The organism is Desulfobotulus pelophilus (assembly GCF_026155325.1).
Lineage (GTDB): Bacteria > Desulfobacterota > Desulfobacteria > Desulfobacterales > ASO4-4 > Desulfobotulus > Desulfobotulus pelophilus.
In genome coordinates this window covers 1-41,975 of sequence record NZ_JAPFPW010000023.1, presented here as the reverse complement: position 1 = coordinate 41,975, position 41,975 = coordinate 1, and the positions used below count along the sequence as shown (strand labels likewise).

The window sequence follows — 41,975 nt, the reverse complement described above, 5'->3', positions numbered from 1 at the left end:
TTCATGCGCGCTTCTTCTTCGGCTTTCTTTTTTGCTTCTTCTCCGCCTTTATGCGCGCTTCTTCTTCGGCTTTCTTTTTTGCTTCTTCTTCCGCCTTCATGCGTGCTTCTTCATGCGCTGTAAACCTGGCTTCCTGTGCGGCCTTTTTTTCAGGAGAGAGAATGAAGTCGTCTGGAGAGTGCGTTTGCAGAAGGAGTGTTTTGATCCGTTTTATTTCTTTATCATCGGATGCATTCGTAAATGGAGGCGCGGAAGGAATTGTGACCATGCTTGGGGGGACCTGAAAAAGAGACGCAGGCCTCCAGTCATCAAATTTCCGTAAAAGAATACTCTGTGTCTCTTTTTTAGGGGAAGTTTTGGTGGCACTGGTTTTTTTAGTGCTGGTACTTTTTTTTGCAGCACTGGTTTTGCTGGTCGTGCGGGTTGCTTTTGTGGTGGAGGTAGTTTCTGATGTGGTGCTCTTCGGGTTTGTCGTGGTTTTTTTCTTAATCGGTTTTTTTGCCATGATAACCCCTCTTGGTTCATCGATCCTTTTAACGAAGGATCGTTATCGTTTTTCAGTTATGAACATCGCAGTTTAAGTTGGTTCCATATAGGATTGCAGCCTTTTTGTAAACAGGATAGATGCCATGAGGATAAAAAAGGGGTGCTGAGTTACCATTCCAGTACCTTGATCCGGTTGTTTCGATCTTTGCGGGCCCGGAGATAGGGTGTTTCTAAAAAAAGACTTGACGTGTGGGGATAAATGATAGATTTTAGTACTTGTTGTGCCCCCTCCCTCTTTTGTCCGGTATCCTATGCACCGGACTGTAAGGCCGCCGGTTATTATTTTAGGATTTATTTGGCTAGCCACAAAGAAGCCTGCGGCCTTAGTCCACGAATGAAATGGTTCAGAACACCTTAGGTGCAGATCTTGTCAAAGAGATACTGCATGGTCGGGTCCGATTTTGTGAAGATGATGGACCTGCAACGCTTTCTGACTTTGGAGGTGTGTTATGCTTAATGTAAATGTTGAATATAAAAAAGTATTGATGGATGGCCTCAATGCCATGCGTCATACGGAGTCTCTGCGTCACTATCAGGAACGGGGATGGACACTTTTTGGTGTAACGCCAAATACGAAAGAAATGAAAATGGAATATCGTTTTAAGAGGCCCAAATGAATAATAATCCCGGGGGGGCACACCTTATTGGGCTGTAGAAAAAAACCGGCATAGGCCGGTTTTTTTATGTCTGCTTTTTTCAGGGCCAGTTTGAAACTATGCAAACAGCCATGCTAGGCCCCCCACTCGTCAGAATTAAAAGCCATCACTGTTTTGACTCGCCCGGCAAAATCAATGGTTTTATCCACGGCGTTTTACGCTTATTCGTATCAGGCGCAGAGAGGTCTGGCAGCGGGCATCGTCAGTCGGATCGGGGCTAACGGAGCAGGCTGACAGGCAGTAAAAAGCTTGGTAGTGGTCTGGTCCAGCGCCTCCCCAACAATACGGTTCGCTTTTTCAGGGAGATTATTTTTTTCACTCAGATGGGCAAGAATAACATGAGACAGGCTGGGATTGGCCAGCTCCCCCAGAAGGTCCCGTGCGGCTGTGTTGGAGAGATGGCCTGCCCGACTTTTTACCCGTTGCTTAAGAGCCCATGGGTAAGGTCCCCTGTCCAGCATATCCGGGCAGTGATTGGCTTCCAGAACCAGAGCATGACACCCCATGAGATGCGCCTTAACCAGAGTTGTGGCAATGCCAAGATCGGTCGCGATACCGATCTTGGCACAGGCAGAGCTGATGGTGAACCCTGTTGGATCTGCCGCATCATGGGAAATGGAAAAGGGGTGGATAAGGAATCGGTCCACCGCAAAGGGTACTCCGGAGGTAATGTCCTTGCGCTGAAAAAGAGTCCCCGTTTTATTTCCTGCAGCGTTTAAGGTACCCGTTGTTCCGTATACGGGAATATTGAATTTCCGTGAAAGGACTCCGGCGGCTGTGACATGATCGCCGTGCTCGTGGGAGAGGATTATGGCAGACAGCTTTTTCGGTGAAATATTGTAAAGTTCCATGCGGCGTGTGATTTCTTTGCATGAAAACCCTGCATCTATAAGAATGGCTGTCTCCCCGTCATCAATATGAATGCAGTTGCCCTTGCTGCCACTGGCCAGCACCGTGAGGGAAAGGGACCGGCGAGGGGGCATGCAGCCATCTTTCATGCAGAACCTCCCATTCCTGTATGCCCGAATCCTCCGTCTCCTCTATCCGTATCTTCAAGACAGTCCGTTTCCTCCCATATGATGCGGCATACGGGTGCTATAATCATCTGGGCTATGCGTTCCCCCCGACGTATTTGCCATGGTTTTTTCCCGAGATTGATGAGTCCAATCTTGATTTCTCCCCTGTAATCAGCATCGATTGTGCCAGGAGCATTGACAACTGTAATGCCATGACGGATTGCCAGTCCACTCCGGGGCCGTATCTGGGCTTCCAGTTCCGGAGGCAGCGCCATGGCAAAGCCGGTTGAGATCACTTGTATATCGCCAGGTTCAAGAAGGCAGTCTTCGGCCGCCGGAATATCCATGCCGGCGGCATGCTCTGTCATGTAGGAGGGCAGATCCATGTCCCCGGCATTTTGTAAGCGGAGAATGGGAACTTTCATGCTTTTTTTTCCCCAGAGAGTTCTTTTGCTTCTCGAATTCCGAATTTATCCCCCAGAGATGCGGCACTGTCTGAAGGACCAAGAATGGAAACCAGAAAGTGATTTTCTGAAAAGGCTGTACAGGCCAGACGGATAATACTCTCCTGTGTAACCTCATCGACTTTGGTAAGGGTTTCTTCCACGGGAATATAGCGGCCGAAATGGATTTCATTCTGGGCCAGTTTTACCATAAGATTCTCTGTGTTTTCCATGGAAAGGAGAATGTTACCCTTTGTATAGGCTCTGGCTCCTTCCAGTTCCTCCGTGCTTACCGGATCCGTGCAGAGACGTTGCAGTTCTTTGTGTATGAGTTCGGCAGACGTTTCCACGGTGCTGGGGGCTACCCCTGCATAGATACCCATCATCCCCGTGTCCATGTGTCCGGCAGAAAAAGCATAAACCGAATAAGCCAGTCCTCTTTTTTCCCGTATTTCCTGAAAAAGGCGTGAGCTCATGTTGCCGCCCAGAATGGTGGTGAGCAGAGAAGCGGAGAAACGGTTTTCGTGGGTGATGGCCAGTCCGGGCGCACCAAGACAGAGATGCACCTGCTCAATGGGTCGGGCGGTAACACGAACACCTTTTTGGAGCAGGGGAGTGTACCGATCGGAACGACCCTGACCCGGCTGAAGAATTTCAAATGCCGGAGCCAGCAGATCAAGTACGTGACCGTGCTCCAGATTTCCGGCAAGGGATATAATAACACGGGAAGGACAGTAGTATTTTCGGAAAAATTGAGTCAGATCTTTGGATGTAAGGTTGAGAATATTTTTGGGGGTGCCAAGGATAGACCGCCCAAGTGGATGTTCTCCCCATGCATATTTTTCCAGAAGATGGTGAGCGAATTCTTCCGGGCAATCTTCCAGCATGCCGATTTCCTGAAGAATGACAGGTCGTTCATTTTCTATTTCTTCCGGATCTATACAGGAGTTCAGAAACATATCCGCGAGAATGTCCACCATGACGGGAAGGTGGGTATCCATCACGCGTGCATGGTAGCAGGTTGTTTCCATTGTGGTAAAGGCATTGGACTGTCCGCCTATGGCATCGAAGGCCTTGGCCAGTTCATAAGCGGAGCGTCTCTGTGTGCCTTTAAACATCATGTGTTCCAGAAAGTGGGAGTATCCCGCTTCCTCTTCGGATTCATCCCTTGCTCCAACATCAACCCAGATACCCATGGCGACGGATCGCACATGGGGTACCTGGTGGGTAAGAATCCGGACACCGTTGGCCAGTGTAGTTTTTCGGGTCATCGGGTCCATATGAAATTCTTGTTATCTCCGACGGGGTCTGCTGCTGTTAGAATCATCCCGGCGTGGACGGTCGCTGTCTCCGTTTTCAGGAGCATCCGGAGTTCCTGCGGGTGGTTCCAGAAGAATCTTATGGCTGAGACGAATTTTGCCGTCTCTTGAAATTTCAAGGACTTTTACCTGAAGTTCGTCTCCTTCATTGACCACATCCGTGACTTTTTTGACACGATGGTGGGCAAGTTCGGAAATATGAACAAGGCCGTCGGTTCCGGGTTTGAGCTGAACAAAGGCCCCGAAATCAGTTGTACGTACGACTTTTCCAGTATAGATTTCGCCTACTTCCGGCTCCATGCAGATTTCAAGAACCCGTTGTTTGGCTGCTTCGGCATCGTCAAGGTTAGCTGCTGAAATTTTCACCGTTCCGGAATCATCCACATTGAGATCACAGTTGGTTTCCGCCTGTATGGCACGGATCATTTTGCCGCCAGGCCCAATGAGATCCCGGATCTTATCAGGGTTGATTTTGATGGTAAAGACCTTGGGGGCATAGGGAGAAAGATCATCCCGGGTATGGGGAATGGCAGCCAGCATGGTCTGCAGAATGTGAAGGCGGCCTTTTTTGGCCTGATCCAGAGCCTTTTCCATAATATCTCTGGAGAGCTCTGTGATTTTGATATCCATCTGAATGGAAGTGATGCCCGCTTCGCCACCGGCCACCTTGAAGTCCATATCTCCAGTGTGATCTTCGTCTCCGAGTATATCAGATAGGACTACCACCTGGTCTCCTTCTTTTACAAGGCCCATGGCTATGCCGGATACGGGAGCCTTGATGGGTACCCCTCCGTCCATGAGGGCCAGGGTACCGGCGCAGACAGTACCCATTGAGGACGATCCGTTGGATTCGGTCACCTCAGAGACCAGTCGTATGGTGTACTCAAAGTTTTCAGCCACGGGGAGAGCGGGTTCAATGGCACGGGTGGCAAGGGCTCCATGGCCAAATTCCCTCCGGCTGGGCGCACCAAATCTTTTTACTTCGCCCACGCAATAGGGGGGGAAATTATAGTGCAGCATGAAGGGTTTTGTCTCGTCACCGGAAAGGGTTTCGATGCGTTGCTCATCCCGGCCGGATCCCAGTGTCAGAACTCCCAGAACCTGAGTCTCTCCGCGGGTGAAAAGGGCAGAACCGTGGGGGCGGGGCAATATACCAACCTCACAGCTGATGGGGCGGACTTCATCAAAAGCCCGTCCATCTACACGAGTTCCTTCTTCCAGCACAATTTTTCTGCTGACCTTTTTCATGAGGCTTTCGAAAAGGCCCATAACTTCGCCTTTGCGCTCAGCCCCTTCCTCTCCAAGATCTTCCAGCAACTGTTTCTTGACGGCACTGACATTGGCTTTACGAACCATTTTATCATTGGCTTTTAATGCCTGTGTAAGGTGGGTTGCTGCCAGTTCGGTTACTTTTGCGGCCAGACTTGCATCGACTGCCGGAGGAGTGAAGCTCCGTTTGGACTTGCCGGCACTCTCCTGGAGCTGCTCCTGAATGCGGATGAGAGGCTGTATGGCATCATGGCCGGAAAAGATGGCATCCAGTACATCGGCTTCACTGACAAAGTTCGTGCCGCCTTCTACCATGACAATACCGGTTTTAGATCCGGCCAGCACGATATTCATGTCGCATTCCGGATGTTTGAGATCCGATAACGTGGGGTTGAAAACAAATTTGTTCTGGATTCTGGCCACCCGTATCCCAGCAATGGGCCCTTCAAAGGGGATGTCTGATATGGTGAGGGCGGCTGAGGTACCAATAATGGCAAGCACATCCGGATCATTTTCCTTATCCATGGAAAGCACGGTGGCAATAATCTGGATTTCACTGCGGTAGCCTTTAGGGAAAAGGGGGCGTATGGGGCGGTCGATAAGACGGCAGGTGAGAATTTCTTTCTCACTGGGCCTTCCCATTTCCCTGCGGAAGTAGTTGCCGGGGATCCGTCCCGCTGCATAGATTTTTTCCTGATACTCAACGGTTAAGGGAAGAAAATCAATGTCCCTTTCATCGTTGGAAGATACGGCCGTTACCATGACAATGGTTTCACCGCACTGAACAATAGCCGTGCCGGAGGCCTGCTTGGCAATTTTTCCGGTGCTGATGGAAATGCTTTTGCCGTCGATTTCTGTGGAATAGGTATATTGCATATGAAAACTCCTTGCGCTTATGGCCGTATGCAGGACAAGCGTGGAAACGGACTTACGCAGAAACATCTAGACGTCTCCGGATATGGAGACAGGCTGGAGGATGGAGGCGTAAAGATGTTTATGCGGAAGTCCCTCTTTGTCCGCATCAGGCGCGGGGCTAATATGGGGGGCTCAGGCAGTACCTGAACCCCTGTGGTGAAGGGCTCGGGAAAAAAATCCCGGGAAAGATCAGCGGCGCAGTCCGAGGGCTGCGATGATGTCTCTGTAACGCTGTGCTTCTTTTTTCTTGAGGTAGTTCAGCAGACGCCTGCGCTGTCCAACCAGAATCAGCAGTCCTCTGCGGGAAGCATGATCTTTTTTATGGATCTTGAGATGCTCCGTAAGATAGCTGATTCTGTGGGTCAAAAGAGCAATCTGCACTTCCGGGGAACCGGTGTCGGATTCATGGGTCTTGAATTTTTCAATGATTTCTTTTTTTTGTTCATTTGTGAATACCACAGTACGTCTCCTCGTTTGGAATAATAATGGCTGAAACCTTCTGCGTTTTCGATCCGATATTCCATTCAGACCGTAAGCCTTTAGGCTTAAACGATATGCAAAAGGGCATGGTGATAAGAGGGGGCAGGCCTGTCTTGCAATGTTTGGGTTTGCCCCTTGTCTCTGATTGTTATGCTGTCCCGTCGGCCAGCACTGCATCGTAACAGAAAAAATCCGGGTCGTCCTCATTTCGTCGGATTACAGCCACAAGCCTGCTCTCTGCGTTCAGTACGCGCACAGGGCCGAAGTGAGGAACGGAAGGCAAGATTTCCGCTGTGCTGAGCACTTTGCCATGAAAGATCTTTTCCGTCAAAGCATTATTTACCCTGACTCCGGGCAGAAAGTGTAGGGCTTCTGTCATTGGGATCAAGTCGGGGAGCATGGCGGGAGTCTGCCGGGCTTTTTCCAGGCACTCTTCCAGGTTCAACGCCTTATGGATGCTGAATCCACAGCACTCGGTCCTTCTCAGTTCCACGAGGTGCCCCACGGTGCCCATGGAGCGGGCAAAGTCTGCTGCCAGTGTGCGGATATAGGTTCCAGAGGAGCAGTGAACGGAAAAGCGGATGTCCGGTAGTGCGATGTCTTGTAATGCAAGGGTGTGAACTACTACGGAGCGAGCAGGTTTCTGCACGGGATTTCCCTGCCTTGCAAGACGGTAAAGTGGAACACCATTATGTTTCAAGGCGGAATAGGCTGGGGGAATCTGCCGTATGGGCCCTGAGAATTGTTTAAAAATATCACGGATTGCTTTGGGGGTTACCTGCGGTATGGGTGCCTGCTCTGTAATGGCCCCTTCCGGATCCAGAGTATCCGTTGCAAACCCTAGCCTCAGAGTGGCTTCATAGGCTTTATCTCCGCCCAGAAAATATCTGGAAATGCGTGTGGCTCTTCCCAGACAGAGAACAAGAAGGCCCGTTGCAAAAGGGTCCAGTGTTCCTGCATGCCCGATTTTTTTAAGGCCAAAAGTTCTTTTGATGCATCCCACAACCGCCGCAGAGCTGAGGCCGCGGGGTTTGTCGATGAGAAGTATTCCGTCCATTGTCATAGGCGCTGGCTGTCGTTTTTCGTGGTTTGGATGCAGGTTTCCAGCATTTTGAGAATGCTTTCCGGAGGCAGGGATGTGGAAAAACCGGCAGCAGCTCTGTGACCACCACCGCCATGGGCCACTGCAATGGCAGCTGCATCCATATCTCCGTCCGCCCTGAGACTGATTTTGTAGGAAGGTTCCGTTTCTGTGTGGGTATCTTTTTCCCGGATCAATGCAGCCATTTTTACGCCATCAATATAGCGTGCATAGTTGACAAGGCCACTGGCCTCTCCTTCTGTAGCTCCCGTTTTTTCAAGCATGTGCCTGGTAAGGGTCATGGAAGCCAGCTTCCCGTCTGCAGCCAGGCGGATGGAGCTGAGGGCTTCCTGAAGCAGTCGGATATAGGCAAAGGAATAGCTGCCCATGATATGTCTGGATACGGTTTCCGGGTCTGCTCCCAGAGATGTCATGGCGGCGGCTATGGAAAGGGCCTCCGTATTGGTGTTGCCAAATCGGAAACCACCGGTATCCGTGAAAATACCTGTGTATATGGCCCATGCAGCTTCTGTCGGTATATGCCATTCCATCTGTTGCAGCAGTCTCCACACCATGACTGTGGTGGAGGCAGCTTCTGGATCCACCATATTCAGGGATCCGAAGAGAGTATTGCTGGGGTGATGGTCGATATTGATAATGCAGGGGATGCTCATCAGTTCCTGGGCCCGGCTGCCCATACGATCGGTGTCTCCGGAGTCCAGCACGATAAGGGTGTCGTATTGGGCCAGCTCTCCGGGATGTTCCGTGACTCTTTCTGTGCCAGGTAAAAAAGCAAAGGAAGGAGGAGTGCCATCCTCATTGTACATGGTGACATGCTTCCCTTGGGCCTGGAGACTCAACCCAAGGGCCAGAAGGGAACCTATGGCATCGCCATCAGGCTGCACATGGGAGACCAGCAGGAGATGGGACGATTCGTTAAGAAGATTCCTGATCATGATTGTCATCTTTCCTGTCTTCTGCCATCACCTCGCGGAGCTTTTTCTCCATGCGGGCTCCGTAGTCAAAAGAGTCATCATGGCGAAAACGAAGGTCGGGCATATATTGTAAGCCGAGTTCTTTGGCTGCATGACGCTTGATAAATCCCTTGGCACTTTCAAAACCTTTCAGTGCATCGGCCTGTGCCTGAGGTCCGCTGACAGTGGTAAAAAAAATTGTGGCTATGCGCAGATCCCTGCTGATATCAACACCGGTGATGGTCACAAGGTGCAGGCGGGGATCCTGGATGTCGCGGCTGAGAAGGCCTGCAACAACCTCAAGGATGCGGCCTCGGATCCTGTCAGCTCTGGGGGAGGCTTTCATGATGACTCCTTTAACGAACCTGAATTTATGATCAGGCAGTTTTGTAGCAAATAAAGCCGCCCGGGGGAAGCATCGCTCTCCGGGCGGTTTCTGATTGTGTGAGGAGATGCTGTACGGAGCGGCGTTTACTCCTTCAGGGTGGGCTTGATCTCAATGATTTCATAAGATTCAATAATATCACCCACTTTTATATCGTTGTAATTTTCAATGCCAATTCCGCATTCATATCCTTTGGCCACTTCCCTTGCGTCTTCTTTGAAACGTTTGAGGGAGGACATGCGGCCATCGTACATAATGACGCCGTCTCTCAGCAGGCGCACCTTCTGATTTCTGTATACGTTACCATCCGTGATAAAGGAGCCGGCAATGGTTCCTGTTTTCGGAATGAAGAAGGTCTGGCGGACTTCGGCTCTGCCAAGAACCTTTTCTTCGAAGGTGGATGCCATCATGCCCACCATGGCATCCTGGATGTCTTTCAGGGCATTGTAGATGATATCATAGAAGCGCATATCCACATTCTCTTCCTTGGCCATTTCATGCACTTTGGCTCCGGGACGGACATTAAAGCCGAGAATGATGGCGTTGGATACGGCAGCCAGAGATATGTCGGATTCTGTAACCGTGCCTGTGGCTGCATGAATGATGTGGATTTTAACTTCCTGAGTGGACATTTTTTCCAGAGAATCCCGTATGGCTTCTATGGAACCCTGAACGTCAGCCTTCAGAATGAGGTTCAGCTCTTTGACTTCTCCTTCTTCCATCTGTTCAAAGAGTTTTTCAAGGCTCATGCGGCTGGTACGTGCCAGTTCCTTTGCTCTCTGCTTCTGAGACCTATGCTGGGAAACCTGTTTGGCGTCTTTTTCATCTTTAAGGGCAAAAAGCTCATCACCCGCAGCCGGAACACCGGAAAGGCCCAGAATTTCAACGGGAATGGAAGGGCCGGCCTCAGCGTTATGGTCGCCTTTGTCATTGATCATAGCACGAATCTTGCCATGATGGATACCGCAGACAACGGCATCTCCGGTCCGGAGGGTGCCTTCCTGAATAAGTACGGTAGCCACCGGGCCTCTGCCCGTGTCCAGCTTGGCTTCCACAACATGGCCCAGGGCTTTTTTATCCGGGTTGGCTTTCAGATCAAGGACTTCCGCCTGGAGGAGTACCATTTCCAGCAGATTGTCTATGCCCGTGTCCTCTTTGGCTGATACATAGGTGAAAATGGTGTCTCCGCCCCAGTCTTCTGCGAGAACACCTTTTTCAGACAGCTCGCGTTTTACCCGGTCGGGTTCAGCCCCGGGCTTGTCCATCTTATTGACAGCCACTATAATGGGGACTTCCGCTGCCTTGGCATGGTTGATGGCTTCGACGGTCTGGGGCATGACACCGTCATCGGCAGCAACGACCAGAATAACAATATCCGTAACTTTCGCACCTCGGGACCGCATAGCGGTGAAGGCTTCGTGGCCGGGAGTATCCAGGAATGTGATGCGTCCTCTGTCCGTTTCCACGGAGTAGGCACCAATATGCTGAGTAATCCCACCGGCTTCTCCGGTCACAACACGGGTTTTACGGATGGTATCCAGCAGGGATGTTTTTCCATGGTCTACATGACCCATAACCGTTACTACAGGTGCCCTTGTAATGAGTTCTTCAGGCCGGTCTTCGTGGCCCTGAAGGATGTTCTCTTCTTCAAAGGCGGCCTTTTCCACCTCGAATCCGAACTCACCGGCAACGACGGTAGCGGTATCATAGTCAATGGTCTGATTTACCGTTGCCATGACATCCATCATCATGAGTTTCTGGATCATGAGGCTGGCTTTAATCCCCATGCGCTTGGCAAGTTCGGAGAGTACAATGGTATCATCCACTTTGATACGGCGCTTGATAGCTTTGGGTACCGTGATCTGAGTCTTCTGGTGCTGTTCCTGTTTTTTGCCCTTTTTCCCTTTTTTACCACGATTGTAGAGGGCATCTCCTTCCACAACCGATTTCTTACGACCTTTTTTCTTGCCCCTGCGCTCGTTTTCGTCGTTGCGGGTTTCGGCCAGATCTTTGGAAAGACTGTCTTTCCCCTTTTTTTTGCGGCTTCCGCTGGAGGGAGCCGCTTCCTGTGATGGCGTTTCAGAAGTAAGGAGTATTTCCAGAGGGTCCGGCTCGGGAACAGGAATGACAGCTGGAGCGGCGACAGGTTTGGCCGCTTGTTTGGCAGAAGGGCTGCGATCGGATTTCATCTGTTGAAGAACAGCCGGATCAATCCTTTTGATGATTTTTGCCGCAGTGCTTTTTTTCTTTTTCCGGTCATTGCGGGTAGCATCATCCGCTTCAGGGGAGCTTTCCGTACTTTTTTTGATTTCCGCAGCCGGTTTGTCATCGGAGGTTTTGTTCAGAGTGTCTTCCGTTGTGGTTTCTTCTGCTGACAAATTATCTGCGTCTTTCATGACTGCGGAGGTTCTTTCCTCTGAAACGGGAGCAGGGGTGATTTCTTCAACGGGAGCCTCTGCAGGGGGGGTATCTTCCGGAGACTGCTGCGTCTCGACAGGGGCAGGCACTGCTGCCTCCGTTTTCGATTCCGGGGGGCGGAAAATAATTTTGGCTCCACTCGCGGGTTTTGCGGGTTTCTGCACAGGATGTTCCTGTTCTGCAGACGCAGAATCTTTGGTTGCAGGTCTTTGGGGAAGGGAAGTTTCCTCAGGGTCCAAGGCCGCATATTCCGCTGCCTTTTCTTCGGAAACGGATGTGTCATCCGAAGGCATGGGCTCCGTGGTTTCCGAAGAAGAGGGTGGCTGCTGTTGAGATGTTTCCGTACCGGAAGAACGTCCCGGCCGACGCTTGCGGCGCCGTACCACCGCTGGCTGTACCCTGCGGCTTTCCTCTTCACTGTCTTTTCCCATGACAAAGCGCCGGATAGTTTCTATTTCACCATCCTCCAAGGCACTCATGTGGCTGCGCACCTCAACCCCGTCCATTTTATAAATTTTGTCGAGGAGCGCCTTGTTGGTCATATTCAGCTCCTTGGCCAGTTCATAGACTCGCATACGTCCCATCCATATCCCCCTTCTCACCGGTAGCAGAGGTCAGCCCTCTGAAGCTTCCGAATCACCGCGGTTTTCCCGGTCCGGAATTACTCGTTTTCCGATTCCGGTGTCGCCGCTTCATCTGCGGGGACCTGCCGGTTCTCTTCTATAGTGGTTGTGTCCGGTGCGGTTTCTGCGGATGCGGTGTCTGTTGACTCCCTATCTGCGAAGATCCCGGGACCGGGTCTGTTTGTATTATTGGCTGGGGTGTTCTCTTGCTGGGCTGCCTCAATGATGGCTTCAGCCGTCTCAGCATCCATACCCTCCACCTGCAGCAGATCTTCAATCGTTGCGTCAGCCACGTCCTGAGGACTAGTGAAGCCTTCGGAATAAAGGGCTTCGGCAAGTGTCATGCCTACACCCGGGATTTTCATCAGGGTGGCATAGCCTTCTTTCATGGCAAGGCTGTAGGATGCCTCACTTTTGACATCAAGGTGCCATCCGGTCAGTCTGGATGCAAGGCGGACGTTCTGACCTTTTTTACCAATGGCAATGGAAAGAAATTCGTCGGGAACGATCACTTCCATGGCCCGGTTGTCCTCATCGATAACTACCCTGAGAATTTCGGCCGGAGCGAGGGCGTTGCAGACAAAGCGGGCCGCATCCGGGCTCCATGAAATAATGTCGATTTTTTCTCCCCGAAGTTCCTGTACCACCGCCTGAACTCTGGATCCTTTCATGCCGACGCAGGCACCTACGGGGTCAACCCCGGAATCCTGAGATGAGACAGCAATTTTGGCCCTTACTCCGGGCTCTCGGGAGGCCGTTTCTATGGTTACGACACCCTCGGCAACCTCCGGTACTTCACTGCGGAAAAGGGCAATGAGAAACTGAGGGTGGGTGCGGGAAAGAACAATCTGTGGCCCACGGCTGTCCTGAAGAACCTTCATGATGCTGGCCCGGATGCGGTCGCCTCTTCGGTATGTTTCTCTGGGGATCTGTTCTCTGGCGGGAAGCAAGGCTTCGGTCTGGCCGAGATTGACAATGATGTCTCCCCGGTCTACCCGTTGCACAATGCCATTGATGATTTCTCCCTTACGGTCAATAAAGCCTTCATAGACCGCATTGCGCTCCGCATCCTTGACCTTCTGGATGATAACCTGCTTGGCAGACTGCGCGGCTATGCGCCCAAAGCTTGTGGTGTCCAGCTTGGTTCCGAGGGAATCACCGATTTCACAGTCCGGGTCCAGTTTTCGGCCGTTTTCGAGGCTGAGCTGAAAATCCGGGTTGGTGATGTCCTCCACCACTTCCCGGAACTGAAAAACCTCTATTTCACCCGAATCCGGATTGTACTGAGCCTCCACGTCGATGTGGGACCCCAATTTTTTCTTGGCAGCAGATTCCAGGGCTTCTTCCAGAGTATGGATAAGGGTTTCCATGGGAATACCCTTGTCCCGACTGACCTGTTCTATTACCCTTTTTATATCGCTGAAGAGCATGATGTGGTCTCCGTTAATCCCGGCAGAGCCGTGCTGAATGAATTTCCCCGAAGGAAATGGCAGCGGTCTTTTCCTCGAGCTTGATGTGCACCATGCCTTCGGTGATGCCCAGAAGTTCACCTCTGAAATTGCGCTGGCCGTCTATGGGAATCCGGGTGCGAACCCGTACTGTTTCCCCGGCAAAACGTTCAAAATCCCAGGGCTTGACAAGGGGCCGGTTGATGCCAGGAGAAGATACCTCAAGACTGTACTGGCCGGGAATGTTGATGTGAATGTCCAGCAGGTAACCGAACTCCTTTGCAAAACGGACGCAGTCGTCCAGAGTTATCCCGCCCGGTTTGTCCAGAAAGATACGGAGAATTCGTCGACCGTCTTCCAAAACCAGATCTGCCAGAACAAGCTCCAGTCCCTGAGATTCCAGAAGGGGCTGGGCAAGATCATGAACGCGTTGAATCAAAGTTTGATGTTCCGTATGCAACCGGGGTCCTCCAAAGCAAAAGGAAGACCGGAATTCCATAAAGAAAAAACGGGCAGTGGCCCGTTTTCCGTGGCGATTCCGGTACTGTTGGTTAATGTACAACCGCTTTTTTATTCACTATTATACGTAAAATTCAAAGCGAAATACATACCAGTTGCATTTAATAGGTTATCCGGACAGATTTGTCAAGCTTGGTTTTTTGAGAAAATCTCCCCGCCGTTTTCGGCAGGGAGATTCTGGGTCAGGACGGGAGGGAGGCCTGGAATGAATCCTGAAGAGACTGGCTGATTTTTTCCTGGACTTTGTTTACTTTTTTGTCTGCAAGGGTTTCTGTCTGGGAGCGGTAGACCATGCGCAGGGTAAGACTTTTTTTTGTTTCGGGAGCCTTGTCTCCCTGATACAGGTCGTGGATGGAAACGGACTCCAGTATGGCGGGCTGGTTTTCTCTGGCCCGGGCCAGTACCTGTCCGGCTGGAATGGATTTATCAAGAATAAGGGTGATGTCACGGGTTGTGGCCGGGTATCGTGGTATTTCCTTTGTGTGCTGCAGGGTTTTCCTTTGTTTCATGAGGGTGTTGAGAGAAAGCTCTGCTATAAAAACGGGTTGTCTGACATCATGGAGCCGGGCCGTTTCAGGGTGTACCTCATATATATGGCCGAGAAGTGTGCTGTCGGAATGGATGCAGGCACAGGATCCTCTGCGAGTCCATGGAAGATCTGCTTGATTTTCGGGGGCAGTGAAGTCTGCAGCAGGCACGTGGATCAATCGGAGAAGCGCTTCCACTGCACCTTTCATATCAAAGAAATCGCAGTCTGCCGGTCGGGTGTGCCATCCGGCGGGGTTGCGTTTCCCTGTCCATGCAAGGATCAGAATTTCTTTTTCCTGGGGAAGATCCTTTCCGGCGACGGGGGTAAAGGTTGTACCGATTTCAAAAAATTTCAGGTTTTTTTCCTGCTGGGCAAGGTTGCGCGCCAGTACACCCAACAGCCCGGGAACCAGGCTTGTGCGCATTACGGCCAGTTCTTCGGAAATGGGGTTCTGTAGGGACACGGAAGCCCGGATTCCGTGGTTTTCAGGCAGGCGCAGTTTGTCCGCACTGTCTTTTGCGACAAAACTGTAAGTGATGATTTCCTGAAAACCAAGTCCGGTCATATGGTCCTGCAGTTTGTGGCGGAAGCCCACGGACGGAGGGTCCAGCCGGGTTTCTGCGGGCATTTCCGGAAACGTGACGGGAATGTTGTCATATCCGTAAAGCCTTGCCACTTCTTCCGAGATGTCTTCTTTTCGGGATATATCCACTCGGAAGGAGGGTATTTCCACTTGAAGGCTTTCCTCCCTGACAACTGCGGTAAAGCCGACTTTGCTGAGAAGTGCTGCCATGCTTGCTGCGGAAAGGTTCAATCCAATCCGCTCGTTGATGAACCGGCTGGTGACCGGAATGGGCTTTTTCGGCGGAGAGAGGGTGTGAATGTCAATGCTGCCGTCCGCAAGCTTTCCCTTTCCGAGTTCTGCCATCAGCGCTGCTGCCCGGTCAAGGGCGTAAAGGGTTCCGAGGGGATCGACACCACGCTCAAAACGATAGGATGAGTCGGTGGAAATGCCGAGAGTTTTTGAGGTTCTGCGTATGGATGGAGCATCAAAGCAGGCGCTTTCAATGAGTACCCGCTGCGTTTTTTCCGTTACTCCGGAGTGGAGGCCGCCCATCACGCCGCCAATGGCTACAGGCTTTTTCCCGTCGCAGATCATGACCATATCCGTATTTAATTTGTGTTCCTTTTCATCCAGGGTGATGAAGGTTTCTCCCTGTTTTGCCCGGCGGACCACAATACGGTTTTCTTCGAGGGTGTCAAAATCGAAGGCATGCAGGGGCTGCCCCGTTTCCAGCATCACGAAGTTGGTGATGTCCACAATATTGTTAATGGGGCGAAGTCCTGCTGCAATCAGCCGGTTTTTTAACCAGGCCGGTGAGGGGGCAACCCTGATGTCTGATAGTAATCTGGCTGCATACCTGGGGCAGCCTTCCGGATCTTCCACCGTGACGCTGGTGTGTCTGCTGATGGGGCCAAGTGAAGGGTCAGAACCGGGGACATTTATGGCAGGGGGAGAGAAGGGCTGATCTCCGAAGGCGGCTATTTCCCGGGCAAGGCCCATGACGCTGGCGCAGTCAACCCTGTTGGGGGTAAGGCCGATGGTCAGAACCGTATCTGCCATGTCCAGCACTGCAGATAGCGGTGTTCCCGGAGAGGTTCCCGGAGGGAGGGGCAGTATGCCAGGGTGGTCATTGTCCAGTTCCAGTTCCTTTGCGCTGCAGAGCATACCTTCGGAGATTTCCCCCCGGATTTTTCCTTTTTTGAGAATGGTCCCGTCGGGCATGCCGGTGCCTGCCGGTGCCAGTGGGGCCATCATGCCTTCTTGGATATTGGGAGCTCCGCAGACCACGTGAAAAATTTGTTTTCCCGTATCCACTTTGCATGTCTGCAGTTTGTCTGCGTTGGGATGGGGGGCTATGTCAAAGATGCGGCCCGCAACCATGCCGTCCAGATGGTCAAAGGGCCTTTCTATGGCTTCCACCTCAAGGCCGGTCATGGTGAGGGCGTGTGCGAGATCTTCGGGTTTCATGGAGATCGGTAGAAGGCTTTTAAGCCAGTTCAGGCTGAGTTTCATGGCTAAAACTGCTCCAGGAATCGGATGTCGTTTTCAAAAAATTTCCGCAGATCGTCGATGCCATACTTCAGCATTGTCAGACGCTCCACACCCATGCCAAAGGCAAAACCCCGATAATGGTCAGGGTTGATGCCGGTGTTTTCAAAAAGAACGGGGTGTACCATGCCACAGCCAAGGACTTCGAGCCACCCTGTCTGGGAGCATATGCGGCACCCTTTTCCCCGGCACATAACGCAGCGGATATCGACTTCTGCGCTGGGTTCTGTAAAGGGGAAAAAACTGGGACGAAAACGGAGGCTGGTTTCTTTGTCAAAAAGGGCATGGATAAACGCTGTAAGAATGCCCTTCAGATCTCCGAAGCTGACCTTGTCATCCACAAGGAGGCCTTCTATCTGATGAAACATGGGCGTGTGGGTGATGTCGGAGTCGCAGCGATAAACCCGGCCAGGAGCTATGATACGGATGGGTGGCTGGTGATTTTCCATGAACCGGATCTGTATGGGAGATGTGTGGGTGCGCAGGACAACGTTGTCCGATACATAAAAGGTATCCTGCATGTCTCTGGCCGGGTGATGGGGCGGAATATTGAGCGCTTCAAAGTTGTACCAGTCCAGCTCCACCTCGGGCCCCTCGGATATTTCAAAGCCGAGACGGCTGAAGATATCGGATATTTCTCTTCGGATGCGGGTGAGCGGGTGCAGGGTTCCCGTAGCAGGACGGCGACCAGGCAGAGAGATGTCGATGTCCGTTGCCCTGTCAGCCGCCGCAGCCTCTAGCTCGGCTTTTTTAGACGAGAAGGCATTTTCAAGGGTTTCCTTGGCGGCGTTGACCCGTTGGCCAAAGGCGGGGCGTTCTTCGGGAGGGAGGGTCCCCATGGTCCGCAGGTGTTGGGTTAAAAGGCCTTTTTTGCCCAGATAGCGGACGCTGAGGGCCTGGACTTCTCCGGCATCCATGGCCGTTTCAAGGGCGGCCATGGCCTCTTCTTTCAGTTGTTCGATACTGGTTTCCACGTCATATGCCCTGTTTTGGTACGGTCATCGTTGGGATGGCAGTTAAAAAAAGCCGGAACTCCCTTGCCCCGAAAGAGGGGTTGAGGTTCCGGCTTTATTGTTTGGCCTGCCATGGTTGTCAGCGCTCAGAAAAGAACCTGTTGCGGCTCTTTTCCTGTTATGCCTGCAGCTTGTCGGATGCGGTTTTAGCAATCAAGGCAAAACCTTCGGGATCGGAAATGGCAAGCTCAGCCAGAACCTTGCGGTCCAGATCGATGTTGGCTTTTTTCAGGCCATGGACAAACCGGCTGTAGGACAGGCCGTTCATCCGTGCGGCGGCATTGATGCGGGCAATCCAGAGGCGCCGGAAGTCTCTTTTTTTCTGGCGGCGGTCTCTATAGGCATACATCAGTGCCTTGTCTACAGAGTCGGCCGCTGTACGAAAGAGTTTGCTGCGGCCTCCACGAAAGCCTTTGGCTAGCTTTAATACCTTTTTTCGTCTTTGTCTGGCTTTAAAGCCTCTTTTGATACGCATTTGACATGTCTCCTCATTAAGTTTGGATATTGGCAGTTCCTGTTTTATCTCCGGATTCGAGGGCACCCCGGAGGACAGGACTTTTCAGTCCTATGATGACGAGGTTCGGAGAGGGGCTGCGTTCCAGCAGCGTTTACAGGATGCCGGAGCCTGATCCCTTATGCGTAGGGCATCAGGCGTTTAAGCTGGGCTTCGTTGGTTTTATCGGCGACTTGACCCTGACGCAGGTTCCGTTTTCTTTTGGTCGTTTTTTTGGTCAGGATGTGGCTTGAATTTGCCTTCCGGATCTTGAACTTGCCGGAGCCTGTGCGGGTAAAACGCTTGGCTGCGGCCCGGTTGGTTTTCATTTTTGGCATAAAGGCCTCCTTTTGTGCCATTCTCTATCGGTTTCAGAGACTTTGGGTTGCCGCTGGGCCGTGCTGCAGACGGGCTCCGCCGGCCATGAAGAACAAAAATTCTGGCGCGGAAATACACACGCCAGAAGAATGAACACTTCTTTACTGTTTGCCCGGACCGATTACTTCAGGTTTTAGGGACAAGAATCATCATCATGGTCCGGCCCTCGAATTTCGGGGTAGACTCTACGACGGCAACGTCCTCAACCTCAGCAATAATGCTTTCCAGCACACTGCGACCACGATCACTCATGGTAATTTCCCGACCTCTGAACATCACGGTTACTTTAACCTTGTTACGCTTCTCTATGAACTTCCGGATGTTTTTAAGTTTGGTTTCGAGATCGTGGTCCCCGGTTTTGGGTCTTACCTTAACTTCCTTGAGTTGGACAACGGTTTGTTTTTTTCGGGCTTCCTGCTGTTTTTTGGTAAGCTCGTACTTGAATCTTCCGTAGTCCATAATTTTACAGACCGGCGGTTTGGCCTGAGGAGAAACCTCCACCAGATCCAGTGCCAGCCCTGCGGCAATATCAAGGGCCTTGGGTACAGGCATAATACCCAGCTGTTCTCCATCGGGGTCAATGACCCTGACTTCCTTTGCCCTGATATTCCGGTTGATCCTTGTCCTGCTCTGTTGCAGGGCTTCTTGTCCCTGCTGGCGTCCGTTGCTAATTATACCGGACCTCCTCGTGCTGCGCGTTATCCGTTTAAATCACTTTTGATAAAGATAGTGATCGGTTCAAGTTGGTCAGCCTGAATATATACCCCATGTCTTGTGACTGTGCAAGAAATAAATATAGAAATAATAATGGAATAATGATTCAGGGGTTAGGGTGCTGCAAGGGTGTATCGTGCCAGGGGGCTGTCCTTCCAGTAGCTGTTTTTGGGATTGCTGAAAAACAACTTAAAGAGAGAAAGGCTCGCCTCTCTAAGAAAGTGAGATCGGATTTCCGGCTGTCGGCTTGCATAGAAGGGGGGGAGGTCCTCATGAAGGTTACAGTTTGTGCCGCCACCCATGGCATCTTCATAGGCCCAGACAATTCTGCCGAGCCCAGACAGCAGTATGGCGGCGTAGCACATGAGGCAGGGTTCCAGGGTTGTATACAGGGTGGCGTTTTTTCTTTCATTCATAGGGAGAATCTGTTCCAGCTGGCGGAGGGCAAGTATTTCTGCGTGGGTGATTTCGCTGGGCAGGGTCCCGATGGATGTTTCCCTCCTTGATGCCGCAAGGATGTCTGCATCAAGGGTGATGACGCAGCCAACGGGGAATTCCCCTGCATCCAGCGCTTCTCTTGCCAGTTTAAGGGCCTGTGTCATGGCTACGTGGTCTTTGTTCATGGGTAATCTCCGTTATCAAGATAGCAGATGTTTTCATCGCAGGGACAGGCATCATTGATTTCAAAAGCATAAAGGATGCGGTGGCATCGTTCTCTTGTCTCGGCGGAAAGGACTGGAATGGTGGTTCCGGGTTCCGGGAGTTCTTCGGGGAAGGGAATGGCTTCAAGTCCCTGGGCAAGAATCTGACCGCTGCGGGTTTCAATTAGTTCCGCATCTTCTCCATTGGTAACAATCAGTAGTGGCGAGCCGGTGAGCATGGCTGCTGCCCGTGATGGTGTTCTTCGTGTGACAATGGACCCCGGACCGTATCGGATAAGAAAGCATGTATGTTTTGATTGGTTTTGAATCAGAAAGTCAAGGTGGATCAGTGCTTTTTTATTATCGCATTTCAGAACCACGGGTATGCGAGCCTGAATCTGATTTCTTTCATATCCTTTTTTCAGAAGAATGCGTGCAATTTTTTGCCTGTAGCGGTTGTCATGATTGTCCTCAATGATGCTGCCGCTTATAACATCCTGCATGCTACCGAGAACGAGGTGATGCTTGCCCATGGATTCTGTCCTTTCTCAAAAGTGGTTCTGCCCGGATTTATGGGGAGGAGCTCCATGTAGGCGGGAAATAATCCTTGAGGGTGCGTTTGAATCCCCTATGGTCAGGGCCGTGTGACAAGGAGGATCGGTGCCAAGGGGAGTTTTTTGCGCTGTCTTGTACTTTACAAGGGGTGGTGTCTTGTGCATAGGATGAAGTCCGGTCGGGGTTTTTTCTTAGAGAATATAACGGAATTTCAGCAGGCAGGCAACTCATGTCCATACGAGAGCAGTTTGAGGAACGGGAGACTGGGTTTATTGCTTCTTATGGGTGCTGTGTAACGGCGTCCCGGGGAAGGCGGCGCCCGGAGGAGTCCTGTCCTATCCGGACTCTTTTTCAGCAGGACAGAGACCGCATTGTTTTTTCAAACAGCTTCAGACGTCTCAAGCATAAAACTCAGGTTTTTCTGTCTCCTATGGGAGATCATTACAGAACTCGGCTCACTCACACCCTGGAGGTGGCGGAAGTAGCGAGGACCATTGCCAGAGCCCTGCGCCTCAATGAGGATCTGACGGAGGCTGTGGCCCTTGCCCATGACCTTGGCCATACCCCCTTTGGGCATTCAGGGGAAACCGTGCTGAAAGAAATTTATTCCCGGCATTTTTCCCATGCCGCCCAGAGTCTTCGCGTGGTGGATCTGCTGGAAAAAAAAGGGGCTGGTCTGAATTTAACCTATGAGGTAAGGGATGGAATTCTCAAACACTCAAAGGGGTTTGGAAACATTATTCCAACGGAGCCTGGAGAGACGGCCCATACCATAGAGGGAAGGGTGGTGCGTATTGCCGACATTATTGCGTACCTGAATCATGATCTTGATGATGCGGTTCGAAGCGGAGTGATAAGCCGGGATGAGATTCCTGAATCCTGCGTACGTGTTTTGGGAGAAACCCATTCGGCTCGGAGTACAACGATGATCAGGGATCTGATTTTTAACAGCACCCATGAGGAAAAAGGGTTCTGTCTTCGGATGAGTGACAGTGTATATGAAACAATGGCAGAGCTGCGCCAGTTTCTTTTTGATAATGTTTACCGGTCACCAAAGGTGCATAATGAATTTGTGAAAGCCAAAAAAATTCTTACAGAGCTGTTTACCTATCTGATGGAAGATGATGGACAGCTTCAGGCGGAGCTTACGCGGATGGAGTTATTGCCCTTTAACCCGGAGACGGATACGCGGGAGGAAGTGGTTTGTGATACCATTGCCAGTATGACGGATCGGTATGCTCTGAATCTGTACCACAGAATTTTTATGCCGTTTCCTCAGTTCTGATGGGTGAAGGCAGCGAAAGGGTGGATGAGGATGGAAGGTTTCGAAACAGGGCTTGCGCCGGAGGTGCTGGCTTCTTTTTTTTCAAAACTGGCTGATGTCTACGATCGTATGGATAAGGCTTATGGGGAAATTGCGGAAAAGACGGGCTTCTGTTGCAGAGGGTGTGCGGATAATTGCTGTGAGACCCGTTTTTATCATTATACACTAGTGGAGTTGCTTTATCTGTTTAGGGGGGTTGCGGCCCTGCCGGAATGGGAAAGACAGCGTGCCGGGGAGAGGGCTGAGTCTCTTTGCAGGGGAATGAAACAGCATGATGGAAAGGGAAAAGAAAGTGTTTTCAGGGGTCTTTGCCCTTTGAATGAGGAAGGGCGTTGTCGTGTTTATGCTCACAGGCCTATGATTTGCCGTTTCCATGGAGTCCCATGGAAGATGATGGGGCGAAATGGTGAGGTAGTGGCGCCGGGATGCGGGATGTTTGATGAAAAAATGGATGAATTTTGTCTGGACAGGACTCCTCATTACAGGGAGCTTGCTCTGCTTGAGAAGGAATTGCGCCGTAGTTCAGGATTTGAAGGCCGCATACGGCTGACTATTGCCCAAATGCTGGTCCTGCCCATGCCGGATGTGGGCATGGAGGGTGTGGTATGAAATACCTGTCAGTGGAAGCTCTTGATACGCTGCCTGGAAAACGTATCAGGGCAGGAGAAAATTTTTCGTTTTCCTGCCATGGCGGCCTTTCATGTTTTAATGTCTGTTGCCGGAATTTAAATCTTTATCTTTATCCCTATGATGTGCTCATGCTGTGTAAAGCATTGAATTTATCTTCCGATGATTTTCTGGACCGTCATACTGACGTGGTGATGCGTACAGGAGAATTTTTTCCTGAAGTCCTTCTGCGGATGGCTGATAATGAAGAGAAAACCTGCCCTTTTCTGACGGATCAGGGTTGCTCTGTCTACTCCCACCGGCCGGATACCTGCCGCACCTTTCCTGTGGAGCAGGGAACTCTTTTTGGTCCTGATGGAAAGGTTGCAGAAACAGTAGCTTTTTTTCGCCCTCCGGATTTCTGTATGGGGCGCCATGAGTCCAGGGTCTGGACCCTTGACTCATGGGCTGCGGATCAGGAGGCGGAAAAATTCAATCGTATGACAAGGGAATGGGGTTTTGTGCGTGGTTTATTTGCTGAAAATCCATGGGGGTCAGAGGGCTTCTATGGACGCAAAGGTAAGATGGCTTTTATGGCGGCCTATCATGCAGACCTTTTCCGGAGTTTTGTGTTCGGGTCCAGTTTTTTCAAACGGTACAAAATTCATCCTGACCTGAAGCGGAAACTTAAGAAGGACGATGTGTCTCTTCTACGCTTTGGTTTCGACTGGATACGGCACAGTGTGTGGGGCATGGACGTCAAAAGCCTGCAGTTGAAAAAATAGAAGGGGGGGAGTGTCTCTGGTTGCATGAAGGCAGGATATTTCCGATGGCCCCGAAAAGAGGTCCAGGGGTTTTGGGGTGGCTTGAAAGGCGGTGTTTTTCACCGCCTTTAGCTGTTATGGGCTTACAAAATTCCTGGTGGCATGGGTGGTACTGTTTCTCCTCCAAGGACATAGCCGCCGTCAAGGCGCAGGGTGCTTCCGGTCATGAATGGTGCTTCAAGGATGAGAAAGCGCACTGCCCGGACCACATCATCCATCAGGCCGATACGGCCCAGCAGTGTGTGGCCGGTGAGAGCCTTTTGCTGCTCAATGGTGAGCAGGTTCCATCCGCGTGTCCGGGGTCCGTGCCGGGTTTCCATAAGACCCAGCATCAGTTCGTTGACCCGCACCTCCGGTGCGCCGATTCGTGCCCAGGTCTCCGTAAGAACCGTTATGCCACGATTTGCCGCTGCGTAACCATCGTTGAAAAGAAGGGCTGCCGGTCCCGTTCTTCCGGTAATACCGGCTATGGAGGAGATGTTGATGAGGCAGCCGTTGCCTGATGCCTTAAGATGGGGCATGGCCTGTTCTCCCAGCCATTGTTTGGCTCGCAGGGTGGTTTCCTGTTCCAGATCCCACTGCTCTCGGGTGTACTTGCCATGGACAACGGGCATCCCCCCCCTTTCAATGTTATTAATGAGGATGTCAAGCCGTCCGAACCGCGAGATGACTGTTGCCATAAGGTCAGAAATCTGATCGGTTTTTCTGAGGTCAATGTCGATAATATGGAATGGGACTCCGGCTTCAGAGAAGGATGTTTCCATGGCAGTAAAATCCGTATCCCAGTCAAAGCGGGTCAGGGCAAGGGAGGCGCCGTGTGAGGCCAGATCGAGGGCAATGGTCTTGCCTATGCCCCGGACAGATCCGGGTATAAGGGCTACTTTTCCTTTGAGTGGCATGGTTTTTCCTGTTTTGATAAAAAAATGTATGTTCGCGATGCCTTGTTGACAAGTTTTTGTTTATTTTATTTCGCCAAAAAGCTGTATGCGGACCCAGTCCATTCCAAGAAGCAGGAGCGCTTCATCACTGTCTGCCGCATGCATCAGCTGTTTCTTGGAAAAAAGATCCGTCAGTGCTCCAGTCTCATAGTGTTTTTTTCTGAAACGGTCCAGGTCATAGCATCCAGTAATGAATATTTCCCTTTCCCTTAACGGTAGAGGGCCTGGGCGCAGTTGGTTTTTCAGGCTGATCAGCGGCATCATGGCGTCGTTCATGCGGTTAAATTTATCCATATCCTGGCTGGCGAGCCAGTCTTTAAGATGGATGCTCTGGTCTGATTCAAAACCTTTGCAAAGAGGGTCGGGAATGCGGGCATACCGCTCCTCGATGCAGCCAGAGATCCTATTCCGTACCAGCCCTCTGGCCAGAGGGAAAATACGGCAGGATGCGGGCCTGTCCTCATATACTATGCAGCCGGTTTCACAGAGGAAAGGGCAGGCATGCTGACGGTTGGGGTCGGGCTTGAGAGAAACAACAGGAAGCCCGCTGCTCTCACCGTCGTAGATGAGGCAATAGGCTTTCAGGAAATCTGTACTGCTTGTTGCCAGATGCTTTTTCAGGCGAAGGATGTCATAGGGATAGAGAAACTGAATCAGGTCATGGCAGCACAGATTGAAGCAGGACAGCTCGGGATGGCAGTGGAAGCAGAAGTGAGCGTCGAGCTCTATGGGTTGCAAACAGGTATCCTGAGAGGAATTCATTCTGTTTTTCCTTATAAATTACATGGTTTGTGCCGTGATGGCAGGGTGTGTGCCGCAGGGTGTTGTCCGGGTGGTCTTTTTTGGCCCACCCAAAGAAATTACGCCCATTGCGATGGCCTGTCGTTGGAGGTTGGGTACCATTTGTGGGTCGAAAGTCAAATGGAAAAAAGTTTGATTTGGGAACACTGTTTTGATGGTTGTGGGGTGGCTGTCTGTATGTTGCGTTTTTTTACTGTCGAGGCACTTAATGTAGTGCTTTTTTTGGTTTTGGACCAAAATCTTATAAGATGAGGAAATCTTCAGAGAAAATTTGCTTGACAAATCTGTCTTGCCGGTGGTAACTTCGCACATCAATTGGTGTCGAGGTATCTTACTGATATCTAAGCAAAAAATGAAGTCGCCGTATTTTTCAAGGTCTAGTATTGAAAAAGATTCGTCGGTTAGTTTCCGGCAGGCGTGTTCTTTGTGATGTGTGCTGATGTGTTCTCACTGGCTGTGATGGAGATACTCGGATGTCTTGCCGTGTATTCCAGCCGTGACAGCATATTTGTTCAGGTTCTTGGTATCCGGTACGGCATGTGTGCTGGCCGGTTTGTTTATCGTCAAGGAGTTTGGTTCAACGTACAACTTAGGGAGGTATTGTAAATGCCAAGCTTTGTAATCGCAGAAAAATGTGACGGATGCAAAGGCGGAGAAAAAACTGCTTGCATGTACATCTGCCCCAACGACCTCATGGTTTTGGACCCCAACGCCATGAAGGCCTACAATCAGGAGCCGGATGCATGCTGGGAGTGTTTCTCCTGTATTAAAATCTGCCCGAACCAGGCCATTGGTGTTCGTGGCTACTCAGACTTCGTTCCCATGGGTTCCGATCTTGTGCCCATGATGGGTACGGAAGACATTATGTGGACTTGTAAGTTCCGTAACGGCGTTGTGAAGCGTTTCAAATTCCCCATTCGCACAACAGCTGAAGGTACTGCCAACGCATACGAAGGTGCCAAGGGTAAGGACCTGGATTCTGAATTCCTCTTCACGCAAGAAGATGTCGGATTCAAGCAGTCCGTTCCCGAAGCTCCTCCTGTATGGAAATCCTGATCTTTTAAGACTGGGATTTGTCGTATTTAAACATCATTCCTTAACTAGAATCGTTTAGGGAGGTTATACAATGGCATTGCCGAATCAGCCAGCGGGCGAACTGAAATGCGTTGAAAATCCTGAGATCATCGAGAAGGAAGTAGATATCCTTATCGTTGGTGGTGGTATGGCAGCATGTGGTACCGCTTTTGAAATTAAGAAGTGGGCAGATGAGAACACCAAGATTCTTCTGGTGGACAAAGCTGCCATGGAGCGTTCCGGTGCTGTAGCGCAGGGTCTGTCCGCCATCAATACCTATATTGGTGATAACAAGGTGGATGACTATGTGCGCATGGTCCGTAACGACCTGATGGGTATTGTACGTGAAGACCTCATCTTCAACCTGGGCCGTCATGTGGATGACTCCGTTCACCTGTTTGAAGAGTGGGGTCTGCCCATCTGGAAAAAAGATGCCGAAAACAAGAACCTTGATGGTAAAAAAGGTCTTAAAGTCGGTCTTCTGAAGGATGGTGCCAAGCCCGTACGTACCGGTAAGTGGCAGATCATGATCAACGGTGAGTCCTATAAGCGAATCGTTGCTGAAGCAGCCAAAAAAGCTCTGGGTGAAGAAAATATTCTTGAGCGAGTCTTCATCGTTGAGCTGCTTCGTGACAAGAATGAGCCCAATCGCATTTCCGGTGCCGTCGGTTTCTCTACCCGTGAGAACAAGGTCTACTACATCAAGTGCAACACCATGATGGTAGCCTGTGGTGGTGCTGTAAACATCTATCAGCCCCGTTCCGTTGGTGAGGGTAAGGGCCGGGCGTGGTATCCCGTATGGAACGCTGGTTCCACCTATACCATGGCTCTTCGTGCCGGTGCTGAGCTTTCCATGATGGAAAACCGTTTCACGCCTGCCCGTTTCAAAGACGGTTACGGCCCTGTTGGTGCGTGGTTCCTGCTTTTCAAAGCCCATCTGGAGAACTCTCTGGGTGAGAACTATGCTGCTTCCCAGGATGCCAAGGATGAGCTGGCCAAGTATGCTCCCTACGGTACCGCCCCCATCACTCCGACCTGTCTTCGTAACCACCTGCTGATGAATGAAGTGAAGCAGGGTCGTGGTCCTATCATGATGGTTACCTCCAAGGCTCTTCAGAAGCTGGGTGAGACCATGGATAAGAAGGAACTCAAGCATCTGGAAGCAGAAGCATGGGAAGACTTCCTGGATATGACCTGTGGTCAGGCCAACCTGTGGTGTGCCACCAATACCGAGCCTGAGAAAAAAGACTCTGAAATTCTGCCCACAGAACCGTACCTGCTGGGCTCCCACTCCGGCTGCTGTGGTATCTGGGTTTCCGGTCCTAACGAAGACTGGGTTCCAGAAGATTATAAGTGGGGCGACAATGGTGTTGTCTACAACCAGATGACTACCGTTAAAGGTCTCTTCACCGCGGCAGACGGTATCGGTTGCTCCGGCCATAAATTCTCTTCCGGATCCCATGCTGAAGGCCGTATTGCAGCCAAGATGATGGTTAAATGGGTAAAAAATCATCCTGACTTTAAGCCCGAGCCTGAAATGAATGCTCAGGAAGCTGCTGATCTTGTATGGAAGCCCGTTAAAACCTGGTTTGAGCACAAAGATTACTCCACAGACAAAGACGTCAACCCCAAATTCTGCAAGCCTGCGGGTATGACCATGCGTCTGATGAAAGCCACCAATGAGTACGGTGGTGGTGTAGGTTCTTACTACTGCACCAACCAGTCTGCCCTTGAGAACCTGATGGAACTCTTCCAGATGATGCACGAAGACTGTGAGTTCCTGGCAGCAGGTGACCTGCACGAACTGATGCGCTGCTGGGAAATCTTCCACCGTATTTATACGGTAGAAGCCCATACCCGCCACATCATGTTCCGTAAGGAATCCCGCTTCCCGGGCTTCTACTACAGAACAGACTTCATGGGTCAGGACGATGAAAACTGGTTCTGCTTTGTTAACTCCACGTATAATAAAGAAACAAAAGAGTGGAGCATGAAGAAAGTTCCTTATCACCGCATTATCCCGATGTAATCACACTTGTGTGTGATGTAGTCGGATAGCACTCGCCTCCTGGTCTCCGGAATCCCGGGGCCAGGAGGTTTTTGTTAACACTCATTATTAAAGGCTCGGTTGGCATTCTGGGTATGTGCCCAATTATCCGAGGGCTTTGGTGCTGAAGCCTTGGGATATATGGGCACGGAGCATGGCAGGCAGCCTGTTCGCCCGTGCCACTGTAGCAGATTATTTCTGGGATCGATTAAATCACGGAGGGAAAGCATGACGTTGGAACAATCAGCCCCTGCAGGCAGCATTCTGGTAGTCGGGGGGGGGATCAGCGGTCTTACCACGGCCCTCGAAGCCGCCGAAGTCGGCTATGACGTGTTTATTGTTGAAAAAACCGCTTCGCTGGGAGGACGTGTCGCCCAGCTGAATCAGTATTTTCCGAAACTCTGTCCACCGACCTGTGGCCTTGAAATCAACTATAAAAGAATTCGTGACAATGCACGTATCAAGGTTCTGACCCTTGCGGAAGTGGAAAGTGTGACCGGCACACCCGGTGCCTATTCCGTTCAGGTCAAGGTGAACCCCCGCTATGTCAATGAGAACTGTACCTGCTGCGGAGAATGCAGCGCCGTCTGCACTACGGAAATTGATAATGCCTTTGATTTTGGCATGTCCAAAACCAAGGGTGCTTATCTCCCCCATGCCATGGCTTTCCCGCAGCGTTATGTGATAGCGCCGGAAATTATCGGTACCGATGATGCAGCCAGGGCTGTGGAAGCCTGCCGGTATGGTGCCGTGGACCTGGCCATGCAGCCGAAGAGCCTGAATCTTATGGTGGGTTCTGTTGTATGGGCTACGGGTTGGCAGCCCTATGATGCTGCAAAAATTGATAATCTTGGTTTTGGGCGTTACCCTGACATCATAACCAATATGATGTTGGAGCGTATGGCTTCCAAAAATGGTCCTACCGAAGGAAAGATCGTCCGTCCCTCCGATGGCAAAGCTCCTGAGACAGTAGCTTTTGTTCAGTGTGCAGGATCCAGGGACGAGAATCATCTGCCCTACTGTTCCTACATCTGCTGTATGGCTTCTCTCAAGCATGCCACTTATATCCGTAGTCAGTATCCCGATGCGGAAGTCTACATTTATTATATTGACCTGCGTGCTCCGGGCTATCGTTATGAGAAATTTTATAAGATGCTCAAGGATGATCCCAAGGTCTTTTTCATCAAAGGCAAGGTTGCCGAGGTTGGTGAAGACGAAGCGGGCAGAATCCTTGTGACCGCTGAGAATGCCGTAACCGGTGAAAAGAATCGTCGGGCTGTGGATATGGCTGTCCTTGCTACGGGCATGGAACCGAGCCTGGCGGGTGCTAAACCTAAGGCGGATCTGGTATTCACCGAAGATGGCTTCATTGTGAATAATTATACCAAGGGCGGTCAGTTCGCCTGTGGCTGTGCCAACAAGCCGGCGGACGTGGTCTCCAGCAACCAGAATGCAACCGGTATGGCGCTTAAGGCGATTCAAACCCTTGTGAAGCGGTAGGAGGGAGACATCATGCAGAAGAAATATGGCGTATACATCTGTACCGGATGCGGTATCGGTGAAATGCTGAATGTGGAAAAACTGGAGGCTGTGGCCGCAGAAAAACGCTTTGATTGTAAAAGCCATTCCTGCCTTTGTGGCGAGGAAGGTCTGAATCTGATCAAGGCGGATATTGCTGAAGGTACCAATGCGCTGGCCATTGCCGCCTGTTCCCGCAGGGTCAATTTTGATATTTTCAAGTTTGATGGCTGCGTGGTGGACCGGGTGAATCTCCGTGAGGGAGTTGTCTGGAGCCATAAGCGGGAAGAATTTCCCGGGCCTGTCACCGATGATGAAAAGGCCGATGAGTACTTCCTTGACCGTATTCAACAGATGGCGGATGACTATATCCGTATGGGCATGGCCCGCATAGAAAAGATTGCCATTCCTGAGCCCTACCAGCTGGAAAATGTCTCCAAGAAGATTCTGGTCATAGGTGGTGGTGTAACAGGCATGGGAGCTGCCCTTGATGCGGCGGCAGCCGGTTATGAAGTGACCATTGTAGAAAAGGATGATGTGCTGGGTGGTTATGCTGCAAAAATGCGCAAGCAGATGCCCGTACAGATGCCCTTTGAGTCTCTGATTCCACCCGTGGCTGCCGATCAGATCAAGGCTGTGGAAGCATCTTCTAAAATTGACGTGAAAACGGGAACTGTGGTTGCCCGTATTGCGGGTCAGCCCGGTGATTTCACCGTGACCTTCAAAAAACCCGGTGAAAAAATTGAATTCGATGTGCCTCTGGCCGTTCCTGAAGAGCAACGTTACGATGAAAAAGGCAAGGCCCTGGATGTGGATCAGATTCGTGTGATTTACAACCAGATCAATGAAGGCCGTGCCGATGTTCTGCAGTTTGATCCCAATGGCACCAAGTATGGAGCCGTCATCCTTGCAGCTGGCTGGCGTCCCGCGGAACTGGATGCCGAAGCCTTTGCCCATCTGGGAGTGGGTAATGCCGATGTCATCACCAACCATCAGTTTGAAATGATGGCCAAAGAAGGCAAGGTGGTTCGTCCTTCCGACGGGCGTCCGGCTAAAAATGTGGTCTTTGTCCAGAGTCCCGGTAAGGATGGGGATGATACTGACTTTGATTACGGCGGTTCCGTCACTTCCATGGTGGCCCTGAAGCAGGCCAGATATGTCCGGGAAGACTATGCCGATGGTAAGGCCTATGTGATTTATCAGCACATGCGCACCCCCGGTCTTCAGGAGAATTTCTATAAATCCATGCAGCAGGATCCCGGCGTCTTTATGACCAAGGGAGAAGTGACTGCTGTGGAAAGTGCTGCCGATGGCCTTGTGGTCACAGCCGCCAATACTCTTCTGGGTGAAGAAATTCAGATAAAAGCCGACCTTGTGGTGCTTGCCGCAGGTATGGTTCCTGCCACCAAAGATGATCCTGTTGTTAACCTTGCCTATCGTCAGGGCCCCGGTTTCCGGGAAATTAAATCCTTTGACGGATATGCGGACTCCAACTTCATCTGTTTTCCCTATGAAACCCAGCGTACCGGTGTGTATGCAGCAGGTGCCATCAGGAGAAGTCAAACCATTGAAGAGTCCATGGAAGATGCCACAGGTGCGGCCCTTAAGGCCATCCAGTGCGTTGAGTCTTCCAACCGCGGTGTAGCCGTTCACCCCCGTTCCGGTGACATGACTTTCCCGGACTTTTTCTTCCAGCGTTGTACCCAGTGCAAACGTTGTACGGAAGAATGTCCCTTTGGTGCTCTGGATGATGATGAGCGTGGAACGCCCAAGCCCAATCCCACCCGTTGCCGTCGTTGTGGTACCTGCATGGGGGCCTGTCCCGAGCGTATCATTGGCTTTGCGGATTACTCCATCGATTCCGTGGGTTCCATGGTGAAAAGTGTCTGGGTTCCCTCGGATATGGATTTTGACGAGCCTCCCATGCGTATTCTGGGTTTTGTCTGTGAAAATGATGCCTATCCTGCACTGGACATGGCGGCTATGAACCGCATCTCCTACCATGCGGACGTGCGCATCATTCCCGTGCGTTGCTTAGGTTCCGTCAACGTCATCTGGATTAAAGATGCTCTTTCCCAGGGCATGGACGGTGTGTTCATGATGGGATGCAAGCACGGAGACGATTATCAGTGTCACTTTATCAAGGGTTCTGAGCTGATGGATGTGCGTTCCAGCAAGATGGGGGATACCCTCACAAGTCTGGGTCTTGAAGATGAGCGTATAGCCCAGTTTGAGATTGCCATTGATGAGTATGATAAGGCACCGGAGCTGATCAACAAGTTTGTGGCAAGAATTGAAGAAATGGGTCCGAACCCCTTCAAGGGTTTCTGATACATTTAACCTGAATTGCCCAATCGTAATTCTGAGGAGGTAAGTCAATGACACAGAAATATATGGTAGAGCCGGATTTAGGCTTTATCAATGAGGTGGTGGGCCTCGGCGGGGATACCCTGAAAAAGTGTTTTCAGTGTGCCACCTGTTCCGTAGCCTGCCCCATATCCCCTGAAGAAAAGCCTTTTCCCAGAAAGGAAATGATAGCTGCTTCCTGGGGTCTTAAGGATAAGCTGGTGGGCAGCGCGGATATCTGGCTCTGCCACCAGTGCGGAGACTGCAGCACCATGTGTCCGAGGGGCGCTGCTCCGGGCGATGTGCTCGGTGCCATCCGTTCATACGCCATTAATGAGTATGCACAGCCTAAGATTTTGGGTAAGATGGTGAATGATCGGAGTAAGCTGGGTATTCTGACGGCTGTTCCGGCAGCAATTTTTGCTTTTTTTGCTTTCCTGACCGTGTTTGGCCATGAGTTTTTTGCAAAAATTTTTGGTGGTGAATTCTGGTACCATACCCATGATGGTCTTCCCGTTCCAGGGATTGCCGCATCTAACTTTATTTCCAGCTGGTTTGTTGACATTGTCTTTGTTCCTCTTGCTCTGGGCGTTGTTGTTGTTTTTGCTCTGGGCCTGAAGCGTTTTATTGCAGATATGCATACGAATGCTGTTCAGGAAGGGAAAACGGCCAGAACGGACTTTGACTGGAAAGAGTATCTGCAGGCAACCTGGAAAACTCTTATTACCATTGGTAAACATAAGAAATTTTCCGAGTGCGGAGAAAACCGTGAGCGGGCAACGGCCCATATGATGGTACTTTTTTCTTTTATCGGTCTTGCCATTGTAACGGGTCTTGTTTTTATCGGTGTGTACTTCATGCACCAGGCAACTCCTTACAGCCAGCTTAACCCCATTAAGTGGGTGGCTAACGTTTCTGGTGTTGCTCTGATTATTGGTGTGTTTCTGATGATCAAAAGCCGCCTGGGGAAAAAAGATCAGAAATCCGCTTATAAAGACTGGTATATTCTCGGCGTGATCATGGTGGTTGCGGTGACGGGGATGTTTACCCAGATGTTCCGTCTGGGTGGGGTGGCTTTTTTGAGTTATCTTGCTTACTACATCCATCTCATTGCGGTTTTTCATTTGTTTGCCTATCTTCCGTTTTCCAAGATGGCTCATCTTGTTTACCGGACAGCGGCCATGGGGTATCAAACCTATAGTGGCCGTAAGTAGTCCGTAACATAGTAAAGTCGCTGTAATGTGTAGCACGGCGGGATCCGGCATAAAGTCGGCCCCGCCGTGCCTGTTCCATGGGCATTGGGCTGTCCATTTTGTGCCAACAGTCTGCAGACTGTTGGGCATGAATTTTTTACCTGTTTTTTTAGTATGCCTTTGGCAGCTGTCTCTTTTGCTTTGAATATTAATCATTGAAAGGGGCTGGGGTGCATTTGTAGCAGGTTGAATCGTTGAGCTTTTGTGCACCACGTACGTGTCAGATTCGAACACAATAGAACAGGACCGGCTTGCGGTGAAATACTTTACGCTGGTATTGCTGGCCGAAGCCCGGCTAACAAGTTGCCGGATATGGAGGCTGTGGTGAGTCCGGACTGTTCAGGTATGAAAAACCTGAAGGAGGCACCTTGTATATGAAGGAACTGAATGAAGGTAAGGGCGTGGGCTTTCGGCTGGCGATGGAAAAGAAGGATTGACCCTCACGGTCGGATAGCGTATAGATATCCGGTATTTTTGATGTGAAATCCAGCCTTTGTTTGCCTGCGGGATGAGGATCATGGAAGAGCGCTGTGCAAAAACATATCATGGGCGGAAAGAAGACTTTTCAGGCATGGCAGGTCTGTTTTCCGGTGCTGAAATCAAGTCTTTTTTTCAGAAATATCTTTTTGTTGTTATTCTTGTAGAAGTTGGTATTTTTGTTGCCTGCTGGATGTATCAGCTTGGGCTGGTCGGAGAAGGCCGTTTCGGTCATCTGACGCGACCATTCCCTTGGAAGATATATTTTTTGACGGCATTTCTGGCTCCGGTTACCATGACGTTTCTCTTGGGACTTGTGGTTGGGGCTTTTAATCTCTTTCTGTATGGTGAGTCCCGGGAAAGTTATTCCATAAAGGAACGTCGAGGTCCTCAGTGGCTTCGTTCTTTGTTACAGATCCCTTTTCTGCTGATGTTGTTACTGCTGGTAGTGGCGGCAGGGCTGATTTACCGTATGGGTGATTTTCTGTATTTTCTGGATCATGCAGGCAGCGCTGTTGTGGATGTATTCCGCGTGGTGGTCGTTGCAGTCGCGCTGTGCGGAACCCTTGCAGGTGTTTTTTGGATGATTTTAGGGTATCAATTGAAAAAAAAGGCACTGGAATACCATTATAAAGCTGAAGTATTACGCTGCCTTCCCCTTGCGGAAGCCCGTAAGGGAATACCTCCGGCTCTTTTGTCTCAGATTTTTTCAGATCCGTCTATTGTGGCACCGCCGGCCACGGAGAGGAAGCGGAAAGAATCGCCTTGACAAGGTTCGGGAGAACGGTAAAATGGCTAGATTTTTGTTTTAGAGCCCATATAGGGCCTTTCTGATGAAGGAGAAAACTGATGACGTATGCTGTGGTTGCAACGGGCGGCAAGCAGTACAAGGTGGTTGAAGGGGAAACCCTGAGGGTTGAAAAAATTGCCGGAGAGGTTGGCGCCGAAGTCGTGCTGGATTCTGTTCTGCTTGTCAGGGTAGACGATGCACTGAAAATCGGCCAGCCCACCCTTGAAGGTGCAGCGGTTCATGCCACCATTGTGGAGCAGGATAAGGCCAAGAAGATATTGGTTTTTAAGTACAAGCGGAGAAAGCGTTACCGTAGAATGCAGGGGCATCGCCAGCCCTATACGGCACTGCGCATTAACCGCATTGACGCCTGATTGTTTTTACCCATGAACCCATTGGATGAATTTTGAGGGACAAATAGCTGGTGTTACCAGAGTGCTCTTTTAGAAAAGGGTGCCAGCTCAGTGTATCGACTGTTGCTTTGTCCGGAAAAAATAAGGAGTATGTCAGATGGCACATAAGAAGGCTGCGGGGTCAACCCGTAACGGTCGCGACAGTAATGCACAGCGCCGGGGTGTGAAACGTTTTGGAGGAGAGCTTGTAAAAGCTGGAAATATTATCGTTCGTCAGGTGGGAACCAAGGTTTATCCTGGAGACAACGTGGGTATGGGTAAAGACTATACCCTTTTTGCAAAAATCGATGGCAAGGTTGCCTTTGAACGCTACGGTCGTGACCGGAAGAAAGTCAGCGTATACCAGGCGTGAAATTCGTTGATGAAACAGAGATTACCGTTGAATCCGGCCACGGTGGCCGTGGTTGTGTCAGCTTCCGCAGAGAAAAATTTATTCCCAAAGGCGGGCCTGATGGCGGAGACGGCGGAGACGGTGGAGATGTGATTGTTAAAGCGTCCGATGCTAAACGGACGCTTTACCGTTTCCGTCACCGGGAGCACCATGCGGCCGAGAGAGGACGTCCCGGAGAGGGATCGAACCGTTCCGGCCGAAGGGGAGAGGATCTCGTCATTGAAGTTCCCACCGGTACAGTGATCTGGAACAGTGAAACCGGTGAAAGAATTTATGATCTGGATAACCATGGTGCTACCTTTCTTCTTGCGAAAGGAGGCCGGGGCGGTAAGGGTAACCGTCATTTTATGACATCAACCCACCAGGCACCCCGGTTTGCCCAGCCGGGTACGGAAGGAACCTTTCTCCGTCTTCGTCTTGAGCTGAAGTTGATTGCAGATGTCGGGATTATCGGATTCCCCAATGCAGGCAAAAGTACTCTGATTCGTGCCATATCGGCTGCAAAGCCCAGAGTGGCAGACTACCCTTTTACCACGCTTGTTCCGAATCTGGGCGTTGTGAATCCTCCATGGGGCGAGCCCTTTGTTGTGGCTGATATTCCGGGCCTTATTGAGGGTGCGCATGAAGGCGTGGGACTGGGGCATCGTTTTTTACGTCACGTAGAAAGGACCCGTATCCTGGTTCATGTTATTGATGCCATGGAAATGGACCCGGATAATCCTTTGCATGCCTTTGAAACCATCAACCGTGAGCTGCGTCTTTATAGTGAAAAATTGGCTGAAAAGCCTCAGCTCGTGGTCCTGAACAAAATGGACATTCCGGAAGCACGGGAAAAAGCATTCCGTTTTAAAGAGCTTTTTTCTTCTCAGAGTGTTGTAGGCATTTCAGCTGTCACGGGGAAGAATCTGAATACGTTTCTTGAGCTTCTTACGCGAGAGATTAACAGCGAAGATGATGGATGACAGAGCACAGTGTTTCGGTAAGGCCCGGCGAGTGGTAGTCAAAGTGGGCAGTAACGTGCTGACAGCCTCGCAAGGCCTGAATGTGGAAGTTTTGCACGCGATAAGCCGGGAAATCCATGAATTGATGGCGGCCGGCCTTGAAGTGATTCTTGTTTCTTCCGGTGCGATGGCTGCTGGGATGCGTCGTTTGCAATTGCCGAAACGCCCTGTGGAAATTCCTCAGCGTCAGGCTGTAGCAGCGGTTGGGCAGGCCGGTCTGATCATGGAATACGAAAAGGTGTTTGAAACATTCGGTACTTACAGAAATGTTGCCCAGGTTTTGCTTACTCAGGAGGATCTGGCAAACCGCAAACGTTTTCTGAACGCCAGAAACACCTTGAATACCCTGATTGCCTGGAAAGTGCTTCCCATTATTAATGAGAATGACACCGTTGCTGTTGAGGAGATCAAGTTCGGAGATAATGATAACCTCTCAGCCATGATCACCCTGCTTATGGATGCGGATCTCCTTATAAACTTGACGGATATGGATGGTCTTTTCACCAAAGATCCCAGAACAACAGATGATGCAGAGCTGATTCCTGAAGTACAGCGCATTACGCGGAAGATCGAGGCTTTGGCCGGAGATATTCCGGGAGCCTTGGGAACCGGTGGCATGGGCAGCAAACTCCGTGCGGCCAAAAAAACCATGATGGCGGGTATTCCCATGATTATTGCGAGGGGTACCCGTCCTTATGTGCTCAGGGACCTTTTTAGGGGAGAGAATCTTGGGACCTTTTTTGTTCCCGGTGCGGGTCGATTGCGAAGCAGAAAGTGCTGGATTGCTTTCAATCTCAAGCCTAAAGGCGCTTTGTTGCTGGATGGGGGGGCAAGCAGTGCTGTCCTCTGCCATGGAAAAAGTCTCTTGCCCGGAGGGATTGCGCGTGTGGATGGAGAATTCTCCATGGGTGATCCTGTAAATATTGTGGGGTCGGATGGATCCATGATCGGTGTGGGACTCTGTAACTATGCATCGGTGGATATCCGCAGAATTATGGGAAAGAAGACGGTTCAGATTCGGGAAATTCTGGGCTATAAGCCCTATGATGAGGTGGTGCACAGGGATAATCTCGCCATCACGGCTGAGGCCGAAACTTTCTGACTGTCTGGATGGGTATGGGAGCTTCAATGGAAAATATTATCCGGAACATTGCGTTGCAGGCCAGAGAAGCATCGAGGAAAATGGCCAAGGCCAGTACTTCCGTCAAAAATCGAACCCTTGAACTGCTATGCCAGTATCTTGAGTCAGATAAAAGCTACATACAGTCTGAAAATGCGCGAGATGTGACAGGGGCAAAGGAACGCGGCCTTTCTGATGCAATGGTGGATCGATTGACTCTTTCGGACAGAGTAGTGGATGCCATGATTGAAGGTGTCCGCCAGGTAGCTCAATTGCCGGATCCTGTTGGAACCATAAGGGATATGCGTTTGCGGCCCAGTGGCATTCAGGTTGGTAAAATGCGTGTTCCTCTAGGTGTTATTGCCATGATCTACGAGTCAAGGCCGAATGTCACCGTTGATGCAGCAGCTCTTTGCCTGAAAGCAGGCAATTCTGTCATATTGCGGGGTGGAACCGAGGCTTTTTATTCCAATCAGGCTCTCGCAAAGAGCCTGCAGGCTGCTCTTGAAGCAGCCTCGCTTCCTGCTGAGGCCGTGCAGGTGCTGCCCATGGCCGACCGAAGGGCATTGCCTTTCCTGTTGCATCAGGAAGAGTTCATTGATCTGGTCATTCCCCGCGGAGGAGAAGGCCTGATCCGTTTTGTCTCGGAGAATTCCCGTATTCCTGTTTTGAAGCATTATAAAGGTGTTTGTCATCTGTATGTGGATGCCGATGCCCTGCCTGAAAAAGCTCTTGCCATAGTCATGAATGCCAAGTGCCAGCGTCCGGGAGTCTGTAATGCCTTGGAGACCCTTCTCATCCATAAAGACATTGCCTCTGTCTTTCTTCCTTTGGCAGCGGATAAGCTTCGCGCTGCGGGTGTGGTACTCCGTGGGTGCGAATGGACCTGTTCTCTTATTCCTGGTACGGATGCCGCAACGGAAGCGGACTGGCCCGCAGAATATCTGGATTTGATACTGGCGGTGAAAATTGTGGATTCTATGGATGATGCCATGAATCATATCAGCCGGTTCAATTCTGGACATACGGAAAGTATTGTGACGGAGAACTGGAGCCGTGCCTGGCGTTTTATCCGTGAAGTGGATGCTTCGGCCGTTATGGTTAATGCGTCTACCCGCTTTAATGACGGCGGTGAGCTGGGACTTGGTGCAGAGATTGGCATTTCTACATCAAAACTCCATGCCTACGGTCCCATGGGGCTTGAGGAGTTGACAACGGAAAAATTTGTGGTTTTCGGTGATGGGCAGGTTCGTGCCTGAATGTCAGAAAAAATGAAATACACCGTTCTTTTTGGCGGAACTTTCAATCCCGTTCATTGTGGTCATATTCAGGTTGCCCTTGAGATTTTGCGTTATGAATGTGTGGACGAGATTCTTTTTGTGCCGGCAGGAACCCCGCCATGGAAAGCCGCAGACAATAATCTTGCATCGGCTGATGATAGATGGCAGATGGTGGCCTTGGCTCTTGATGGGTGTCCCGGCATGGGGCTTACGGATCTGGAGCTAGTACGGGACGGGTACTCTTATACTCTGGATACGGTCCGGGTGTTGCGGGATGCCTGGCCGCAGAAAAATTTTTGTTTTCTGCTGGGTATGGACGCTATGGCAGGTATCCGGTTCTGGTATGGTTTTGAAGAGCTTCTGTCCCTCATTCCATTTTGGGTGATGACGAGACCCGATACCCCACCCGGTATTCTGGAACAGGTGTTGCCGGAATACACTGTTTCGGGAGATCGGTTTTTTTGTTCCGGAAGGGCAGAAGTACGAAGAGTTTCCGTAAGCCCTCTTATGGTAAGTGCAACGATGATCCGTGAAAGGATCGGAAAAGGGCAAGCCGTTACCGGTCTGGTTCCGGAGGCGGTAGCTGATTATATCCGCGATCGAGGATTGTATATCCATGTATGAAGATGTGAAAAAGAGTCTGATACCGTTTCTTGAAGCGGCCTGTGCCCGCAAGGCAGAAAGTATTGTCGCCCTTGATCTGAGAGCGCTTATCTCCTATGCGGATGTGTTTCTTGTGATGAGTGTGAATTCTACCCGACAGGCCAAGGCAGTTGCGGATCATATTCGCAGAAAGCTGAAAGAACACAGTGTACGTCCTTTGGGTATTGACGGTGTGGAAGAGGGGCAATGGGTACTGATGGATTATGGGAATGTGATTCTTCATATTTTCCATGAACCCGTACGCTCGTTCTATGATTTGGAAGGCCTTTGGGCCGATGCCCCACGATTCGGGAAAGATCTGATAGAAGAAATTGCGCAAAAAGCTCTTCTCAACCCGGATCCGGCCGCAGAGGAAGAAGTATTCTGGGAGTGGGATGACGATGATATGCCCGAGCTGGATGAGGACAATGGCTGACAAGGGGTCCTGTCTTTTGATGATTCTTGACGGCTGGGGGCTTGCAGATCCGGGACCTGCGAATGCCGTGCGTGCATCCTGTACCCCTGTGCTGGATGCCCTTGTGGAAAACTGGCCTGCCACGGTCCTCAGCTGTTGCGGGCCAGATGTGGGGCTTCCGCAAGGTATTATGGGAAATTCTGAAGTAGGGCACCTGAATCTTGGGGCAGGTCGTGTTGTTTATCAGGATCTCCTCCGCATTGACAGTGCCATTGAAGACGGGTCTTTTTTCTCTAACCCAGTCCTTGGGAAAGCCATGGATGAGGCAAGGGAGCGCGGTGTGACCTGTCATTTTATGGGGCTTCTATCCGATGGGGGGGTGCATTCCCGAATGGCCCACCTTAAGGCGCTGATTACCATGGCCCGCGAGAGAGGTCTTGCGCGGGTTGCCCTTCACCCTATTCTGGACGGGCGGGATACGGATCCCATGTCAGGGCTGGGGTATGTGCAGGATATTGTGAGTTATATTGGCCCCATGCCCGGTGTTTTTGTTTCTACGCTCTGTGGGCGTTTCTATGCCATGGACAGAGATACCCGATGGGAGCGAACGCAGAGGGCATTTATGCTTTATGCCGAAGGCGAGGGGGCTTTCAGCGAACATCCTGTGACAGCGTTGAAAGAGGCCTATGGAAAAGGCATTACGGATGAGTTCTTGGAACCTGTGAAAATTGTGGATCCACAGGGCAGGGAAGGAAGAATCTGTGAAGGAGATCTGGTGGTCTTTTTTAACTTCCGTGCGGATCGGGCCCGTCAGATTACCAGTGCTTTTACGGGGGAAAATTTTTCTGCCTTTCCTGTTAGACAACCCGCCGGTCTTCACTGGGTGTGCATGACACGATATGATGCAGCCTTTACTCTTGATGTGGTGTATGCTCCTCAGTCTCTGAGCGATATTCTTGGAGAGGTTGTAAGTAATTCTGGCCTTTTGCAGCTCCGTATTGCTGAGACGGAAAAATATGCCCACGTGACGTATTTTTTCAATGGAGGTGAAGAAAAGGCATTCCCGGGTGAGGAAAGGGTACTGGTCCCTTCACCAAGGGAAGTGGAGACCTATGATGAAAAACCCGAAATGAGTGCGGATCTTGTGACCGATATGTTTTTGGAAAAAACAGCTTCCACAGAATATAATCTGATGGTGCTGAATTTTGCCAATATGGACATGGTCGGTCATACGGGAAATTTTCCGGCCGCTTGCAGGGCCTGTGAGGCTGTGGACCGTAACGTGGGACGGATTGTGGAAGCCATGCTTTTAGCCGGTATTCCCGTTCTGATTACAGCAGACCATGGTAATGTTGAGCAGATGATGGATGGTAGCGGAAATATACATACGGCTCATACTTGCAATCCTGTCCCCTTGATTTTGGTGGATGAAACCCGAAAGGGATGCCGGTTGCTTCCTGGCCGTCTTGCGGATGTGGCTCCTACGGTGCTGGAAATTATGGGGATTGATCTTCCTGATGCCATGACAGGGAGGAGTCGTATTGCTGGTCAGCCGAATGGCGGACAGGTATGAAGGGGGGCGAGGGTGTGCGACAGTCTTTGTGATTTTGTTACAGGAAGGACCGTTGCCAATGTGGGGGCGGAAGAAAATCGTCAGTTTGTGGAAAAGTATCTGGTGAATGTAAAAGGATATCCCAAAGATTCCATAGTCGTTGATTTTCCGCTTTCCCTTGACCTGAATGGAGATTTCTTTGAGACAGAACTGGATCTTGTGATCCACGTAGATGGACTTCCGATGATGGTAATCAAGTGTGCGGCTGCATCGTTGGATTCACGTGTCCGTGAGGTGGTAGCTGCTGCAAGAATCCTGTTCCCATACCATCAGCTACCCTTTGCTGTGGTTTCCGACGGTGTGACAGCATTGATCCATGATGGTATTTCAGGAAAAAAAACAGGAGAAGGGCTGTCGGAAATACCTTCTTTTGCAGATTTGAAAGAGTGGCTGTGCAACCATAGGCTGATACCTATGGCCCCGGACAGGGTTTTGAGGCAGCGTCTTGTTTTTCGTACCTATGATACACTGAATGTTAATGTGCATCGTCATACCAGCTGATGAATGTAATGGTAAAACAGAGAAGATAAAGGGATACCCTCCGATCGGAGGGTATCCCTTTATGTTTGCCCGGT

The 41,975-nt window shown here is 50.8% G+C and carries 40 protein-coding genes; 19 read left to right on the top strand and 21 right to left on the bottom strand.

Annotation, left to right across the window (positions count from 1 at the left end; all coding sequences use genetic code 11):
- Position 1: 1 nt before the first annotated feature.
- The gene (locus tag OOT00_RS14465; protein ID WP_265426112.1) at positions 2 to 505 is read right to left on the bottom strand and encodes a hypothetical protein; all 504 of its coding nucleotides are present in this window, start codon (positions 503 to 505) and stop codon (positions 2 to 4) included.
- Between the two features lie 490 nt (positions 506 to 995).
- Here OOT00_RS14465 and OOT00_RS14460 point away from each other — a divergent pair, with 490 nt between their 5' ends.
- Positions 996 to 1,163, top strand: coding sequence for a hypothetical protein (locus OOT00_RS14460; RefSeq protein ID WP_265426111.1), 168 nt, complete (start codon positions 996 to 998; stop codon positions 1,161 to 1,163).
- A 209-nt stretch (positions 1,164 to 1,372) separates the two neighbouring features.
- Here OOT00_RS14460 and OOT00_RS14455 read toward each other — a convergent pair whose 3' ends face one another.
- From OOT00_RS14455 to OOT00_RS14370, 18 genes are all read right to left on the bottom strand, one after another.
- On the bottom strand, positions 1,373 to 2,185 hold the full coding sequence (locus OOT00_RS14455; RefSeq protein WP_265426110.1) for an MBL fold metallo-hydrolase: 813 nt from the start codon (positions 2,183 to 2,185) through the stop codon (positions 1,373 to 1,375).
- Positions 2,186 to 2,196: 11 nt separating this feature from the next.
- Positions 2,197 to 2,643: a dUTP diphosphatase gene (gene dut / locus OOT00_RS14450; RefSeq protein ID WP_265426109.1), complete on the bottom strand. Its 447-nt coding sequence runs from the start codon at positions 2,641 to 2,643 to the stop codon at positions 2,197 to 2,199.
- Positions 2,640 to 3,941 (bottom strand): M16 family metallopeptidase, encoded by a 1,302-nt coding sequence (locus OOT00_RS14445; RefSeq protein WP_265426108.1) that lies wholly within the window; start codon positions 3,939 to 3,941, stop codon positions 2,640 to 2,642. The genes dut and OOT00_RS14445 overlap by 4 nt, the downstream gene beginning before the upstream one ends.
- A 12-nt stretch (positions 3,942 to 3,953) precedes the next feature.
- Positions 3,954 to 6,125 carry a polyribonucleotide nucleotidyltransferase gene (locus tag OOT00_RS14440; protein WP_265426107.1) on the bottom strand — a complete coding sequence of 724 codons (2,172 nt, stop codon included), beginning with the start codon at positions 6,123 to 6,125 and terminating at the stop codon, positions 3,954 to 3,956.
- A gap of 228 nt (positions 6,126 to 6,353) precedes the next feature.
- Positions 6,354 to 6,623 carry a 30S ribosomal protein S15 gene (rpsO, locus tag OOT00_RS14435; RefSeq protein ID WP_265426106.1) on the bottom strand — a complete coding sequence of 90 codons (270 nt, stop codon included), beginning with the start codon at positions 6,621 to 6,623 and terminating at the stop codon, positions 6,354 to 6,356.
- Between the two features lie 169 nt (positions 6,624 to 6,792).
- Positions 6,793 to 7,701, bottom strand: a complete 909-nt coding sequence (gene truB / locus OOT00_RS14430) for a tRNA pseudouridine(55) synthase TruB (protein ID WP_265426105.1) — start codon at positions 7,699 to 7,701, stop codon at positions 6,793 to 6,795.
- Between the two features lie 2 nt (positions 7,702 to 7,703).
- Positions 7,704 to 8,681 (bottom strand): DHH family phosphoesterase, encoded by a 978-nt coding sequence (locus tag OOT00_RS14425; RefSeq protein ID WP_265426104.1) that lies wholly within the window; start codon positions 8,679 to 8,681, stop codon positions 7,704 to 7,706.
- Entirely contained in the window at positions 8,662 to 9,045 is a 384-nt protein-coding gene (gene rbfA / locus OOT00_RS14420; protein WP_265426103.1) for a 30S ribosome-binding factor RbfA, read from the bottom strand. Before rbfA ends, OOT00_RS14425 begins: the two co-directional genes overlap by 20 nt.
- A gap of 125 nt (positions 9,046 to 9,170) precedes the next feature.
- Positions 9,171 to 12,086 carry a translation initiation factor IF-2 gene (infB, locus tag OOT00_RS14415; protein WP_265426102.1) on the bottom strand — a complete coding sequence of 972 codons (2,916 nt, stop codon included), beginning with the start codon at positions 12,084 to 12,086 and terminating at the stop codon, positions 9,171 to 9,173.
- A 77-nt stretch (positions 12,087 to 12,163) separates the two neighbouring features.
- Complete coding sequence (nusA, locus tag OOT00_RS14410) at positions 12,164 to 13,555, bottom strand: transcription termination factor NusA (RefSeq protein WP_265426101.1); 1,392 nt, start codon at positions 13,553 to 13,555, stop codon at positions 12,164 to 12,166.
- A 13-nt stretch (positions 13,556 to 13,568) separates the two neighbouring features.
- On the bottom strand, positions 13,569 to 14,012 hold the full coding sequence (gene rimP / locus OOT00_RS14405; protein WP_265426100.1) for a ribosome maturation factor RimP: 444 nt from the start codon (positions 14,010 to 14,012) through the stop codon (positions 13,569 to 13,571).
- Positions 14,013 to 14,274: 262 nt separating this feature from the next.
- A complete protein-coding gene (gene pheT / locus OOT00_RS14400) occupies positions 14,275 to 16,698 on the bottom strand; it encodes a phenylalanine--tRNA ligase subunit beta (protein WP_265426099.1) in 2,424 nt (807 codons plus the stop codon).
- A gap of 2 nt (positions 16,699 to 16,700) precedes the next feature.
- A complete protein-coding gene (gene pheS / locus OOT00_RS14395) occupies positions 16,701 to 17,708 on the bottom strand; it encodes a phenylalanine--tRNA ligase subunit alpha (protein ID WP_265426098.1) in 1,008 nt (335 codons plus the stop codon).
- Between the two features lie 157 nt (positions 17,709 to 17,865).
- Positions 17,866 to 18,222, bottom strand: a complete 357-nt coding sequence (gene rplT, locus OOT00_RS14390; RefSeq protein WP_265426097.1) for a 50S ribosomal protein L20 — start codon at positions 18,220 to 18,222, stop codon at positions 17,866 to 17,868.
- A gap of 158 nt (positions 18,223 to 18,380) precedes the next feature.
- Positions 18,381 to 18,578, bottom strand: coding sequence for a 50S ribosomal protein L35 (rpmI, locus tag OOT00_RS14385; RefSeq protein ID WP_265426096.1), 198 nt, complete (start codon positions 18,576 to 18,578; stop codon positions 18,381 to 18,383).
- A gap of 166 nt (positions 18,579 to 18,744) precedes the next feature.
- Complete coding sequence (infC, locus tag OOT00_RS14380; RefSeq protein WP_265426114.1) at positions 18,745 to 19,257, bottom strand: translation initiation factor IF-3; 513 nt, start codon at positions 19,255 to 19,257, stop codon at positions 18,745 to 18,747.
- A gap of 188 nt (positions 19,258 to 19,445) precedes the next feature.
- Entirely contained in the window at positions 19,446 to 19,955 is a 510-nt protein-coding gene (locus OOT00_RS14375; RefSeq protein ID WP_265426095.1) for a nucleoside deaminase, read from the bottom strand.
- Complete coding sequence (locus tag OOT00_RS14370) at positions 19,952 to 20,506, bottom strand: type I restriction enzyme HsdR N-terminal domain-containing protein (RefSeq protein WP_265426094.1); 555 nt, start codon at positions 20,504 to 20,506, stop codon at positions 19,952 to 19,954. Before OOT00_RS14370 ends, OOT00_RS14375 begins: the two co-directional genes overlap by 4 nt.
- A 251-nt stretch (positions 20,507 to 20,757) precedes the next feature.
- Here OOT00_RS14370 and OOT00_RS14365 point away from each other — a divergent pair, with 251 nt between their 5' ends.
- From OOT00_RS14365 to OOT00_RS14355, 3 genes are read left to right on the top strand one after another with little or no spacing between them, the layout of a single operon-like run.
- Positions 20,758 to 21,813, top strand: a complete 1,056-nt coding sequence (locus tag OOT00_RS14365; RefSeq protein WP_265426093.1) for a deoxyguanosinetriphosphate triphosphohydrolase — start codon at positions 20,758 to 20,760, stop codon at positions 21,811 to 21,813.
- Between the two features lie 30 nt (positions 21,814 to 21,843).
- Positions 21,844 to 22,461 (top strand): YkgJ family cysteine cluster protein, encoded by a 618-nt coding sequence (locus OOT00_RS14360; protein WP_265426092.1) that lies wholly within the window; start codon positions 21,844 to 21,846, stop codon positions 22,459 to 22,461.
- Entirely contained in the window at positions 22,458 to 23,243 is a 786-nt protein-coding gene (locus OOT00_RS14355) for a YkgJ family cysteine cluster protein (RefSeq protein ID WP_265426091.1), read from the top strand. The genes OOT00_RS14360 and OOT00_RS14355 overlap by 4 nt, the downstream gene beginning before the upstream one ends.
- Positions 23,244 to 23,365: 122 nt before the next feature.
- Here OOT00_RS14355 and OOT00_RS14350 read toward each other — a convergent pair whose 3' ends face one another.
- Both OOT00_RS14350 and OOT00_RS14345 read right to left on the bottom strand, forming a co-directional pair.
- Positions 23,366 to 24,181 (bottom strand): SDR family NAD(P)-dependent oxidoreductase, encoded by an 816-nt coding sequence (locus OOT00_RS14350; protein ID WP_265426090.1) that lies wholly within the window; start codon positions 24,179 to 24,181, stop codon positions 23,366 to 23,368.
- A gap of 60 nt (positions 24,182 to 24,241) precedes the next feature.
- Positions 24,242 to 24,982, bottom strand: coding sequence for a YkgJ family cysteine cluster protein (locus OOT00_RS14345; protein ID WP_265426089.1), 741 nt, complete (start codon positions 24,980 to 24,982; stop codon positions 24,242 to 24,244).
- Positions 24,983 to 25,627: 645 nt separating this feature from the next.
- On the opposite strand from OOT00_RS14345, the gene aprB reads away from it, so the two are divergent.
- The 15 genes from aprB (at position 25,628) to OOT00_RS14270 (ending at position 41,901) form a co-directional block, all read left to right on the top strand.
- Complete coding sequence (gene aprB / locus OOT00_RS14340) at positions 25,628 to 26,077, top strand: adenylyl-sulfate reductase subunit beta (RefSeq protein WP_265426088.1); 450 nt, start codon at positions 25,628 to 25,630, stop codon at positions 26,075 to 26,077.
- A gap of 70 nt (positions 26,078 to 26,147) precedes the next feature.
- The gene (gene aprA, locus OOT00_RS14335; RefSeq protein WP_265426087.1) at positions 26,148 to 28,124 is read left to right on the top strand and encodes an adenylyl-sulfate reductase subunit alpha; all 1,977 of its coding nucleotides are present in this window, start codon (positions 26,148 to 26,150) and stop codon (positions 28,122 to 28,124) included.
- Positions 28,125 to 28,370: 246 nt separating this feature from the next.
- A complete protein-coding gene (locus tag OOT00_RS14330) occupies positions 28,371 to 29,642 on the top strand; it encodes a CoB--CoM heterodisulfide reductase iron-sulfur subunit A family protein (RefSeq protein WP_265426085.1) in 1,272 nt (423 codons plus the stop codon).
- A gap of 12 nt (positions 29,643 to 29,654) precedes the next feature.
- Entirely contained in the window at positions 29,655 to 31,991 is a 2,337-nt protein-coding gene (locus OOT00_RS14325) for an FAD-dependent oxidoreductase (RefSeq protein ID WP_265426084.1), read from the top strand.
- A 47-nt stretch (positions 31,992 to 32,038) separates the two neighbouring features.
- Positions 32,039 to 33,220 (top strand): quinone-interacting membrane-bound oxidoreductase complex subunit QmoC, encoded by a 1,182-nt coding sequence (qmoC, locus tag OOT00_RS14320; protein WP_265426083.1) that lies wholly within the window; start codon positions 32,039 to 32,041, stop codon positions 33,218 to 33,220.
- A gap of 556 nt (positions 33,221 to 33,776) precedes the next feature.
- Positions 33,777 to 34,505 carry a hypothetical protein gene (locus tag OOT00_RS14315; protein WP_265426082.1) on the top strand — a complete coding sequence of 243 codons (729 nt, stop codon included), beginning with the start codon at positions 33,777 to 33,779 and terminating at the stop codon, positions 34,503 to 34,505.
- 80 nt (positions 34,506 to 34,585) lie between these two features.
- On the top strand, positions 34,586 to 34,900 hold the full coding sequence (rplU, locus tag OOT00_RS14310) for a 50S ribosomal protein L21 (RefSeq protein ID WP_265426081.1): 315 nt from the start codon (positions 34,586 to 34,588) through the stop codon (positions 34,898 to 34,900).
- Between the two features lie 136 nt (positions 34,901 to 35,036).
- On the top strand, positions 35,037 to 35,291 hold the full coding sequence (gene rpmA / locus OOT00_RS14305) for a 50S ribosomal protein L27 (RefSeq protein ID WP_265426080.1): 255 nt from the start codon (positions 35,037 to 35,039) through the stop codon (positions 35,289 to 35,291).
- Positions 35,288 to 36,292 (top strand): GTPase ObgE, encoded by a 1,005-nt coding sequence (gene obgE / locus OOT00_RS14300; protein ID WP_265426079.1) that lies wholly within the window; start codon positions 35,288 to 35,290, stop codon positions 36,290 to 36,292. Before rpmA ends, obgE begins: the two co-directional genes overlap by 4 nt.
- Positions 36,282 to 37,433 (top strand): glutamate 5-kinase, encoded by a 1,152-nt coding sequence (gene proB, locus OOT00_RS14295; protein WP_265426077.1) that lies wholly within the window; start codon positions 36,282 to 36,284, stop codon positions 37,431 to 37,433. The genes obgE and proB overlap by 11 nt, the downstream gene beginning before the upstream one ends.
- A 26-nt stretch (positions 37,434 to 37,459) precedes the next feature.
- On the top strand, positions 37,460 to 38,710 hold the full coding sequence (locus OOT00_RS14290) for a glutamate-5-semialdehyde dehydrogenase (RefSeq protein WP_265426076.1): 1,251 nt from the start codon (positions 37,460 to 37,462) through the stop codon (positions 38,708 to 38,710).
- Positions 38,711 to 39,355: a nicotinate-nucleotide adenylyltransferase gene (gene nadD, locus OOT00_RS14285; protein ID WP_265426075.1), complete on the top strand. Its 645-nt coding sequence runs from the start codon at positions 38,711 to 38,713 to the stop codon at positions 39,353 to 39,355. It begins immediately after the preceding gene.
- The gene (gene rsfS, locus OOT00_RS14280; RefSeq protein ID WP_265426074.1) at positions 39,348 to 39,809 is read left to right on the top strand and encodes a ribosome silencing factor; all 462 of its coding nucleotides are present in this window, start codon (positions 39,348 to 39,350) and stop codon (positions 39,807 to 39,809) included. The genes nadD and rsfS overlap by 8 nt, the downstream gene beginning before the upstream one ends.
- A 19-nt stretch (positions 39,810 to 39,828) precedes the next feature.
- Positions 39,829 to 41,361, top strand: a complete 1,533-nt coding sequence (gpmI, locus tag OOT00_RS14275; protein WP_265426113.1) for a 2,3-bisphosphoglycerate-independent phosphoglycerate mutase — start codon at positions 39,829 to 39,831, stop codon at positions 41,359 to 41,361.
- 12 nt (positions 41,362 to 41,373) lie between these two features.
- Positions 41,374 to 41,901: a type I restriction enzyme HsdR N-terminal domain-containing protein gene (locus OOT00_RS14270; RefSeq protein WP_265426073.1), complete on the top strand. Its 528-nt coding sequence runs from the start codon at positions 41,374 to 41,376 to the stop codon at positions 41,899 to 41,901.
- The last annotated feature ends 74 nt before the right edge of the window (positions 41,902 to 41,975 follow it).

Coding starts and splice junctions, on each gene's coding strand:
- OOT00_RS14465 (WP_265426112.1), bottom strand. CDS start 505: ATGGCAAAAAAACCGATTAAGAAAAAAACCACGACAAACCCGAAGAGC.
- OOT00_RS14460 (WP_265426111.1), top strand. CDS start 996: ATGCTTAATGTAAATGTTGAATATAAAAAAGTATTGATGGATGGCCTC.
- OOT00_RS14455 (WP_265426110.1), bottom strand. CDS start 2,185: ATGCCCCCTCGCCGGTCCCTTTCCCTCACGGTGCTGGCCAGTGGCAGC.
- dut (WP_265426109.1), bottom strand. CDS start 2,643: ATGAAAGTTCCCATTCTCCGCTTACAAAATGCCGGGGACATGGATCTG.
- OOT00_RS14445 (WP_265426108.1), bottom strand. CDS start 3,941: ATGGACCCGATGACCCGAAAAACTACACTGGCCAACGGTGTCCGGATT.
- OOT00_RS14440 (WP_265426107.1), bottom strand. CDS start 6,125: ATGCAATATACCTATTCCACAGAAATCGACGGCAAAAGCATTTCCATC.
- truB (WP_265426105.1), bottom strand. CDS start 7,701: ATGGACGGAATACTTCTCATCGACAAACCCCGCGGCCTCAGCTCTGCG.
- OOT00_RS14425 (WP_265426104.1), bottom strand. CDS start 8,681: ATGATCAGGAATCTTCTTAACGAATCGTCCCATCTCCTGCTGGTCTCC.
- rbfA (WP_265426103.1), bottom strand. CDS start 9,045: ATGAAAGCCTCCCCCAGAGCTGACAGGATCCGAGGCCGCATCCTTGAG.
- infB (WP_265426102.1), bottom strand. CDS start 12,086: ATGGGACGTATGCGAGTCTATGAACTGGCCAAGGAGCTGAATATGACC.
- nusA (WP_265426101.1), bottom strand. CDS start 13,555: ATGCTCTTCAGCGATATAAAAAGGGTAATAGAACAGGTCAGTCGGGAC.
- pheT (WP_265426099.1), bottom strand. CDS start 16,698: ATGAAACTCAGCCTGAACTGGCTTAAAAGCCTTCTACCGATCTCCATG.
- rplT (WP_265426097.1), bottom strand. CDS start 18,222: ATGCGTATCAAAAGAGGCTTTAAAGCCAGACAAAGACGAAAAAAGGTA.
- rpmI (WP_265426096.1), bottom strand. CDS start 18,578: ATGCCAAAAATGAAAACCAACCGGGCCGCAGCCAAGCGTTTTACCCGC.
- OOT00_RS14375 (WP_265426095.1), bottom strand. CDS start 19,955: ATGAACAAAGACCACGTAGCCATGACACAGGCCCTTAAACTGGCAAGA.
- OOT00_RS14370 (WP_265426094.1), bottom strand. CDS start 20,506: ATGGGCAAGCATCACCTCGTTCTCGGTAGCATGCAGGATGTTATAAGC.
- OOT00_RS14365 (WP_265426093.1), top strand. CDS start 20,758: ATGTCCATACGAGAGCAGTTTGAGGAACGGGAGACTGGGTTTATTGCT.
- OOT00_RS14360 (WP_265426092.1), top strand. CDS start 21,844: ATGGAAGGTTTCGAAACAGGGCTTGCGCCGGAGGTGCTGGCTTCTTTT.
- OOT00_RS14355 (WP_265426091.1), top strand. CDS start 22,458: ATGAAATACCTGTCAGTGGAAGCTCTTGATACGCTGCCTGGAAAACGT.
- OOT00_RS14350 (WP_265426090.1), bottom strand. CDS start 24,181: ATGCCACTCAAAGGAAAAGTAGCCCTTATACCCGGATCTGTCCGGGGC.
- OOT00_RS14345 (WP_265426089.1), bottom strand. CDS start 24,982: ATGAATTCCTCTCAGGATACCTGTTTGCAACCCATAGAGCTCGACGCT.
- aprB (WP_265426088.1), top strand. CDS start 25,628: ATGCCAAGCTTTGTAATCGCAGAAAAATGTGACGGATGCAAAGGCGGA.
- aprA (WP_265426087.1), top strand. CDS start 26,148: ATGGCATTGCCGAATCAGCCAGCGGGCGAACTGAAATGCGTTGAAAAT.
- OOT00_RS14330 (WP_265426085.1), top strand. CDS start 28,371: ATGACGTTGGAACAATCAGCCCCTGCAGGCAGCATTCTGGTAGTCGGG.
- OOT00_RS14325 (WP_265426084.1), top strand. CDS start 29,655: ATGCAGAAGAAATATGGCGTATACATCTGTACCGGATGCGGTATCGGT.
- qmoC (WP_265426083.1), top strand. CDS start 32,039: ATGACACAGAAATATATGGTAGAGCCGGATTTAGGCTTTATCAATGAG.
- OOT00_RS14315 (WP_265426082.1), top strand. CDS start 33,777: ATGGAAGAGCGCTGTGCAAAAACATATCATGGGCGGAAAGAAGACTTT.
- rplU (WP_265426081.1), top strand. CDS start 34,586: ATGACGTATGCTGTGGTTGCAACGGGCGGCAAGCAGTACAAGGTGGTT.
- rpmA (WP_265426080.1), top strand. CDS start 35,037: ATGGCACATAAGAAGGCTGCGGGGTCAACCCGTAACGGTCGCGACAGT.
- proB (WP_265426077.1), top strand. CDS start 36,282: ATGATGGATGACAGAGCACAGTGTTTCGGTAAGGCCCGGCGAGTGGTA.
- OOT00_RS14290 (WP_265426076.1), top strand. CDS start 37,460: ATGGAAAATATTATCCGGAACATTGCGTTGCAGGCCAGAGAAGCATCG.
- nadD (WP_265426075.1), top strand. CDS start 38,711: ATGTCAGAAAAAATGAAATACACCGTTCTTTTTGGCGGAACTTTCAAT.
- rsfS (WP_265426074.1), top strand. CDS start 39,348: ATGTATGAAGATGTGAAAAAGAGTCTGATACCGTTTCTTGAAGCGGCC.
- gpmI (WP_265426113.1), top strand. CDS start 39,829: ATGATTCTTGACGGCTGGGGGCTTGCAGATCCGGGACCTGCGAATGCC.